The 57,671-nt window shown below is 44.0% G+C and carries 51 protein-coding genes, 1 pseudogene and 3 riboswitches (1 of these 55 running past the window's edge); of the genes and pseudogenes, 6 read left to right on the plus strand and 46 right to left on the minus strand.

What is annotated here, in order from left to right:
- Both BLW39_RS02085 and BLW39_RS02090 read right to left on the minus strand, forming a co-directional pair.
- Window positions 1-1,296 (minus strand): BspA family leucine-rich repeat surface protein (locus BLW39_RS02085; RefSeq protein WP_143404246.1); only part of this gene is annotated, 1,296 nt, incomplete at its 3' end.
- A gap of 322 nt (window positions 1,297-1,618) precedes the next feature.
- Window positions 1,619-2,464, minus strand: coding sequence for an alpha/beta hydrolase (locus tag BLW39_RS02090; RefSeq protein ID WP_242975629.1), 846 nt, complete (start codon window positions 2,462-2,464; stop codon window positions 1,619-1,621).
- A 248-nt stretch (window positions 2,465-2,712) separates the two neighbouring features.
- Here BLW39_RS02090 and BLW39_RS02095 point away from each other — a divergent pair, with 248 nt between their 5' ends.
- Complete coding sequence (locus tag BLW39_RS02095; protein ID WP_059376664.1) at window positions 2,713-4,398, plus strand: glycoside hydrolase family 13 protein; 1,686 nt, start codon at window positions 2,713-2,715, stop codon at window positions 4,396-4,398.
- A 58-nt stretch (window positions 4,399-4,456) separates the two neighbouring features.
- Here BLW39_RS02095 and BLW39_RS02100 read toward each other — a convergent pair whose 3' ends face one another.
- From BLW39_RS02100 to ulaG, 7 genes are all read right to left on the minus strand, one after another.
- Window positions 4,457-5,632, minus strand: a complete 1,176-nt coding sequence (locus BLW39_RS02100; RefSeq protein WP_059376667.1) for an iron-containing alcohol dehydrogenase — start codon at window positions 5,630-5,632, stop codon at window positions 4,457-4,459.
- 170 nt (window positions 5,633-5,802) lie between these two features.
- A complete protein-coding gene (locus tag BLW39_RS02105; RefSeq protein ID WP_059376672.1) occupies window positions 5,803-7,221 on the minus strand; it encodes a PTS transporter subunit IIC in 1,419 nt (472 codons plus the stop codon).
- A gap of 13 nt (window positions 7,222-7,234) precedes the next feature.
- Window positions 7,235-8,740, minus strand: coding sequence for an FGGY-family carbohydrate kinase (locus BLW39_RS02110; RefSeq protein ID WP_059376675.1), 1,506 nt, complete (start codon window positions 8,738-8,740; stop codon window positions 7,235-7,237).
- Window positions 8,741-8,754: 14 nt separating this feature from the next.
- Entirely contained in the window at window positions 8,755-9,453 is a 699-nt protein-coding gene (araD, locus tag BLW39_RS02115; protein ID WP_059376677.1) for an L-ribulose-5-phosphate 4-epimerase AraD, read from the minus strand.
- Between the two features lie 8 nt (window positions 9,454-9,461).
- Entirely contained in the window at window positions 9,462-10,343 is an 882-nt protein-coding gene (locus BLW39_RS02120; RefSeq protein ID WP_059376679.1) for an L-ribulose-5-phosphate 3-epimerase, read from the minus strand.
- Window positions 10,340-10,987: a 3-dehydro-L-gulonate-6-phosphate decarboxylase gene (locus BLW39_RS02125; protein WP_059376682.1), complete on the minus strand. Its 648-nt coding sequence runs from the start codon at window positions 10,985-10,987 to the stop codon at window positions 10,340-10,342. Before BLW39_RS02125 ends, BLW39_RS02120 begins: the two co-directional genes overlap by 4 nt.
- Before the next feature lie 11 nt (window positions 10,988-10,998).
- Window positions 10,999-12,072 (minus strand): L-ascorbate 6-phosphate lactonase, encoded by a 1,074-nt coding sequence (gene ulaG, locus BLW39_RS02130; protein WP_059376683.1) that lies wholly within the window; start codon window positions 12,070-12,072, stop codon window positions 10,999-11,001.
- Window positions 12,073-12,271: 199 nt separating this feature from the next.
- Here ulaG and BLW39_RS02135 point away from each other — a divergent pair, with 199 nt between their 5' ends.
- The gene (locus BLW39_RS02135; protein ID WP_059376684.1) at window positions 12,272-13,732 is read left to right on the plus strand and encodes a hypothetical protein; all 1,461 of its coding nucleotides are present in this window, start codon (window positions 12,272-12,274) and stop codon (window positions 13,730-13,732) included.
- A gap of 80 nt (window positions 13,733-13,812) precedes the next feature.
- Here BLW39_RS02135 and BLW39_RS02140 read toward each other — a convergent pair whose 3' ends face one another.
- From BLW39_RS02140 to BLW39_RS02160, 5 genes are all read right to left on the minus strand, one after another.
- Entirely contained in the window at window positions 13,813-14,205 is a 393-nt protein-coding gene (locus BLW39_RS02140; RefSeq protein ID WP_059376688.1) for a tautomerase family protein, read from the minus strand.
- Window positions 14,206-14,282: 77 nt separating this feature from the next.
- A complete protein-coding gene (gene thiM, locus BLW39_RS02145; RefSeq protein WP_059376694.1) occupies window positions 14,283-15,071 on the minus strand; it encodes a hydroxyethylthiazole kinase in 789 nt (262 codons plus the stop codon).
- On the minus strand, window positions 15,068-15,715 hold the full coding sequence (gene thiE / locus BLW39_RS02150; protein WP_059376702.1) for a thiamine phosphate synthase: 648 nt from the start codon (window positions 15,713-15,715) through the stop codon (window positions 15,068-15,070). Before thiE ends, thiM begins: the two co-directional genes overlap by 4 nt.
- The gene (gene thiD / locus BLW39_RS02155; protein ID WP_059376708.1) at window positions 15,712-16,533 is read right to left on the minus strand and encodes a bifunctional hydroxymethylpyrimidine kinase/phosphomethylpyrimidine kinase; all 822 of its coding nucleotides are present in this window, start codon (window positions 16,531-16,533) and stop codon (window positions 15,712-15,714) included. The genes thiE and thiD overlap by 4 nt, the downstream gene beginning before the upstream one ends.
- A complete protein-coding gene (locus tag BLW39_RS02160; protein ID WP_059376714.1) occupies window positions 16,526-17,182 on the minus strand; it encodes a TenA family protein in 657 nt (218 codons plus the stop codon). The genes thiD and BLW39_RS02160 overlap by 8 nt, the downstream gene beginning before the upstream one ends.
- A gap of 124 nt (window positions 17,183-17,306) precedes the next feature.
- A riboswitch (TPP riboswitch) is annotated at window positions 17,307-17,395 on the minus strand.
- Between the two features lie 137 nt (window positions 17,396-17,532).
- On the opposite strand from BLW39_RS02160, the gene BLW39_RS02165 reads away from it, so the two are divergent.
- The gene (locus tag BLW39_RS02165) at window positions 17,533-17,991 is read left to right on the plus strand and encodes a MarR family winged helix-turn-helix transcriptional regulator (RefSeq protein WP_059376718.1); all 459 of its coding nucleotides are present in this window, start codon (window positions 17,533-17,535) and stop codon (window positions 17,989-17,991) included.
- Between the two features lie 45 nt (window positions 17,992-18,036).
- Here the strand turns inward: BLW39_RS02165 and BLW39_RS02170 are convergent, their stop codons facing one another.
- From BLW39_RS02170 to BLW39_RS02190, 5 genes and pseudogenes are all read right to left on the minus strand, one after another.
- Complete coding sequence (locus tag BLW39_RS02170) at window positions 18,037-19,392, minus strand: MFS transporter (protein WP_059376721.1); 1,356 nt, start codon at window positions 19,390-19,392, stop codon at window positions 18,037-18,039.
- 348 nt (window positions 19,393-19,740) lie between these two features.
- Entirely contained in the window at window positions 19,741-21,267 is a 1,527-nt protein-coding gene (locus tag BLW39_RS02175; protein WP_059376725.1) for a PH domain-containing protein, read from the minus strand.
- Entirely contained in the window at window positions 21,257-21,727 is a 471-nt protein-coding gene (locus BLW39_RS02180; protein WP_059376735.1) for a PH domain-containing protein, read from the minus strand. The genes BLW39_RS02175 and BLW39_RS02180 overlap by 11 nt, the downstream gene beginning before the upstream one ends.
- Before the next feature lie 91 nt (window positions 21,728-21,818).
- Window positions 21,819-22,589, minus strand: coding sequence for a pyrroline-5-carboxylate reductase family protein (locus BLW39_RS02185; protein ID WP_059376743.1), 771 nt, complete (start codon window positions 22,587-22,589; stop codon window positions 21,819-21,821).
- A gap of 127 nt (window positions 22,590-22,716) precedes the next feature.
- Window positions 22,717-24,043 (minus strand): annotated as a pseudogene (locus BLW39_RS02190) (amino acid permease).
- Between the two features lie 110 nt (window positions 24,044-24,153).
- Between BLW39_RS02190 and BLW39_RS02195 the strand changes: the two are divergent.
- Window positions 24,154-25,026 carry a LysR family transcriptional regulator gene (locus BLW39_RS02195; protein ID WP_059376745.1) on the plus strand — a complete coding sequence of 291 codons (873 nt, stop codon included), beginning with the start codon at window positions 24,154-24,156 and terminating at the stop codon, window positions 25,024-25,026.
- A 42-nt stretch (window positions 25,027-25,068) separates the two neighbouring features.
- Here BLW39_RS02195 and BLW39_RS02200 read toward each other — a convergent pair whose 3' ends face one another.
- From BLW39_RS02200 to BLW39_RS02300, 21 genes are all read right to left on the minus strand, one after another.
- On the minus strand, window positions 25,069-25,737 hold the full coding sequence (locus tag BLW39_RS02200; RefSeq protein WP_242975630.1) for an energy-coupling factor transporter transmembrane component T family protein: 669 nt from the start codon (window positions 25,735-25,737) through the stop codon (window positions 25,069-25,071).
- Complete coding sequence (locus tag BLW39_RS02205; RefSeq protein ID WP_059376747.1) at window positions 25,734-27,134, minus strand: ATP-binding cassette domain-containing protein; 1,401 nt, start codon at window positions 27,132-27,134, stop codon at window positions 25,734-25,736. Before BLW39_RS02205 ends, BLW39_RS02200 begins: the two co-directional genes overlap by 4 nt.
- Before the next feature lie 11 nt (window positions 27,135-27,145).
- A complete protein-coding gene (locus BLW39_RS02210) occupies window positions 27,146-27,703 on the minus strand; it encodes an ECF transporter S component (RefSeq protein WP_409360002.1) in 558 nt (185 codons plus the stop codon).
- A gap of 88 nt (window positions 27,704-27,791) precedes the next feature.
- Window positions 27,792-27,881: riboswitch (TPP riboswitch) on the minus strand.
- 107 nt (window positions 27,882-27,988) lie between these two features.
- Window positions 27,989-29,329 carry an FAD-dependent oxidoreductase gene (locus tag BLW39_RS02215; protein WP_059376759.1) on the minus strand — a complete coding sequence of 447 codons (1,341 nt, stop codon included), beginning with the start codon at window positions 29,327-29,329 and terminating at the stop codon, window positions 27,989-27,991.
- Window positions 29,330-29,543: 214 nt separating this feature from the next.
- Window positions 29,544-29,834, minus strand: a complete 291-nt coding sequence (locus tag BLW39_RS02220; RefSeq protein ID WP_409360003.1) for an HU family DNA-binding protein — start codon at window positions 29,832-29,834, stop codon at window positions 29,544-29,546.
- A gap of 199 nt (window positions 29,835-30,033) precedes the next feature.
- Window positions 30,034-31,344 (minus strand): ribosome biogenesis GTPase Der, encoded by a 1,311-nt coding sequence (gene der / locus BLW39_RS02225; RefSeq protein ID WP_059376769.1) that lies wholly within the window; start codon window positions 31,342-31,344, stop codon window positions 30,034-30,036.
- Window positions 31,345-31,400: 56 nt separating this feature from the next.
- The gene (gene rpsA, locus BLW39_RS02230) at window positions 31,401-32,591 is read right to left on the minus strand and encodes a 30S ribosomal protein S1 (protein ID WP_059376774.1); all 1,191 of its coding nucleotides are present in this window, start codon (window positions 32,589-32,591) and stop codon (window positions 31,401-31,403) included.
- A gap of 196 nt (window positions 32,592-32,787) precedes the next feature.
- Window positions 32,788-33,465 (minus strand): (d)CMP kinase, encoded by a 678-nt coding sequence (gene cmk, locus BLW39_RS02235; protein WP_059376777.1) that lies wholly within the window; start codon window positions 33,463-33,465, stop codon window positions 32,788-32,790.
- A 21-nt stretch (window positions 33,466-33,486) separates the two neighbouring features.
- Window positions 33,487-33,993, minus strand: a complete 507-nt coding sequence (locus BLW39_RS02240) for a LysM peptidoglycan-binding domain-containing protein (protein WP_059376780.1) — start codon at window positions 33,991-33,993, stop codon at window positions 33,487-33,489.
- Window positions 33,994-34,067: 74 nt separating this feature from the next.
- Entirely contained in the window at window positions 34,068-34,649 is a 582-nt protein-coding gene (locus BLW39_RS02245) for an ECF transporter S component (RefSeq protein WP_059376783.1), read from the minus strand.
- A gap of 75 nt (window positions 34,650-34,724) precedes the next feature.
- Window positions 34,725-34,860, minus strand: a riboswitch (FMN riboswitch).
- A gap of 112 nt (window positions 34,861-34,972) precedes the next feature.
- Window positions 34,973-35,722 (minus strand): pseudouridine synthase, encoded by a 750-nt coding sequence (locus tag BLW39_RS02250; RefSeq protein WP_059376790.1) that lies wholly within the window; start codon window positions 35,720-35,722, stop codon window positions 34,973-34,975.
- Window positions 35,719-36,420 carry an SMC-Scp complex subunit ScpB gene (gene scpB / locus BLW39_RS02255; protein ID WP_082138816.1) on the minus strand — a complete coding sequence of 234 codons (702 nt, stop codon included), beginning with the start codon at window positions 36,418-36,420 and terminating at the stop codon, window positions 35,719-35,721. The genes BLW39_RS02250 and scpB overlap by 4 nt, the downstream gene beginning before the upstream one ends.
- Window positions 36,404-37,210, minus strand: a complete 807-nt coding sequence (locus BLW39_RS02260) for a segregation and condensation protein A (protein WP_322788001.1) — start codon at window positions 37,208-37,210, stop codon at window positions 36,404-36,406. Before BLW39_RS02260 ends, scpB begins: the two co-directional genes overlap by 17 nt.
- Window positions 37,146-37,523, minus strand: coding sequence for a hypothetical protein (locus BLW39_RS02265; protein WP_059376800.1), 378 nt, complete (start codon window positions 37,521-37,523; stop codon window positions 37,146-37,148). The genes BLW39_RS02260 and BLW39_RS02265 overlap by 65 nt, the downstream gene beginning before the upstream one ends.
- Before the next feature lie 20 nt (window positions 37,524-37,543).
- A complete protein-coding gene (xerD, locus tag BLW39_RS02270) occupies window positions 37,544-38,431 on the minus strand; it encodes a site-specific tyrosine recombinase XerD (protein WP_059376802.1) in 888 nt (295 codons plus the stop codon).
- 3 nt (window positions 38,432-38,434) lie between these two features.
- The gene (locus BLW39_RS02275) at window positions 38,435-39,319 is read right to left on the minus strand and encodes a CvfB family protein (protein ID WP_059376805.1); all 885 of its coding nucleotides are present in this window, start codon (window positions 39,317-39,319) and stop codon (window positions 38,435-38,437) included.
- Between the two features lie 85 nt (window positions 39,320-39,404).
- The gene (locus tag BLW39_RS02280) at window positions 39,405-39,851 is read right to left on the minus strand and encodes a GatB/YqeY domain-containing protein (RefSeq protein WP_059376807.1); all 447 of its coding nucleotides are present in this window, start codon (window positions 39,849-39,851) and stop codon (window positions 39,405-39,407) included.
- A gap of 95 nt (window positions 39,852-39,946) precedes the next feature.
- The gene (rpsU, locus tag BLW39_RS02285; protein ID WP_047974532.1) at window positions 39,947-40,135 is read right to left on the minus strand and encodes a 30S ribosomal protein S21; all 189 of its coding nucleotides are present in this window, start codon (window positions 40,133-40,135) and stop codon (window positions 39,947-39,949) included.
- 170 nt (window positions 40,136-40,305) lie between these two features.
- Entirely contained in the window at window positions 40,306-41,493 is a 1,188-nt protein-coding gene (locus tag BLW39_RS02290) for an MFS transporter (protein ID WP_059376810.1), read from the minus strand.
- Between the two features lie 66 nt (window positions 41,494-41,559).
- On the minus strand, window positions 41,560-42,216 hold the full coding sequence (locus BLW39_RS02295) for a DUF6198 family protein (RefSeq protein WP_059376813.1): 657 nt from the start codon (window positions 42,214-42,216) through the stop codon (window positions 41,560-41,562).
- Between the two features lie 63 nt (window positions 42,217-42,279).
- Entirely contained in the window at window positions 42,280-42,738 is a 459-nt protein-coding gene (locus tag BLW39_RS02300) for a MarR family winged helix-turn-helix transcriptional regulator (RefSeq protein WP_409360004.1), read from the minus strand.
- Window positions 42,739-42,762: 24 nt separating this feature from the next.
- Here BLW39_RS02300 and BLW39_RS02305 point away from each other — a divergent pair, with 24 nt between their 5' ends.
- Window positions 42,763-43,221, plus strand: a complete 459-nt coding sequence (locus BLW39_RS02305; RefSeq protein WP_059376818.1) for a GNAT family N-acetyltransferase — start codon at window positions 42,763-42,765, stop codon at window positions 43,219-43,221.
- 54 nt (window positions 43,222-43,275) lie between these two features.
- On the opposite strand, the gene BLW39_RS02310 is transcribed toward BLW39_RS02305, so the two are convergent.
- From BLW39_RS02310 to BLW39_RS02335, 6 genes are all read right to left on the minus strand, one after another.
- Entirely contained in the window at window positions 43,276-44,142 is an 867-nt protein-coding gene (locus BLW39_RS02310; protein ID WP_059376821.1) for a YitT family protein, read from the minus strand.
- Window positions 44,143-44,377: 235 nt separating this feature from the next.
- Window positions 44,378-46,168, minus strand: a complete 1,791-nt coding sequence (aspS, locus tag BLW39_RS02315; protein WP_059376831.1) for an aspartate--tRNA ligase — start codon at window positions 46,166-46,168, stop codon at window positions 44,378-44,380.
- The gene (gene hisS, locus BLW39_RS02320; protein ID WP_059376839.1) at window positions 46,168-47,475 is read right to left on the minus strand and encodes a histidine--tRNA ligase; all 1,308 of its coding nucleotides are present in this window, start codon (window positions 47,473-47,475) and stop codon (window positions 46,168-46,170) included. The genes aspS and hisS overlap by 1 nt, the downstream gene beginning before the upstream one ends.
- A gap of 346 nt (window positions 47,476-47,821) precedes the next feature.
- Window positions 47,822-50,593, minus strand: a complete 2,772-nt coding sequence (locus tag BLW39_RS02325; RefSeq protein ID WP_143404247.1) for a DUF1542 domain-containing protein — start codon at window positions 50,591-50,593, stop codon at window positions 47,822-47,824.
- Window positions 50,530-52,032 carry a hypothetical protein gene (locus BLW39_RS02330; RefSeq protein ID WP_114666316.1) on the minus strand — a complete coding sequence of 501 codons (1,503 nt, stop codon included), beginning with the start codon at window positions 52,030-52,032 and terminating at the stop codon, window positions 50,530-50,532. Before BLW39_RS02330 ends, BLW39_RS02325 begins: the two co-directional genes overlap by 64 nt.
- Window positions 52,020-57,263, minus strand: a complete 5,244-nt coding sequence (locus BLW39_RS02335; RefSeq protein ID WP_059376855.1) for a DUF1542 domain-containing protein — start codon at window positions 57,261-57,263, stop codon at window positions 52,020-52,022. Before BLW39_RS02335 ends, BLW39_RS02330 begins: the two co-directional genes overlap by 13 nt.
- 203 nt (window positions 57,264-57,466) lie before the next feature.
- Here BLW39_RS02335 and BLW39_RS02340 point away from each other — a divergent pair, with 203 nt between their 5' ends.
- Window positions 57,467-57,671, plus strand: partial view of an SLC13 family permease gene (locus tag BLW39_RS02340; protein WP_059376858.1) — the beginning only. It continues 905 nt past the right edge of the window; 205 of the gene's 1,110 nt are visible here — the first part of the coding sequence; it begins with the start codon at window positions 57,467-57,469; the stop codon falls past the right edge of the window.

Genomic DNA, 57,671 nt, shown 5'->3' on the forward strand with positions numbered 1-57,671 from the left:
TGATGCGTTTACACTAGCTGTTGCTTGAGACAATGCATCATCAACAGCTTTTTCTTGATTATTTTTATCACTGTCTGACAACGTATTGTCATTGATAATACTCTGTTTAATTTTTTGTGCTTCGGTTTTTAATGAAGAGGTTGCTGTAGCTTTAAATACAACAATATTCGAAAAAACATAAACTTCCTCACTGTTGAAACCGTCATCATACCTTTTTTGCAATGAGGTACCGGAAAAATATTGCCCCTTTGGATCAGCAATAGTTCCACCAATAGAAGTGTCAACGGCTTGCAAAACATACGGTCCCATATCATTAAAACTATTTGAAAAACGGTTAGCCCCAACATTAAGAATGAATGTATCACCATTTCCAATGTTAGTAAATAAACCATTAGTCGTTGCATTATCCAGATTCCAGGAATGAATATCTAAACTAGATAAATTATAAGTATTTAAAAAAAGTTCATTCGCATTGGTAACAGTAGACACATTCCAATTATTTAAACCATCAATTTGTTTTACTCCTGAGTTGGCAAAAAGATCGTTCATGACGTGCACAGATTGTATTTTCCAATTAGAAAGATCAATGTTAAGCAAATCAGCAGTACCATCAAACATATGATCCATCACTTGAACTTTAGAAACATCCCAATTTTGAATGCTGGTAAGCGTTCTCACATTTGTATGAGCAAAAGCTCCCCACATAGATGTCATATTGCTAGTATTCCATTTTGACAAATCAATATTTTGAATACCAGTTCCTTGAAAGAAACCGCCAATATCAACAATATTTGACATATCCCAATTTTCAACGCCGCTCAAATCTGTTAACTTCGAGTCACCTAAAAACATGGCCCACATAACCCGAGTATTTGAAATGTCAACTTGATTCAGTCCGCTAATACTAGTTAGGTTGTGCAAATTAGCCATTAAATTATTAGAATCATATGGAAATGATATCCCGTTAGAAAAAACAATTTTAGTAATACTATCTGAAGTAATACCAGACATCCTGTAAATTGGTTCACTTAATTGTCCCGCACCAAAAGTTAGCGTCCCAGTTTCAGAATCAAAACTCCAACTTGCTGTTCCATTAACTCCCGATTCTAAAGTCTGACCTAAAGAAGAATTATCAACTGATACACTTTGACCCGTGGCGGCATTTACATCTTGGCCCCCTTCAATAATCATACCCGAAATAAAACAAGTAGTTAAAGAGAACATTAACCACGTACTTCCAACTTTTCGTGTAAATTTGTTTTCTCTATCTCGCTGAAATAACACAACAGATTTCATACATTCCCCCCTAATGCGTATATTTCTATCATTTCATAAATATCACCAATAATTTTACAATATCAAATCAATTATGACAACGCTTGATTACAATAAGCGTCTTTCTAGCCAGCATTGATCTGTCTTTAAGCTAAATGGTTTTCATCTGAGTTAGTGCTCTTAAAATTTGAATTTCTTGTTCACCTTTATTGACTTGAATTCCCAATTCGGAATATTGACGATATCTCTAACAAGCGAAGCACCTTCCTTTCACTTTTGGAAAATGTATCAAAAAATGCGACCTGATTTTCACTGAAAATTTAGGTCAATGCGTTAGTTTATATCAACTTTGCAAGAACTGCACAATGTCCTGATCAACCGTCTTATTTTCATGCAGCTGCGAGTGCTGGCCACCCTTACCAGTAATCAACTTTTCCTGATACGTACTTGGTTGGCGAACAAAGTACTTCAAGGCCTTTGAAGAGTTATTATAAACGGTTGTGTCCGATTGCGAACCACCCGTTGAATTACCAAAGATGTTCAGTACCTTAGTGTTATGGGTCTGATAATAAGTCGTTAGTCCCTGTAAGCGGTTAAAGATTTCCATCTTTTGCGCCGGCTCACCTTGGGCATTAAGTGGTGAATTTGAGGCTGGATTGGCCAAAATCAAACCATTATAGGTACCCGCAATTGAAATTTGTCGGACTACCTTTGGCAAATTAGGATTTTTATCGGCTTCTTTCATCAAGTAGTAAGACACGGCCATATTGCCCATTGAGTGGCCAATTAAATTAACCGAGCGAATGCCCTGCTGGTCAAGTTTAGTCATGATTGTCGCCACCCAGCCGGCTGTTTGGTCGAAGTCTTGGTTGCGGTTATTATTAAACTGAACCAAAATGATTGGATTTTTATCGCCAGGCGCAATCGTTTTATCCATCGTAACACTACCATCCTTAGCCACTGTCACATTAATTCGACGGTTTGAATAGCCGTGTTCAACCAAATACTGTGCCATTGATTTTTCAGCATTGCGGCTCGATCCATAGCCGTGCATAAAGACGGTTGCCTCTTCAGGCCTTTGCCCCTCCTGCTTTGATAGTGTTGGTGCCATCTTTGCGCCAACATAGTAAAAGGCAGCACCGATTGCAATCAACGCGATTAAAGTAACCAAGAACCATTTTCTTTTCACTGACTTTGCCCCTTTCAAGACAACTTTGTAATATTTATCTCTGATTATAACGCTCTGTGACCATAAAGTTAACCAAGTAGCCTCCTACAAATGAGGACCAATACGACAGCGTTACTTTGCAGCTGCTAAAATAAAAAACAATCCTCATTTTAAATTGCTCAGTCCCTTTACCCATTCCAATCTTTTCTTTATAATGGCGGGTAAGTAAAATTTTTTTTGGTTGAAGACATGTAACTGGAGGTTTTTTCATGACAACTACGGACATCAAATGGTGGCAAAAAGCAGTTGTTTACCAAGTCTATCCAAGGTCTTTCCAGGATAGCAACGGCGACGGAATTGGTGATTTAAAAGGAATTGAAAATCGCCTGGACTATATTCAGGAACTGGGTGCCGATGTAATTTGGCTGAACCCCATTTATCAATCGCCCGACAAAGATAACGGTTATGATATTTCAGATTATGATGCTATTAATCCCGACTTTGGAACAATGGCCGATTTTGATTCCCTTTTGGCTGCTGCCCATGCTCGCGGCATCAAAATTGTGATGGACCTTGTGGTCAATCACTCATCTGACCAACACCAATGGTTTATTGAAAGCCGATCAGGCAAGGATAATCCTAAGCGCGACTTTTACATTTGGCGCGACCCCATTGATGGACACGAACCCAACAACTGGTCTTCGTTCTTTTCTGGTTCAGCATGGAAGTATGACGAAGCAAGCGGTCAGTACTACCTGCACCTTTTCGTCGATGGTCAACCCGACCTCAATTGGGAAAACGAAGAATTACGTGAACAAGTTTACCAAATGATGAACCGCTGGGTCGACAAAGGTATCGATGGTTTCCGAATGGATGTCATCTCAATGATTTCAAAGCCCGACGGGCTGCCAGATGCTCCTTTGCCCGAAGGAAACACCTATGCCATCCCGGTTTCTTTGACCGCTAACGGCCCTCGTGTTCATGATTATTTGAAAGAAATGCGTCAAAAAGTCTTGGATAACGGCGACTTAATGACGGTTGGTGAGACATCAGGTGTTGATATCGAAAACGCTCGAAAATATGCCGGTGTTGATGGTAGCGAATTAAACATGGTCTTTCAGTTTGAGCACATGGGCTTGGATGACAATGATAATCCTGCCCTTGGAAAGTGGAATAACCAACCCGTATCACTGCTAAAGCTCAAGGAAAATTTGAGCAAGTGGCAAACCGAACTCGAGGGTAATAGTTGGAACTCACTATACTGGGACAACCACGACCAACCACGTATCGTGAGTCGCTTTGGTAATGACTCATCTGAATACCGAGTTGTTTCAGCGAAAATGTTGGCAACCCTCCTGCACTTTATGCAGGGAACGCCTTACATTTACCAGGGAGAAGAATTGGGGATGACCAATGCTTATAACCTTGGTTGGGATGACTTTGATGACGTTGAAATCATCAACGGCCGGGATTTTGTTGTGAACCGTGAAAAGCTAGCAGATGATGCAACCATGCTTGACTATGTTCACTACAAGGGACGCGATAACGCCCGGACTCCAATGCACTGGACGGCTGGACCAAATGCTGGTTTTACCACCGGACAACCATGGCTAAAGCTCAATGATAACTTCCCTGAAATCAACGTGGAAGAATCACTAGCAGATCCAAATTCCGTCTTTCATCACTATCAGAAACTTATTCGCTTCCGTCATGAAATGCCAATCATCACAACGGGTCATTATGAATTGTTGGACCCAAATGATGACCAGGTTTATGCCTATAAGCGAATCGGTGACGAAGAAGAGCTATTAATCATTAATAACTTCACTGCCGAACCAGTTCAACGTAACTATGATTTCCCGGCTAATGCTGATTTATTGATTAGTAACTATCATGACGATCAAGGAACCAAGCTTCGCCCTTACGAATCTAAGGTCTATCACTATCATCCATAATTAATCATAAAAAAGGCTGAACACCCTACTGGTGTTCAGCCCTTTTATTTTGAATTTTTTATTTCATTGATGCTTCTAATAAGGAAACTACATCCTTTTCCGTCATCGTCACAAAGGCTTTTTGATCAAGCTTGTTAACTTTGACTGCGCTGGCAGCCATTGCGGCAAAGTTTTCGTCCGTTTCGATGTCAACACCAGGTAAGGTCGTAGGAACTTCTAAACTGGCTAACCATTCACGTGTCTTGGCGATGGCTTCTTTAGCAATCAAGTCGTCATCGTCACCAGTTATATTCCAGACATTTCGACCAAATGATACAAACCATGGACGAGTTGCTTCTGAATAGACAAAGTCCATCCAATGTGGCGTCAAAATTCCCAAGCCAACACCATGGGTAATATCATAATAAGCAGACAATTCGTGCTCGATTGGATGAACCGTCCATGAATTGACATTACCCGTTCGTGGCAAGCCATTCAAAGCCATCGTTGAAGCCCACATTAAGTTAGCCCGAGCATCGTAATTTTCAGGGTCCTTTAATGCGACTGGCGCCCACTTAATCACTGCCCGCATAATTCCTTCAATCAAACCATTACGAACATCATTTTCGTAACCTTTTTGGTCAAAATATTGTTCCGTCAAATGGCTAAAGATATCAATTGATCCTGCGGCGGTTTGCCACTTTGAAACCGTATAGGTCAAGCTTGGATCTAGGAAAGATACAGCCGGTGTATTTGGTCCACCAGTACCTAATTTTTGGGTCGTTTCTGGGTTAGAAATAACAGAACCAGTGTTCATTTCGGTTCCAGTCGCTGACAAAGTCAAAATATCCACAATTGGTAATTGATCAATAGCAAAGCGCTTTTTTGAATCCAGCACCAAGTCCCAAGGGTCTCCCTCATAGAATTTAGCAGATGCAATCACCTTTGACGCATCAATCACTGAGCCACCACCAACAGCTAAGATAACGTCAATATCGTTTTCTTTAACTAGTTTTTGTCCTTCACGGACCGAAGCAATTTTTGGATTAGGTTCAATGCCGGCGAGTTCCGTCACCTGCAAACCGGGTAATGCTTTCATCACACGGTCATACAATCCTGATTTCTTAATGGATCCACCACCATACGTCAACAACACCCTATTACCAAATTGAGAAACCGCATCCTTCAATTCTTGATCGAATCGGTCTTTTCCAAAACGAATATCCGTTGTGTTGTGAAAAGTAAAGTTTTCCATGTTTGCATATGCTCCTTTTTAAATAGACAAGCAGACCGTTTACTAATTAATCGATCTTTTTCTTCATTGTGAAGAGCCTTCAACGTTTTGGCGTCTATTATAGGAGAACCTCATCTCTCTGTCAATCACTAATAGACCATTTGAATTGCTTTTGTAAAGATAGATAGCCTTTATCTTTCAATCATTAGATTTTTGTCAGACATTTTCTTTAAATAAGCCCATATTTGGTCACGGTATAACCGTAAAAATACCCAGGCAAACAGGTAAATTGCTACAATCGACGCTAACACAAAATAATTACCTGAAATCCAGCCCGCAAAAATCAAAGCAGTTAATGGCCGAGCCATGACATTATATGAAACAACCAATGTTAAACTTCCCGCTGCTACAATGCCATAGTGACTTAATGCTAGTGTGTACATCGGTGCCATATACGATCCAGCATACAAACCAGCGCTAAACCAGACAAAACCAGTAGCAATCACCTTCGTCATATTCCCGTTATGAATCGCCACAATCGATTCCAGCATAAACGGCAAGGCAATTAAATCGACAATTGGTAACATCTTATTACCAGGTAAAACCATTGCGACCACCAACATAATTGGCATCAGTATCATCCCAGAAATTAATGTCGCACTTTCTCCATACCCAAGGCCATCATCAACGGCAATAAACCAAGTTTTAACTGAATTACTGTGACCTTTTTCAGCTAATTTTGCTTGATATCGTTCAGCAATTTCCGTCGTTAATGGCCGAAAGGCTTGGCCAAAGAGCTTCGCAATCATTGGGAAGATGGTCATCACTGTCCCTAACTGAACCGCAAAAGATAGCATTTTACCCCAGCCACTTAGCTGGTTTAAATGTGAAAAGTTCGCTAGAAAACCTAAAATCAATCCGAGTAGAACACCGATAATCGTTGACTCCCCTAAGAGTCCCAAGCGTTCCTTTAATTGCTTTGGTGTTAGCGCCACTCGGTTGAGTTTTAATCGATTCCACAGCGGATCAAGCAATAGAGCCGGCACGACGTTTTCAATATTATGCATGGAAGCAGTGGTCCCATTTGGCACCCGGTAGTAGCTTGCATAGCGGTCAGCATGGATTTCTGCCAATAACAAGGCCACCATCATCAAAAATAGCGACAAAGAAAACGACAAGTAGAAATTATTAGTCACAATATATGCTACCGAGCCCCACACCATAAAGCCCCAATTTTGCCAAAGATTCGTCGCGAAAAAGACCTTGGTATAGCCGATAAAGAAAAGAATCACTTCGACAATCAAGCCAATCAGGAAAAAGCTAATGCCAACAGGCGATTTAAAGGCTATTAATGGCGCTGTTTGCCAACCAGTATCCGCCACCGGTAAGTTTAGACCGGTACTGGCAATTAATTGGTGAATAACTTGAGTCACTTCCGGAGTAAAAGCTGAGATCAACCAACCAAAACCAGTCAAAGCCACACCCGCTAGCAATCCTGACATAACGGCCGTCTTTAACCTCACTCTGAGTGCCAGTGCTACCATAAAAATAACGATTGGAATGATCACACTATGACCCAAAACGGTCACAACATCCATAAACACTTTCATGTTTTCCTCCTAACTAGGCCAATTCACAAGCATCTTTGTAATAGCCTGCGGCCGTCCCCTTTAACGTTTCATATAGGGTCTGGTTACGACGATCAAAATCTAAAAATCGATCAACATTCTCTGGATTAGGTTGATAAATTTTTTCTTCAGATTGCGATAAAGCCTGAACCGCCGCCTCAAAGCTTGGATAAATTTGTTGCTGAACTAAAACTGATATTAAGGCACCAAAACCAGTCGATTCAACGGAGTTAGTCTTATTAACTGTTAAATTATAAGCGTCTGCTTGCATTTGATTCATTACCGTTGAATTCGTTAAACCACCCGAAATGGTCACCATTCCGATTGGCCCCAAGCTTTTAAAAATCCCAAGACCTTTATTGATTTCGACAAATAAACTAGCCATTAAGGCATACAGCATATCTTTACGCTGTGTTGATAAGCCTATATTTGAAAAGGCAGATCGGATATTGGTGTCATACTGCCCAATTGAACGTCCCTTGTGAAAAGGTAAAACTGAGAGATTAATTACCTGACCGTAGCAGGTTCTTAAATCATCATCCAGTTCTTGATATTGATTGTTAGACCCACTATAAAAATTATCCAAAAACCAATTTAAAATAGCAGAACAAGCCAACAAATCAATTTCTAAAATATACTTGTCGGGATGTGCTGACTTATTATAGATAATTCGTTCATCCAATTGCTTTGGTAAGGCATCGCTATTTTTAATTAAGTACCCACCTGTTCCGGTATTAATTGAAATTTCATCGTTTTTGACAATCCCCGCTCCCAGGGCTGCGCACTGCTGGTCGCCCCCTGCTGAAATCACCGGAATGCCCGCCGGCAAGCCCGTCAATTCACTATACTCGGTGGTAATGACACCACAAACCGACCCCGGTTGAATTAACTCAGGCATTTTTTCGACGTCTAAGCCCAAAATTTGAAACAAATCTTTATCCCAAGTCAGTTCATGAATATTCATCAGATTCGTCCGCGAACCATAAGTCGTATCCGTTACATAGCGCCCCGTCATCTGATAAGACAAATAGGATGGGATGTTTAAAAAGTAATCTGTCGCCACATACTTTTCTGGTTGATGATGCTTCAGCCAAGCCATCTTTGCGCCCAAATAAACTGCATTCAACTTTGATCCTGAATGTTGTAAGAAGACCTGATCATAATCACGGTACCGATCTAAAATTCGATTCACTCGCGTATCTTGCCACATAATCGCATCAGTAATTGCCTGTCCGTTCTTTGTTGGAATCAAAGACGACCGTTGCGAAGTCATCGAAACTGCAATAATCTCACTTCCAGTTTGTTGAGCAAAATCAACCGCCTGTCGAATTACCTGTTGGCACAGATTCGTAAAAGTTGCCGGGCTTTGAGTAACCGAACCGTCTTGCGCATAATCAGGCCGGTACGCTTCACTAAATTTAGCCAAGAGTTCTCCATTTTGGGTGTATGACAAAGACCGAATGCTTGAGGTACCAATATCAATGATTAAATATATTTTCATCGCTATACTCCCGTTTAAGCTTGCCCATAATATGCAGTTTTTCCGTGTTTTCGCTGATAATGTTTATCTAACAAATGTTGCGGTAAATGAATATCAGCATGGGTTAATTGCATTGCACGATGAGTAATTTCGGCTGTTACTTCTAATACTTTAGCGTGGTAAACGGATTCACCAGCATCCTTACCCCAGGTAAAAGGACCATGTTGTGCCATCAGTGCAGCAGAAGTCGTCAAATGATTGATTCCACGTTCGGCAAAGGTGCGCACAATCGCCTTTCCCGTATTCTGCTCATAATTTTCAGTCAGTTCTTTTGCCGTTAATGTTGGTACGCAAGGAACATCCCCAAAAAATGTATCTGCATGAGTTGTCGACACAACTGGCACATCTAAGCCAGCCGCTGCATATGCCACTGCCCAGGATGAGTGGGTGTGAGTAATGCCCCCAATTCCCGAAAAATGCTGATAGAGGTAGGCATGGGTTGGAGCATCCGTCGATGGTTTTAATTCCCCCTCAACAACATTGCCAGATAAATCAAGTACAACCAAGTTTGCTGGCGTTAACTGCTCATAAGATAGACCAGATGGTTTAATCACAAATAATTGGGATTGTGCATCATAGCCGGAAACATTACCCCAGGTGAACGAAACTAGTCCTAACTCTGGCAAAGCCATATTGGCCTGATAGACTTCTAATCTTAATTTTTCTAATAACATAATTCTTCTCAACTTACTGTGATTTCATAACCAGCTGCTTCTAGCTTCTCCGTGACAAAATCTTTGGCTAACTGTAATTTTTTTAGGCAATCAACGGCCCTTTCTGTCCAAAGCTCAATCGTAAACGTTCCCTGATAACCAGACCGATACAAAACATTGAACAAATAATCAAAGTTCACAGTTCCTTCACCAAGGCTGACATCCTTAAAGACCCCTGGAAAATCGTTTGTGACAGGCTTCGTATCTTTTACATGGATTGCTGCGATAATCTCTTGATTAGCCTTTAAATCAACCGCAACCAGCTTAGGATTGTTCCCCTGCCATGCCGTTAAGTTACCCAGGTCTGCATAAGCTGCCAACCATGGTGATTTGATTACCATTTTCAGTTCGGCAACCTTTTGAACCGTGTTAATGAACTTATCGTCCATCGTTTCAACAGTTACCATGACTTGTTCGCGCGCTGCAAATTGAGTAATCCGTTCGAGATTTTGATAAAAACGATTTGGTCCACCTGAAGATTTAGGTAAGTAATATTCATCATAACCCGCTAGTTGGACAGTCCCGCAACCCAGATTTTTAGCTAAAATAATAGCCTGTCGCGCCATGCCATAAGCTAATCGATAGATGCCTGGGTCTGCTGATCCCAGTGGGTACTTTCTTAATGCCGAAAGCATAATTGTTTTAATTTGAATATCAAACCGTTGACTAATTTCTCGTAATTGTTGGCTCTCTTCTTTTGTCCACTCTAACCGCTGAATTCGTTCATCACTTTCATCAATGGATAATTCAATAAATGAAAAGCCCAACGACTTAACCAATTGGAACTTTTCTTCCCAAGAAAATTCAGCTGGTAAGGCTTTTTCATTAATTCCTAAACGAACCTTTTTCAAACATTTGTCCCCCAGTGCTCAATAATTTTATCTTGAAAAGCTTGGGCTGCCGCTCTCACATCAGAATTCCCCGTAATTGCCCGTCCAGCAATAAATGTTTCGACGGCTAAACCGGCAAATAGTGGTATCGTCTTTAAAGTCAGTCCACCGGTTACTGAAACCTTAAAGCCCATTTCAATCAATTGCCGAACGGTGGTTAGGTCTTGTTCGCCCCAACTCTTACCCGCTAATAAAGCATCGCGACTTTGGTGATAGATAACCTGATCAATGCCTAATTCAAGCCATTTAGCCGCTCGTTTAAAATCCCAAGCTGAATAAAGTTCCACTTGAATGCCAAGCATCACCTTTTTGGCGGCTTGCATCGTGGCTTGAGTAGCTGAATCAATGACCGTCATCAGATCAGCACCAGCTTTACTAGAATTTTCAGCCACCGTTGTACCGGCATCGGCACATTTCGTATCCGAGACAATCATTTTATCTGGTAGCATTTTCCGCATCGTTTGTATGGCTAATTGACCTGCTTGTAATTCAAGAATGGTACCGACCTCGACAATATCAACGATGGGGCCAGCTAGATGGGCAACAGCAACTGCTTCTGGCAGGCTATTTTGATCTAATGCCAGCTGTAATTTTGGTTTTTTCATGACTGGACTCCTTACAAAAATGATGGGAATGGTAGATCATTATTATTCAAAAAAGCATCGTCAAAGCCACGATCATGGTGATAACGGAACTTATGACTATCTTGTGGGTAAGTATATTCATCACCAACCCGCCAAATAAAAGGATGAAAACTGTACTGTAAAATTTCTTGTTTCATCCGCCACAACGTCATAATTTCCTGTGGATCAGCAGCAAAATTAGTCCAAATATCATAATGAACAGGAATTACTACCTTCGCCTTCAAATCTTCAGCCGACCGTAAGACGTCAATTGAAGTCATTTTATCCGTCAGTCCACGAGGATTTTCGCCATAATTAATGACTTCGACATCGATTTGATTTTCATTACCGTGCTTCGTAAACAAATTAGACATGTGAGAGTCCGCACCGTGATAAAGGTTGCCGCCAGAAGTTTGAACCAAAAAATTCACCGCTAAATCATTCATATCTGGTGGCATTTTCCCCTTTAGCTGAACGTCTTCAGCAACCGTTAAAAGGGCCGTGCGATCAAAAGCCTCCAAGGCCTTAATTTTGACAGACTTAACAACCACCTCATCACCTGGCTGAACAACAATGGTCCGTTTTTTCGGTACGCCCCATTTAATCCACGTCTTCACGACGTCCTTTGGACCAATGAACTTGGTATCCGGACCGGAATTTTCCATCACTGCCGCGGCTGTATGAATATCCAGGTGGTCTGAGTGAATGTGCGAAACCAGTAAGGCATCCACGTCTTTCATTTGATACGGGTCAATCACAAAGGGTTGTTGACGAAGATTGGGTTGCAGTGCCTTTACGCCAGACATTCGCATCATCTGGTGCCCTTTCTTCATCAAACCATCCCCATGGCTTTGCTTTCCCGTACCATTCCACAAATCAATTAGAATATTGGTCCCTTCATGTGTCTTTAGCCAAATTCCTGTGTTACCAAGCCACCACATTTTAAAATTCTTGGCCGGTACCTGGGCGGCTGCGATTGCTTCATTGAGCCACGTTCCCCACTCGGGAAAAGTGCTTTCAATCCAATTTTCTCGAGTTGCTTCTTTAATTGTCTTTGCTTTTGCCATTATCTTTCCTTTCTAATCAGGGTTGCTAACTCATCCACCAACCTTCTTTACCCGTATTATTTGAGAAAAGTCAGACAGAAAAAAGCCCCACTTTGAAAATCAAAAATTTCAAAGTGAGGCCTGTTATTTATGCCAAAACCCTAGTCAAAGGAAAAAACATTCAGTATGATAAGCGAAAATTACCAAAGGACAAAGGCTAATGGCAATCATTTCTGATAAGGACTTCATTCGTTACCTAAGCCAGCAACGAAAGCTTAGCAAAATCAACGACCTAGCCCAGCAATTTCTCCTTCATCCAATCCATATTTATCGACTTCTTCAGATGGTCAACCAAGATCTGAAACGAGCCGGGTTACCACCCTTGTTGGTTCAACGAAGCATTTCCAGCAATCAGGCTCATTTTTTAGCAGTTGCCAGTCAAAACTGGTCACTTGGCTTCTCCTGGTCAGCCCAAGAACGACGGCAAATGCTTGATTTATTAATGACCCTCCCCCTTCAGCGTTGGACTAGTCAATTACTACAAGAATTTTTCACCGTTTCTAAGAATACGATTACCCGGGACTTAGCCGAACTAAAAAAGCAAAACCACTTTCCCTTGCGGTTCTCACAGCAATGGGGCTACTTCTTTGCGGCGAGTCATTATCACCAATTGATTCATGGTTTTAACTTGATCTACCGGTTACAAGAACAACAACTAGCAATTTTATTAGAACTAACTGGATACTCCTTGCGAAGACTTCACCATGACCAAAATCACCTAACAAACCTTTATCAAGAGCAACTTGGTAAAAACATCTGTTTCCAGCATAGCCAGGCGCTACTGCTCTTTACCTCACTGATGACTAAAAGCCAAGAATGGCTGCAAAAAAATCCAACTTACAAAACTAGCCCCTTCTTTTCAACAACAGACCAGCAATTGCTTCGTGACCGGCGTGAATATCATATTTTAGCCTCGTTTCTACAAAATAAGTTTCCAAAACTAACTGGGCAGCAAAAAGAGAATATTCACCTGATTTTAACCCTACAGTTACTCAGCTTTGCCAAAGAGCTCGACCAAAAAGCAAGAGCGGCCACCTTCAAAGACCTCCTCCAAATTAGTCAGTCCATCAGCACCGGCATCATCCCCAAAATTGGCCTCAGCAAAATGGAGCAAAATCGAGTCAATACTAACAAGCTCGTTCAAGCAATACAAACACAGCTAAAACCGTTCTGGTTCGTGAACCACTTTGCTGCTGACAACCATTATTTATACTTACTGCCCCAGCCTAAAATTGAAAATATTCTTCAACAATTATTGCAACAAGAACCACTAAAAACAAAAGTTGATCAACACTTTCCCTTAGGGCTTACTAATGATCAAGTTCGTATTTTGGCCATAATTATCAGCCACCACCAAAACATGGCAAAAATTAAACCAACCCTCAAAATTCTCTTTGAAACGAACTTACCGATTTACAGTCGGCAATTAATCATTGATTTTATCAATGGCTTACCGATTACCTGTCAAATTACCGTTCGTGTTATCAGCCCCCAAAATCAGCTTACCGATATTACCGAAGGTTTTGACCTCTTAATTACCGAAAAGACCAAATCGACTGCAGCCATCCCCCCTCTATCACCTACCAGAACAACTATCAAAACAAAATTTAATCGCCCTTAAGAACATCCTCATCCCACCTGATTAAGTAAAAATGCATAAAAAAAGACCCGCACAAATTGATTGTGCGAGTACTTTTAATTTTACAAATCACCATTCAAGAAATGGTTCTTACCTTCACCAAATGACCAGTCTTCCGCATGATTTTCCATAAAGGAAATAATCACGTCTTCTTGACGGACGCCATCTTTGTCAGCCAAAGTTTCAACCAAAAGCTTGGTAAAAGCCTTCTTGTTCTTGACTGAACGTGGCGTTGACAAGATGGTAAAGAACAAAACTTTTTCTGAGCGTTCATAACCGAGGCCAACATCTTGGAAGTTAATTTCATAATCTTCGTGTTGGGTCACGATTTGGTAGCGATCACGGTCTGGTAAGAGCAAAGTTTCCTTCGCAACATCAAAACTGTGTTGCATGATGTCTTTAATCGCTGCTGGTTCGTATTGTCCCTTAATCAAATCAATTTTCATCAATGGCATTGTCATTCTCCTGTTAGTGCGGTTTATAAGGATAATCCTAGCACAAAATCTGACTGGCGACAATCACGCAAACGGCTTTAAAGCTGGTTAAACTTAATTTGTCCCTGTAGTTCTTCATCTGTTAAATTAGCCAAATGATCCAGCATTTTATTCAAGAAGTCGGCTGGTCCAGCGACACCGTCTGCTAAGGCTAATTCACCGGCAACTGGCAAGGCAGCAGTTGCATAGGCTAAGTCTGCTAAGTCCATACTTTGACTAGCGAAAGCCCCAAGCAAACCATCCAAGGCATCCCCCATACCAACGTTGGTTGCCAACATCTTCGCTGAATTTTCAACGCGATAAACGGCAGTACCATCCGAAATCAAATCCGCAACTCCGGTCGCAACGACAACGGCATTCAACCGTTGCGCTGCTTCCTGAACAATCGCTACCGGGTCAGAACTTCCTGAACCAGCGTCAATTCCATGACCATTCCAATCAAAGCCAGCTAGTGTAGCTACTTCGCCCAGGTTACCACGGACAATCGCGACATCCACTTTTTCCAGTAATTCTTGGGCTCGTTGGTGGCGGAGTGGTGTCGCACCAACTGCCACGGGATCAAAGACAACCGGAATTCCCAACTGGTTAGCAGTTTTGCCGGCATTAATCATCACTTGCTGTACGTTTTCTGATGTCGACCCCAAGTTCAAAGTCACCACGTTGGCGATTTGAGTCAAATCAGCCGCATCCAAGGGATCTTCTAACATAATTGGTGAAGCCCCAATATAGGCGATAGCGTTGGCCACTAACTGTGGGGTCACGCTGTTGGCCACGTTCAAAACAATCGGTTGATTGTCTCGCACTTGTTGAATCATTGAAAAAGTCATTTTTCTTCTCCCATTAAAATTTGAACACTTTGTGCAATATCAGCGCTGGCAGTAATGGCGGAAATCACCGCTACACCAGCAATTGGCGAACCAGCAAGAGTGACAACGTTGCCTGTTTGAATGCCACCAATCGCCACAATCGGCAAGTCTGTTTTAGCCGCTACTGAGGCAACACCAGCTGGTAAAATCGCCGCCTTCGCTTTTTCTTTCGTTGTTGTTGTATAAACTGGCCCAACGCCTAAATAATCAACAACTGCCAAATCTGCTTTGCTATTGGCTAATTCGTCCAAATCATGAACAGACAAACCAATCAGCAAATTTGGTGCAACCGCATGAATTTCTGTGACTGGCGTATCGCCTTGGCCAACATGAATACCATCAGCACCAATTGCTAAGGCTAGAGGCAAATCATCATCAACGTACAGCGGGACGCCGGCCGCTTCAGTAATTGACCGAATTTGCTGACCCAAAGCCACCGTTTGTGCCTGGTTCAACTTTGAGTGATCCTTTTCGCGATATTGGACCGCCGTCACACCAGCCGCACATGCTTCTTGAACAATCCGCACAACTTCGGCTGGATTATCGTCAACATTTTGACTACCAATAACCAAGTAAACCCGTAATGATTCTGGCTGAAATTTCATTCTTCAGCCCCCTGTCCAGCCCAACGGCCGTGATTCAATGGGCCATGGCCGTGTCCCAATGGTAAGGGAATGCCAATGATAGTATTCATATAGCGATGGCCTTTGATGATAGCTGTCTTCAGATCGTCTCCCTGTGCCAAAAAAGAAGTAATGGCGGCTGACAAAGTATCTCCCGTACCATGTTTGCTACTGGTTTCAACCTTGGGTCCTTCCAACCAAAAACCTTCCTGGTCGGCCAACAGCACATAATCATAAATCACTGGACCGTCACCGTGTCCGCCCTTTACAATGACATTTGCGACACCAAGTTCCCGAATTTTCTTAGCAGCTTGAACCATTTCGTCACGGCTCGTAATGGTCATATCAGCCAGTAACTCGGCTTCAGGTAGGTTGGGAGTGACCAACGTTGCTAGTGGTAATAGTGATTGCTTGAGCGCTTCAATTCCGGCTGGATCCAAAAGCGTGGCCCCACCCTTGGCAACCATCACGGGATCCACTACCAAATTGGCCTGATTGTAATCACGAAGATTTTTCGCAACCTGCAAAACATGATCACGGTCAAAGAGTGCACCCGTCTTAGCAGCGCGTACATCAAAGTCTGCCATTACTGAGGCAAACTGTTCATCAATAACGGACAATTCAGTCGGATATGCCCCCTGAACGCCCAGCGTATTTTGAGCAGTCAGTCCAACGACTACAACCGTTGAAAAAGTTTCACAGGCTTGCATCGTTTTAATATCGGCTTGCATTCCTGCACCACCACCTGAATCAGAGCCAGCAATTGTTAAAGCGGTTGGATATTGGTGTGGATCAATCATGAACAACCTCCATTGCTTGTGCAAAGAATGCATTTTCAAACTTGGTCGACTTCAGAAAGGCTTGAAGGGCAGCCTCTTGAATGGCGGGACTAACCTTTTGTGCTTCTTGATCAAGAATGTCTAACGTCACTTTCGTCAAACCCCAATCAACACCACGGTAATAATCAACCCAGCCAACAAATGGATTATTTGCTGTCACCAAATTCTCTTGAATCATTAATTCGGCTAAATAGCCGTAATCAAAAGGACAAGCCGCTAAGGAAGCAAGTCCGACAAAAGGATTGGCATCAATGGCAGCTTCCATGTGCTGCAAATAAGCTTCCGTCACTGGCAAATTGGAATAGTCGCCTTCTTGAATGCTCTGGTCGTCGGTTTGAGCCAAGTCCAATAGCACATTGTGTGCCTCATATTCTTCAGGATCTTCACCAAACAAATCACCAATCGGCTGCTTCGTTAATGCTGTGTAGGCCCGTTCATATAAAGGCAAATAGCGGTCCAAATACCGGTGGTCTTGCTGAACATACGTCAACAATGCGTCTGGATACACTTCACCAGCCTCCATCGCCCGAATAAATGGGTTGGCAAAAAATGAATCCTTTTCTGTCTCCATCACTTCCACAAAATAGGCAGAAAATGGTTCTGTCGTCATAGTTGATTCCCCTCTACAATGGCAGCGATTTTGGGGCCGTTAACCGTGCAAATTTTTCAGCAAAATAAAAAGTCCTCAGACTGAGCTGAGGACTTTTGAACCATTGTAAAAGGCTTGCAAAATAAAATCCAGTTTAGAAGTTTCCTGCGACCGTATTAACGGCATCAGGTTCAATGGGTATAATCTCAGCTCAGGGCACCCCAACTTTATATTACAGAAATTATAGCATGAAAAGCGGCAAACGTGTCAGGATATTTTTCTTTTCCTAACTATTGTATTTGAAATTTAAATCAGTTATATTATAAGCATACTTATAAAACATTCCCCAATTAAATAATAGGAGTTGACCTATGAGCCCAGTAAAAAAATCATCTCTTGCCACCTACTTACAATCAACAAACCAAAATTTTTTCACCATTTATACGGACTGGTTCCGCCAAATGAAGTACCGTCTTCGCAGCCTCAATTTAACTCACCCACAGTTTCAAATTTTAGCGACTGTTTATGGTCTTAGCTTGAGCGAACCGGAAGTCACACAAATCATGGTTGCTAAAGCAGCCGATGTGGATGCGATGACAGCTTCATCAATTATCACGAAGCTCAGTCGTGATGATCTGTTAGACCGTTTCCCAGGGAAAAAGAGTCCGCGCTCAAAGGCACTGTCCCTTACGGAGGCTGGTGAACGTAAATTACAAGAGGCGCTCGATACAGTCAACACCTTTAATCAAGACTACTGGTCACAATTTGATCCAACACTTGTGGACCAAATGGCTGCTGTAATGCCAATTGTGAAAAGCCATCATTTTTAAACGCAGCTAAAAACCGCCCATAACAAGTTGGGCGGTTTTTATTTTTCACGCTTTACCTTGATTCGCCGCCATCTCAAGGCGTCGAATCTGCTGTTCTTTAAATACTAAGAAAACCAACAAGGTAATAGCAACTAAGGCTGCCAAGTAAATAATATAAGAACCAGCATTCCAGCCATAGAGCTGGACTAAATAACCAATCAAGGCTGTTGCGATTGTTTCACCAAAAATGTACTGAAAAAAGCCCATAAATCCTGTTGAAAGGCCAAGTGCATAATTTGGAACCGCTTCGTTCACCATTAGTCCAACCAAAGATAATGGTGTGTAAATCAAAGTTCCTAACAAAAAAAGCGCTAACATCAGCAACATTTGGTTGGTAGAGGTAAAGTAAACCGCCAAGCAAGCCAACATTCCCAGTGCCGATGCCAAGCAAATCAATGCTCGTCGACCATTTAAAAAGTCAGATAAAGCCCCCATTGCAATCACACCAGGAACAGCTGATAGCTCAAAAATACCAACAAACCACTTTGCCCAAGTAATACTAAAACCCTTCGTTGGTAAGTAAGAAGGAATCCAAGACAAAATGCCATAACGAACGATATAAATCGACATCGAAGTTAAGGTGACCATCCAAACAACTTTATTCAACAAGATACTTTGCACAAAAATTTCAGCAAAGCGAGCATCCGTAGTCGTTTGATTGGTTGTATGACCGCGATGATCAACTTCCACATAGCCTGAGTGAGAGGCAATATCAGGTAGTCCAACGCTTTCCGGCTTATCCGTATTAATCAAAAGCATTAGAGTGACAATCAGAGAAGAAATCACAGAAGAGACGACAAACACAGCCGTTAAGGAACCAGCATAGATAAAGGTTGCCAGCTGCACCGATGCTACACAAAGAAAGGCACCGGCATTATGAGCGGAAGCCCAAATTGAAAAAATTGACCCTCGATACCTTTTAGAAAACCAAATTGAGATCTGCCGCTGGCAGGCTGGTGCGCCCATCGCCTGTGTCATTGCAATGAGCAACATCAATACCAGAATTAAGGCAAAGTTTTGTGTAAAGCCAATTAATAAATTAAAAAAGGCAGATAGGTAAAGGCCAATCGCTAAAAAGAGTCGCGCGTTCATTCGGTCAACTAACGCCCCCATGAAAATTTTGGCAATACCATAACCAATTCCAAAAGTTGATAGAATCAGGCCAATTTGGCCGATACTAAAACCGTAGGCATTCATAATCGGCACCTGCTCCGTTGTAAAAACCAGCCGAATAATGTAATAGGCAATGTAGGTAAAACTAGTAGCTGCCAAGACACCGGCTTGGCGACGACGATAAGTGCTGTGTACTTTTTCAGTGCTTCGAACCTCTGGCCGAATGCCCTGTTTCATAAATCCAAACATAGCATTTCCTTTCAAATCAACAAGCAAAAAATTAGTTTTAGTTGCTTGAATTAACTGCATCACCTACGACTTTAGGGCAAGCAATGCATGACAATGTTTTACAATTAGTCGGGAACCTGGCCAGTTCTTCCCGTCTAATTTGATTTTATCTGGTTACCCCATTTATTGTCAAGAAAAATAATTATAAAAAACGCCTTTATATAGGTGTTGTAAACCCTTACATTTTATATTTTATTAACTTATTTTTCTATTAATTTTTGAAGGAATATTTCAACTAAGGCAACCCGCTGCATTACAAAATAAAAAAGACCAACAATAACAATGTTGATCTTCTGCAAAAAAAATTAATTATTGTTGCTTTAGGCGAAACTGCTTATGACTCATTTGCTGGTACCAGTCAAAAATTTCATCGGCCTGTTGTCGCTGTATGTAACGACACTCGATTTTCGTAGTTGAGTCATCGGAACGAACCTCGGCTCGTAAATGAACGCGTTGGTTTCGTTGAGCCAACCACCAGCTTTGCCGTAATTGCAAGGATTGAATCTTATCCCACTCGGCAAAGGTCGTTACTTTTTCATACATCGAACCGTATTGGAGAACCAAACCGCCGTGCCCAAGCAAAGCGACACCAGTATTATGCCCCTTATGCCAACCGGCACCGGCTACCAATAACGATAGCAAAACAGCGACAGTAATCGCCCATCCCGTGTGCACAAAGTATAAAATCCAACCGAGGTAGAGCCACAACAAGACGAGACCGTTGCGGGCCATCGTCAAACTTTGGTAAAGGCTACCGGCAGTCAGCGGTTGCCGATCATCCTTTGGTACAACGGGCAACCAATTCGAAACTAATTCATAGGCCTGTTTCGTTTGAACCAGTGGAATGAGTGTTGGCATCATCCTTGAGGCCTGGTCATCCCCGTTGGCATCCGTGATAATTCGTACCTTCACGGAAACATAGCCCAATAATTGCCGGAAAATATTTTGCCGAAATTGAACTGCCTGAACACGTTTGATGGCGAGATGTAACGTTTTCTTTTGAAACAAACCGCGCTGTATCGTCAAATGCTCGGCATTTTGATTGACCGAAAAGCCAAAGTACAGAACAATAATTCGAATAACGTTGAACACTAGTAAGATGACAACAAACAATAGCACTGCCAATAACAGCAAGAAGAAGCCGATACTAACCGCTTGTGCCGAAAAGCGTTTGGTCAACGCCTTCACCCAATGGCTATCCATATCAACATGGCTAAAAAAGGCGCCAAAGAAAATCAAAAATTGAACGAAAACATCAAAACTGGTCAGCGCGTAGGCAACTAAGGAAGCAACAGAAGCCCGATAGTCATCACGGTGATTGCTAGTAACCGCCGCCGTAGCCGCAGCACTTGCCTCCTCTGACTCAGGCGCTTTCTCACCAGTCTGAGCAGCAGTTAGTAAGTCTTGCAAATTTTGACTGTTATCTTGACGCTTGGCCTCCAGGACCTCTGCCAGCCAACTGGGAACGACCGATAAGGTAATCTGATTATCCTTATCGTTGTGACCACCCGAATCAACCGCAATCGATTCAAGGTGAAATGGTGCCAAAAAGAACCATTGGTTGCGCTGAATATTTTGAATTTTATGGTATGGCAAATGGCGAACACGACGCTCAAGAATCCCCGACCGAAAAATTAACTCATCGTCCGTCAATTCATAGGTTTTGCGCCAAAAAGACAGTAGGACAAAGTCTAAACCGGCCAGTAAAATTGCCAGCCAGGCCCAGAGACTGAACCTCAAAAAAACCGCCGACGAGGCAATCACCCAAAAAAAGGAGCGAATATCATTAAATAGTTCCCCCACTAAGGCAAAGGGGTGCAAATGTCTAGGCGTCATGACGGGCCTCCTTTGCCAATGTCATGACTTGGTCCTTGAAGCTTTCAGCTTCAGCCTCCGTCAAAGCATCAATGCTGTAATCGGATCCACCAGTGACAATGGTGACTTCCTGCAACTTAAAAGCAAGTAGTAATGGCCCCTGATTTAAATTCACATTTTGAATGCGGTCAATTGGAATGGCAATCCACTTACGAAAGAAAAAGCCCTTTTGAATTTCGACATCCATCTCATTGACTGAATAATGGTAAAAGGCATAGCGATAATGAACTAAGCCAAGACCACCAAGTGACAATAAGATAATGGCAGCAAGGATCAACCAAAAAAGACTGGTTGGTATCGTGACCTTGGTAAACTGATTAACCGCCCAGATACCAACAAAGTAAAGTCCCAAGACAATAACAATTGTCATCGCTTCACTCCAGTACCAGACTGATTTCACTTGCTTTGGTAATGCTTTCATTGTGATTCTCCCTCTCTCAATAAAAAACAGGACCCTGGGGTCAATTGGCTCCAAAGTCCTAATCTGACTTCGCTATTATATTTTTTCTGGCTTATTCATCACCAGCTGCTGCCAAAATCGCGGCGTGAACAGCGGCACGGAAACCATGTTGGTCAAGTGCTAAGACACCCTTAATCGTTGTGCCACCTGGTGAGGTAATTTGTCCCTTCAAATCACCAAATGACTTGTCTGATGTCTGTGCCAATTTGGCCGTACCACTAACAACTGAAGCAACTACTGCGGCGGCCGTTTGACGGTCCATTCCTCGCGAAACAGCGGCATCTTCCATGGCATCCATCAAAACATCAATAAAGGCTGGTGAACAACCACCAACTGTTCCAGCAATTGCTAGCTGATCTTCTTTGACGACAACCACATCCCCTAATGTATCCAAGACGGTGCGAATCACCCGCTGGTCTGCTTCCTGAATCGAATCATTATATGACAAAGCCGTTGTCCCAGCATTAATGGCTACCGGAATGTTTGGAATAAAGGTCGTGACCGGGTTCTTAGGAGCTGCCCTGCGCAAATCAGCATTCGTCACACTCGCTGCTGCTGACAAAACAACCACTTTGCTATCCAATCCTGCCTGCACTAAGTCAGCCAAAACCGCGACCACGTACTTTGCTGGTACCGTTAAAATCACCACATCCGGACCTTGCGCCAGCAAATCCTCGTAACGACTGTAGATTGGCACTTGCAACTCGTCGGCCTTTGCCGCATTTGATGAGTAACCCAATACTTCGACGGCTTGTTCTGATCGCGTCAACCCTTGAACAATGGCAGTGCCCATGTGTCCGAGGCCAAATACACCAATTTTCATCCCAAACTCCTTTAAAAATTTATTTCTTCTATTCTAACATAATTCTAACATATTTCAGCAGTCTAACTGATGAACTGACAAAGAAAAAGCACCGCCAAAATAGCGATGCTTTTCTCAAAATCTTAGCTTATTTTTTAATACGGAAAAAGGCAATAATCGTTAACAATACCATCCAAATTAATGATAACAACGTTGTAATTGTTGTTTCATGATTCAACAAAAGAATAATGAAAATCAATGCCAAAAAAGCAATGGTCAAATAATTTGAAAATGGGGCTAACGGTAATTTGAAGCCATGACTCTTTGTGCCATGCGTTTGCTTCTTAAAGCGCAAATGTGTCCACATCAATGCCATATAAATCAGCAAGAAGGCCGCTGAAGCGGTTGATGAAATCAGGGTAAAGGCATCCGTTAGGAACAAGTAGTTCACCACCACGGCCAAGCCAACAATCAAGGTCGAGAGGTTAATCGCTGACTTAGGAATCGCATTTTTGTTCAAACGCTTAAAACGAGACTTTTCGCCGACCAAAGAATACAGCATCCGGCCTGTGGTAAAGAAGGCCGAATTAATTGAAGAAGCAGCCGCTGTCAAAACAACGAAGTTAATCACCGCTGCTGCCGAGCTCACGCCAATCCCGGAAAAGACCTGGACAAAGGGTGAAACACCAGCTTGGTAGTTTGTCCATGGCTGAATAATCATAATCGCTGACAAGGCACCGATATAAAAAATCAAAATCCGGATGACAATTGAATTCACTGCTCGAGGAATCGTTTCCAATGGATCCTTTGTTTCTGCGGCTGTAATCCCGACAAACTCAACCCCTAAAAAGGCGAAGAAGGCCATTTGGAAGGTCGACAACAAGTCCTTACCATGGTTAGCCACCAAGCCGTGTGACCACAACGTTGAAAATTCAGTCACGCCCATTGAAGTCTTGACATGGCCGAAAGCCAAAATCAAACCTGTGACAATCATGGCGACAACTTTAATCATGACAAACCAGAATTCGGCTTCGCCAAAAATTTTCACTGCAATCGTGTTCGTGAAGTACAAAGCCACTAAAAAGGCCAACTCCCAAGGCCAAACTGGCCAAGATGGGAACCAAAACTGCATATAAGTCCCAATCGCCGTTAGCTCCGTCATCGCGATGACAACCCAGCCAATCCAGTAAGTCCAACCCAGCACAAAGCCGGCCCGCTCCCCCAGATACTGGGTCATAAAGTCGATAAAGACAGGCTTGGTATCATCTGAGACCAACAGTTCCCCCGAGGGCGCGCATCATCGCAAAGACAAAGAGCCCAGTAATAATATAAACCAGCAAAATAGCCGGTCCAGCTTTATGAATGGAAGAACCAGCTCCCAAAAAAAGCCCAGTTCCAATCGTCCCACCCAGGGCAATCATTGCCACATGTCGGTGCGACAGTGTTCGAGCAAAGCCCGATTGTTCAGTATTCATTAACAATTTCTCCTTTAAAATCCTACCCTAATAGTCTATACTTAGTCCTAAAGTAAGTAAAACTAAAGTTATTCAATTTAACATAAAAAAAATTCATCAAAGGATCTTTCATGAAAACTTTCACCTATGAAATTTTTACGACCGTGGCCGAACTAAAGTCCTTTCGTAAAGCGGCTGACGCCTTAAACATCACGCCTTCCGCTGTCTCCCACTCCATTTCTCATTTGGAAAATCAATTGGGAATTCCCCTACTCTTGCGCAACCGCTCCGAAATGGTGGTCACGAAAAACGGGGAAATTCTCTTACCAATGATTGAACGCATTTTAAACCAAGAGCGCCAGCTCCTAGTCACCGCCGCCAAAATCCAAGGCTTACAGGGCGGGCAAATTCGGATTGGCGCCATTTCCTCGGTTTGTATCGCTTGGCTGCCAACCATCATCCGCCGCTTTGCCAAAACCTATCCCGACGTTGAAATCACCCTGATTCAGGGATCCTTTGCAGAAATCGAACAGGCCCTATCACTGGGTAAAATCGACCTTGGCTTCTCAGCCCTACCGGCTGAGGACCGACTGGATTCCTTTGACCTGATTGACGATGAAATCAAATGCATTACCGATGCCGACTTTGTTCCCAAAAATGGGCATTCCATCAGCCAGGCAGACTTGACCGACCAGCACTTTATTTTGCAACGGTCGGACTATGATTCCGATACCAAGGCCGCCCTGGACGAATTGCAGGTTAAACCGCAGGCCATTAACTATTCAATCGATGACCAATCAATCTTAGCGATGGTGGAGGCAGGCTTGGGCTGGGGAATCTTGCCGGACTTGGCCTTAACCAAGTTAGCTGGAGATGTCAAAGCTTATCCCTTTGAAAAGCACTACTACCGTCACCTCGGGCTCGTAATCAACCCCTCATCAGCCAAAGACCCCTTTGTAAAGGCGATGAAGCAAGAAATTTTTAATTACCTTGAAATCAACTAAAAAAGCTCCGACAGAAATCTGTCGAAGCTTTTTTCTATACAATTAATAAGTAGATAGCCGTAAAATCACTTGAATCAACAAGACAATTACTGCCATTGTGACCCAACCAGATTTCGACCATGGATATTGCTGGTAGGCCGACCGGTTGGCTCCCTCTTGGAAGCCGTGAGAAGTCATCGCCATCGCTAGGTTTTTCGACCACTTAATCGCATGCACCAGGGCCTTAAAGTACAACGTTGGCTGCCACCAGCGCAATACTTCCCCACGCATCATTCCTGCCGCCTGAATCGAGGCAAAGGCTTGCTTAAAACGTGGCATAAAGTTCAAGGCACCTAAAATTCCATACGTGAAGGTCGCTGACATTTTCAAATTTTGCCGTAATGAAGCCAGCAAAACATAAGGCGTCATACCAATCGTTAACCAGGCCCCCATAAAGATGAAGGCCAGCACACGAGAACCCATTACAAAACCGAAATGAAGGTTTTCAGCCCGACTTCCCTGGCCATAAAGGTAAAAGGACCAAAAGGTTCCCAGCACCGGAATCACAGCTACTAAAAAGTAAAAGCCAATCTTTTTCCAGGACTGCCGCTTCACCAACAAAATAATCAGTGATGTCACCATTAAAATGATGTTTAAGGTGACCGACTTTGTCAAAGAAATTTCCAGGGAAATTAAGAGGGCTAGTAACAACCGTTGTGTCGCATTCATCATACTAGCACCTCCTGCTGGTAGGCCAGCGCCGTTCCTTGGTAGGCAATGTGCTGATCAACGATTTTAACCAAATCCCTGGTTTGATGGGAAACCACCATCACCGTTAGTCCCAAAGTCACTTGCGTTTCCTTAATCAAGCGCAAGACAACCGCGACGGAGGCTTCATCGAGGCCAGCCAGTGGTTCATCTAAGAACAGCACTTTTGGCGCAATGATCAACATTAAGAGCAGCTGTAGCTTCTTTTGTTGGCCACCAGAAAGTGTGTAAACCGAACGGTCGGATAAACCAGTCAGATTCAAGTCAGTCAACCAAGCACTTACCCGGTCTTCAGTCCAATAATCCTGTTGCCGGCTGTTTTTGCGAACTTGGTTTAGCTCTTCTTCAACCGTGATATTAATGAATTGTTCAGACGCTGATTGGAATAACAAGCCAACTTCTTGATAGTAGCGGCGTTTCTTCCAGTTTGACACCTCTTTGTCCTGGTAGACCAAAGACCCTTGGTAGTCATGCAAATGTGCCATGGTTTTAAACAGGGACGACTTTCCGACCCCATTCGGGCCGGTAATCAAGGTTAACTGTCCCTCATAGAGTGACAAAACATCTTGATTTAAAACTAACCGTTCCCCATTTTGTATCCGTAAGTTGTCCATCCGATACAAAGGCATGGAGTCTTGCTGGCTGGCCGTGACAATCACCGTTTGCTTTTGATAATCATACTGAGACCAGTCTGCTTTTGCTACCAGCGCAAGCGCCCCATCGACAACCTGATAAAAGGCCGTAATCTTATCAAAGTAGCCCGCTGGGTCGTGGTCAGCTACCACAATCCCATAGCCTTCCTGGCTTAACTGCTTTAATAAGACCTGCAAATCAACTCGCGATTGTTGGTCAATCGCCGCAAAGGGCTCATCCAACAACAAGAAGTCCGCGCCTAAAGCCAAAATTTCGGCTAAAGCCACCTTTTGCAACTCGCCCCCCGACAAGGTCACAAACGCCCGATCAATAAAATCAGTCAGGCCAACCTTGGCCAAGGACCAAGCAATTTTATCATCAATCTCGCTTGGACTTAATTCCAAGTTTTCCAAGGCAAAGATAAATTCCTCACGGACGGTTGGCATGGCAAATTGGTCGTCCGGATTTTGAAAGAGCAACGCCACTTTCTTAGCCCGGTCATGCGCCGGCATGGCTAAGACATCCGCTTCGTCAATGGTCACTTCACCACTGACTTGGCCACCGTATTGCGGAAACAGGCCAGCCAAGGTTTTTAGCAAAGTTGATTTACCAGAACCAGAAGGTCCCATCAAGAGCGTTAGTTGGCCAGCTACCAGGTCAAAGTTTAGCTGATCAATAATGGCGTGGTCATGGTAGGCTACCGTTAAATTCTTGGCAGTCAATGCCATTGGCTGCCTCCTTAGTCGTTTGACAAGAGCTTTGACCGGTCAAGCAACTTGGTGATCAAGTAAACCAAGACACCGGCAAAGAAGAAAATTGATAGGTAACGAACGATGAACAAGGCAATCAACATGCCAAAGTGGTAATGAGCATAACCAGACTTAATCAAGTCCCAACCGAAAGTCACAACTGTTCCAGTCAAAGTTGATAGCCACAAACCGGCTGACCAGTTCTTATAACCAACCAAGGCAAAACCAAGTTCTGAACCAATTCCTTGGATAAAGCCAGAAAGCAACGTCCCAACTCCGTAAGAACCACCCAAGAACATTTCACCAGCAGCCCCAAGCATTTCACCAATGAAGCCGGCACCAATCTTCTTCAACAAATATGAGGCCAATGGTCCAGCCATCATCCAAACACCCAAAGTAATTTCGTTAGCAAAGTTTTGCAAACCAAAGGCTGCTAAACCTGCTGAGACCAAGTTATAAACTGGATCCATGATCCAGTACACGACTGAAAAAATAATTCCAATCAAGGCCAGTAAAATTACGTTTTGCAATGTCCACTTCTGTTTCATCATTCTCTCCTTTGTCTGGTCTGTATCACTTTGGCCATAAAAAAAGCCATTCGCCAGGAGAGAGTCCAACACGAATGGTCATGCAAAAAAAAAATTGTGTGGATCTTCCTTCGTCGGTCTTAGCCTAACAGGTTCAATGGGTTTAATCTCAACCAAAATGGTACCCCAGATCGCTATATTCAATTTAGTACTCTATTAGCTTACACTGCCATTACAATTTAAGCAAGGATTTTTTAAATAAAAAAACAGATCGAGCAATCTCGACCTGTTAATTTGAACAATTAGTTACTTGTTTGCCTTGGCAACGGCAGCCATTGCAACTGATGAAACGTAGTTGATTGGTTGACCGAAGTTTGGCTGGAAGAAGAAGTCAGTCATTGACAATTGGTCAATGGTCATCTTGTTTTCAATGGCCAATGAAACCACGTTAGCGGCCTGTGAAATGTCATGCTTTGACAAGAAGGCGCCACCAACAATGCGACGAGTTCCCTTTTCCCATGTCAATGAAGCTTGAACAGGTGTCGTTGTCAACATAAAGTCAGGACGGTAATCCTCTGAGATGGTTACTGATTCAGCTTCAACACCCTTACGAGCAGCTGATTGTTCTGTCAAACCAGTTGCGGCATAAGCCAATTCATACAATTCAACAGCTGAGGTAGCCTGTGTTCCTTGATAAGCAACCGTTGGCTTGGCAATGTTCTTACCAACCAAAATTCCTTGACGAACGGCATTGGTTGCCAATGGAATATAGTCCATCTTTTGCGTTGGATTGTAGAAGACTGTGGCTGAATCACCAGCAGCATAAACATCCTTCACTGATGTTTCCATGTATTCGTTAACCTTGATGGCCCCATTTGGCAACATGTCCACTTGGTCCTTAAACAAGGCAGTGTTAGGCAAGAAACCAATTCCCAAGATGGCAATATCAGCTTCGTATTCACCCTTATCAGTTGTGACCTTGATACCGTCAGCAGTATCTTCAAAGCCAGAAACCATCTGACCCAAAGCCAACTTGACACCGTGGTCTTCATAAGCCTTTTGGAAGACTGATGAGAATTCAAAAGCAGTGTTGTTAGCCAAGACACGGTCCAATCCATCAATCAAAGTAACTTCCTTGTCGTTGACTGACAATTGTTCTGCCAATTCGGCTCCAATATAACCGGCACCGATTACGATAATGCGCTTAACTTTTTCAGTAATACCCTTCAAAGCATTGGCGTTGTCCCAAGTCTTTGAATCGTAAACCTTGTCTGAATCAATTCCAGGAATCCGTGGCTTGATGGCCCGTGATCCGGTCGTAATTACGACCTTGTCAAATGTTTCTTCGGATTCAGCCCCTGATTCCAAGTCCTTGATTTTCAAAGTTTTGCCAGCCAAATCAGCGTCTTCTACCAAAGTTGACATGTGCATAGTGATGCCCTGCTTAGCCATTGACTCTGGTGATTCATAAAACATCTTATCTGTTGATGAAACGTTGTCACCAATCCAAAGTGCAATTCCACAAGACAAGAAAGAAACCGTCTTGTTCTTCTCGTATACGTGAACCTCAGCGTCTGGATTGTCCGCCTTAATCTGCTTAGCGGCGAATACACCGGCGTGTGTTGACCCGATAACTGCAACTTTCATTCTGTTGCCTCCTAAATCTAGCTATGTGAAATTTGTAATTTAATCTTAACAAACAAGTTGTAATTTGTCAAATAAAACGCAACATTGGCTGACAAATTTACAAAAAATACAAGAATCCGGCCTGATTATACGAAAAACAAAAAGACAATTTCAAACAAGACTTTTAAGTAACAAAAAAACACACTCTGTCGAGTGTGTTTTTTATAAGGTCTGCTTACTTAACAGCATCCTTCAATGCCTTACCAGGCTTGAATGCAGGAACCTTTGATGCAGGAATTTGGATTTCTTCCTTAGTTTGTGGGTTGCGTCCCTTACGAGCTGCACGTTGGCGAACTTCGAAGTTACCAAAGCCAATCAATTGAACCTTTTCACCCTTCTTCAAGGCGTCTTCAATTGATGACAAAACTGCAGCAACAGCCTTATCAGCATCCTTCTTAGTTAAACCAGTCTTCATTGCAACTGAATCGATCAATTCTTGCTTATTTGCCATTCCTTTTCTCCTCACAAAAAAATAATTTAGAATACTAACAACGTGACAATCGTTGATAGCCTGGGAACGCTACCGAAGCAACTTCCATAAGGATAGAATAGCACAAGTGCCTACAAATGTGTAGTAAAATCCAGGAATAATTGCGATAAATGCCTGTTTCCGGACGTTTCTGGGCTATTTTGCCAAGATTATCCCCACTTTTGCTCTAAAAAGATTACTTTCGTTGCCGAATAATCAACTTGATTGGCGTCCCAGAAAAATCAAAGGCTGAGCGAATTTGGTTTTCTAAGAAACGTTGATACGAGAAATGCATTAATTCAACATCGTTCACAAAGACAACGATGGTTGGTGGTTCAATGGCCACTTGGGTCGCATAATAAACCCGTAAACGGCGCCCATTATCAGATGGTGCTGGATTGGTAGCCAAGGCATCCATCAAAACATCGTTCAACGTTGACGATGAGACCCGCTTTTTGTGATTATCGTTAACCGCCAAAATTAAATCAGGCAAACGGTCTAAGCGCTGTCCAGTCTTAGCTGAAACAAAGACAATTGGTGCATAGTCCAAGAACTTGAATTCATCACGAATCAGGTTCTCAAAGTCCGTCATGGTATGCGTATCCTTTTCAATCGCATCCCACTTATTGACCACAATTACCAGGGCCTTACCAGCCTCATGCGCATAACCGGCCACATGCTTGTCTTGTTCGCGAATTCCGGTTTCTGCGTCCAAAACCATTAAAACAACTTCTGATTCGTCTATGGCCTTCATAGCCCGCATCACGGAATATTTCTCAGTATTCTCATAGACCTTACCACGCTTACGGATTCCGGCCGTATCGACCATCACGAATTCATCACCTTCAGCAGTAATAAAGCGGGTATCGATGGCATCACGCGTTGTTCCCTCGATGTTAGAGACAATCATCCGGTCTTCGCCCAAGATGGCGTTCACGATTGACGACTTTCCAACATTTGGTCGGCCAATAATTGAGAAACGAACCGCATCATCTTCCTGTTCGGCGGCTTCATCTGGGAAGTTCTTGACGATTTCGTCTAAGACATCACCCAAACCAATTCCGTGTGAACCAGAAACTGGGTAAGGATCGCCCATTCCAAGGGCGTAGAAGTCATAGATATCTGCCCGCATTTCTGGGTTATCGACCTTGTTAACGGCCAAAACCACTGGCTTATCAGAGCCATACAAGAGGTTAGCAACCGCTTGGTCATCGGCTGTTAAGCCTTCCCGACCAGAAACAACCATCAAAATAACATCGGCTTCATCAATGGCTAATTCAACTTGCGCACGGATTTCGGTCAAAAATGGGGCATTCCCCATTTCCAATCCACCAGTATCAATAACCCGGAAATCATAATTGAGCCAATCAGCTCGTGCATACAAGCGGTCACGGGTAACCCCTGGCATATCCTCAACAATGGCGATACGATCGCCTACAATGCGGTTAAATAAAGTTGACTTTCCAACATTTGGTCGGCCAACAACGGCTACAATCGGTGCTGCCATCATCCCGCTCCTTTCCAATAAAAAAAGACTGGAAAACCAGCCTTCTTAATTCAATCTTACAACTTGTCGCCGAAGATGTCGCCCAAAGTAGCGGCACCTTCATCGTCTTGTTGGAAGGCTGCCATGTCAGCACGTGAAGCACCACGGTTATCTTCGTGATCTTCATGATGGTTGGCTGGCTTTTCTTCCAAAGCCTTCATTGACAATGAGATACGTTCTTCTGCTGGCTTAACATCCAACACTTGAACCTTCACCTTGTCACCAGACTTCAAAACGTCGGCTGGGTTTTCAACACGCTTGTGTGAAATTTGTGAAACGTGAACCAATCCTTCGATACCAGGGAAGATTTCAACGAATGCTCCAAAGTCCTTGACGCGCTTAACAGTTCCTTCAAGAACTGTACCAGCTGGGGCCTTTTCTGCAACTTCATCCCAAGGACCTGGCTGGGTAGCCTTGATTGAAAGTGAGATACGTCCACGATCAGTATCCAAAGCCAAAATCTTAACGTTAACCTTGTCACCCTTTGACAAAACGTCTGATGGGTTCTTAACACGGTCATGTGAGATTTCAGAAACGTGAACCAATCCGTCCACGCCGCCCAAGTCAACGAAAGCACCGAAGTCAGTCAAACGAGCAACAGTTCCTTCAACAACTTCGCCAACTGCCAAACGGCTGAAGGCTTCTGCCAACTTTTCTGCACGTTCTTGTGCAGCAACGGCCTTACGTGACAAAATCAAACGAGCCTTGGCTGGATCGATTTCAATCACTTCTGCCTTAATGTCTTGACCCTTGAATTGGTTCAAGTCTGAAACGAAGCGTTCTGCAACCATTGATGCAGGTACAAAACCACGGATGCCGGCAACATCAACAATCAAACCACCACGAACGGCGTTGATAACCTTAGCGTCAACAACATCACCTTCGTTAAATGACAATGATTCCCATGCCTTTCGGGCTTCCAAGCGCTTCTTTGACAACAAGTAAGCTACGCCTTCCTTGTCGCTTGTAACGTTTGAAACTACAACAGTTTCAATAGTGTCGCCGACTTTCAAGTCGTCTGCCAAGTTAACGCTACGATCGTCAGAGTACTCACGTGCTGGCACAACTCCTTCTTCACCGGTATGAAGACCGATAACTGCTTGGTTATCGTTGTCGATTGCTAGAACTTCTCCAGTTACGACATCCCCTACCTTAATTTGGTCAGCACTTTCCAGAGCTGCTAATAATTCGCTGTTAGTATCACTCATGACGTCAAACGTCCTCCTACAATTTACACTTATAAGGGTATTTTATCAGAGAAACTAGGATTTTCCTAGCCCCTAAGTTAAAAAACTGAACAAAGTACTGAATAATTTTAATCTAAGCCGAAAAAAACTGTACAAAATCGGTCTACCCTATAAATTCTATTTTAACAGATTTTAATTAAAAAAGAAAAAGACCACCTTACTGGTGATCTTCAATAATTGTTTTAATTGTTGCCACAACCTGATCAATATTTTGACCAGTCGTATCCACAGTGATGGCATCATCCGCCTTGGTCAAGGGTGAAATTTCGCGGTGTGAATCTTTATAATCACGGGCTTCAATTTCTTCCTTCAACGTTTCCAGGTCAACCTTCATGCCCTTTTGTACGTTTTCCTTGTAACGGCGCTCTGCCCGTTCTTCAACCGAAGCAATCAAAAAGATTTTAACTTGGGCGTCAGGCAAAACCGTTGTTCCAATATCACGACCATCCATAATCACTGGCTGCTCAGCAGTCAAGGCCCGCTGACGGTTAACTAAGTCACTCCGCACTGCCGCATAGGATGAGACCAAAGAAACATTATTGGTGATTTCAGTCGAACGGATATCCTCCGTGACCTCTACACCATTTAACAAAACGTGTTGGACAGGTTCGCCCGGCAAGAACTGAATCTTAATTTCAGGTAATAAGGCTGTGATTCCTGCTTCGTCCTCATAAGCTAAACCAGCATTTTTGGCCGCTAAAGTGATAGCACGGTACATCGCACCAGTGTCCACGTAGACATACTTTAAATCTGTTGCCAAAATTTTAGCAATCGTGGACTTTCCTGCCGAGGCAGGGCCATCAATTGCGACTTGAAAATGTGCGGGTTTTACCATGAGGATGAAACTTCCTATTCCTTATTTAATCTTCAACGACTGTCCGGCATACTGTGTATAGTTTTGTGCCGTAACACCCGGATTTAAGTTATAAATCTGGTCGGCAGTAGTGCCATGTGTCACCGCAAAGTTATACAAAGTTTGGCCGGTAGCCAAGACAGCCGTGTTGGCTGATGCAGCTTGTGATGCCGCTTGGTCGTCACTGCTTTGTTGTGCCTGTGACGTTGCTGATTGGCTTTGTGAGCTAGCAGCTGACTGGCTTTGACTCGTTGCCGTTGCCGATGAGCTACTTGATGCTGCTGATGAGGATGATGACGTTGCGCTAGTTGTTGTCTTAGTCATCTTTGGTGCATTTTTCATCAGTCCATATACTGGTGCTGACGCTAACAAGAAAAGCGAAAGTAAGACCAAAATAACCACTAAACCACCGTGATTCTTGGCATTGGTGTTTTTCTTTGGATGTCCCTGCTGTGCCTCTTCAACATGACGTTGACGACGCGACATTGTCGGTACTGCTTGATCATTCATTTTCAAGACCTCCCATTTATTCCTTCATAAATCCAGTCTAACACGGAAGTTCATTTGAAAATGATAACCTTTTCTTAAGAGCGAAAGCTTTTCTTAAAAGGTTTCAAGACAGCAACGACAATTGCCGAGACAACAAACCAAATTACACCTTCAAGCAAGTTGAATGGAACAACCATCCCCCACAAGTATACCTTAATGCCAATGAACTTCGCGATATCAAAGTTAGCAAAGCGGGCATACAGCGGAATTGCCCAAACAATGTTCACTAGGTAGGCCATAATGGTCATTGCAACTGAAGCGACAGCCACCGACACCGTTTGCCACAGCCACTTTGGCCATTTGATTTCAACTTTTTGCATTCCTGCAATGAAAAAGATGAAAGTCAAGCCAATGAGCAAGTTGACTGGCAAACCAATGTAAGTGTTCACTCCTTCGTTAAAGAGCAACAGCTTCAAGACCGTCCGAATCAGCAAGACATAAGTCGCTGAAGACAGGCCCAGCCACTCCAAAGCTAGAAAAGCCGGAACGATTGAAAAATCAATTTTCAAAAACGAGGCGCTTGGGATAATTACTACCTGTGGAAAGATGGTTAAAGCAAATGAAATTGCGCTTAACACAGCAACTAGGGTGAGTTTTTTAGTAGTGTTTCGTGTCATTTTCCACTCCTTTGGCCTAAAAAAAGGCCCTACTTCACCCGGGGTAAAATAAAGGCCAGCTCAAAAAGGACTGTCTTTAAACTTCTTTATACCCGACTTTACGGTCGGCTTTGGATTTTAACCAAATCAACTGCTTGCGCAGGTCGCGGGCTCGTTAGCATCGTGCTACTTCACCGCCGGTTGGGACTTTCACCCGACCCCGAAGTTATTATTTTATTTTGAAACAAGAATTAGTATAGCATAGGTCAAAAAGCTTGCCAATAAAAAAACAAGTAATTGCTTACTTGTTCATTAAAAATTCTTTATTTGAACCGACAAATTGATTACTTGCGGCGCAAGAAGCGGTAGTCGCCGGCCTTCAAGCGCTTGACTTCATCATGCTTTAAATCACGGTACTCACCTGGCTGTAAGCCGAGCAAATCCAAGAAAGCGTAACGATCACGGCGTAACTTTTCAACTGGCAAGCCCACCTTGGCCAACATATCCTTAACCTGGTGGTTGCGGCCTTCATGAATCGTGACTGTGACAAAGGAAACCTTCTTATCCCGGTCAACCTTTTCAATGGCCACCTTAGCCGGTGCAGTTTTCTTACCCTTGATGACCACCCCACGCTTTAAGGGAGCTAGCTGTTCCAAGGTAGCTAAACCCTTCACCTTAGCGGTATAAACCTTATCAACTCGACCTTTGGGATGCATCAATTGGTTCGCTAAGTCCCCGTCATTGGTCAACAGTAAGGCTCCGGTTGTATCGTAATCCAACCGACCAACGGGGTAAACTCGGGCATCAACATCCTCAAGAATATCAACCACCGTCTTGCGATCCTTGTCGTCATGACTAGTTGTCACAACACCCCGTGGCTTATTCAGCAAATAATAGACATGCTTTTCTTGCCCGTCCAGTGGCACGCCATCAACCTTCACTTCGTCTTGCGCGGTCACCTTGGTTCCAAGCTGACTGACCACTTGGCCGTTGACTTCAACACGGCCCTCCAAGATGATGGTTTCAGCCGCACGGCGGGAGGCAATCCCGGCCTGGGCAATCACCTTTTGTAGTCGTTGACTTTCTTCCGTCATTGGTTGGACTCCTTTTGTTCTTCACTGTCCACTGTTGTCGCAGCCGCCTGATCTGCACCTTCAGCTTCGCTATCCGGCTGATTCTCTGGCACAGCGGCACTATCTGCTACCGCAATTGTATCACCCTGGTCATCAATTTGATCAAACAAAGCCACCTCGGCTTGTCCGGTTTCATCAAGGGTCAAGTCATTAATATCAGGCAATTCAGGCAATTCTTCCAAGGACTTCAACCCAAAGTAGTCCAAAAAATCAGCGGTTGTCCCATACAAAATTGGACGCCCGATTTCTTCCTTACGGCCAACAGCCTCAATCAACTGGTGCAGCAGCAATTTTTGAATGGTTCCGGCCGACCGAACACCACGAATTTGATCAATTTCAACTCGGGTAATTGGCTGTTGATAAGCAATAATCACCAAAGTTTCCAACTGTGGCTGGGTCAACTTCGTATTGACTGGGAGGTCAAAGTAGGCCGAGACCAACTTACCAAATTCCGGCTTCGTCACAATCACATAACGGTCATCAGAAGACCGCAGCGTCAATGGCGAATCAACCTCAATCAAATGGGTCGCCAACTTATCAATTAAACCTGGGATGGCTCCCTTATCAAAGCCGGTAATCTTAGCTAATTCCGCGGCAGTCAGGCCATCCTCACCCGCGACAAAGAGCAATGCTTCAATTTGACTAATCTTCTGATCCATTTTTCACCGTTTTAATTAAAATTTCTTCTGATAAATCTGCCTGCCAGAGGGTAATTTCCCCTGCTTTGGTAATTTCAAGCAAGCCCAAAAAGGTCATCACCAGGCGGTCAGCCTGAAAGACATCATCGAACAGAGACGTAAAGGGCAGCGATTGGCCAGCGGGCAACCGTTGCAATTTATGCCGAATGGTCTTAATTCCATCACCAATCGTATAAGAGTCCGACTCCACTTGCCTAGTCTTTGGTGCTAAGTCGCGTTTACGAGCTAAAACACTATCAAAGGCCAACTGGAGATCAATCAAAGTTAACCCTGGGGCCAAGGCCAGCGCCTGGTCAGCTTCCGGCTTTTCTTCTTCAATCGCTGGTCGGGCATAGGATTGCAAGCCGGATTCTTGCCGTTCGTCAAAGAAGCCGGTGGCCTGCTGAAAGCGTTGATAGACCAACAAACGAGCAATCAATTCCTCTTTGGGGTCTAACTCTTCAAAGTTATCATCCTCATCATCGGTTACCGGTGGCTTTGGCAGCAAGTCCGTTGACTTAATGTGAATCAATTTGGCCGCCATCACTAAGTACTCGGCCGCCACATCCAACTGCATGGCCTGCTGGTCATGGATAAAGCCCAAGTATTGCTTCGTGACTTCTGCAATTGGCAACTCGAAAATATCCATTTCATGCTTTTTGATCAAATGCAAAAGCAGGTCCAAGGGCCCTTCGAAATCAGTAATCTTAATTGTAAGACTTTGGTTTGGTATAATGCTTTCTCCATTTATCAATGTATGTTTGGGTCTCAAGTGTCCCCATAATCGTCATATTTGGATAAAACTCTTGCAAATCCGTCAACATTTGCGCATGGGTTGCCTTTTTTGGGGCCCCAGGTGTCAAAATTAAATGACGGACAATCAAAACTTTATCACGGTAGCGTTCAAAGCCAAGAAGGCCATTAATCGAATCCAACTGGTCTGGCTGCCAGAAAAACAGCTGAAAGTTGGGTTGCTCGTACAGGTCAAGCACCTGCTTGAGATGGCTTAAGTCCTTTAATTCCGGTACAAGGGAAAACAATCCCATGACGATTTTTTCATCATCTGGTCTGGTGGGAATTAACATGCTAACTCCTTTTCTACTGGCTAAGCGCGGGGATGGTACTGGTCATAGACCTGACTCAGGCGCTTTTTTGAAATATGAGTATAAATCTGTGTGGTAGAGATGTCGGCATGGCCAAGCAGCTCCTGGACAATCCGCAAGTCTGCCCCATTTTCTAGGATATGGGTTGCAAATGAGTGCCGCAAAGTATGCGGCGAAACGTCCTTTTGAATATCCGCTTGCTGAACTAACTTTTTGATCAACTGCCAGACTCCTTGCCGTGACAGTGAGCGGCCATGGTCGTTAACAAACAGGGTTGCCGTCCGCTGGTCTTTAACCAAAGCCGGCCGGGCTTTGGCTAAGTAACGGTCAACCCAGTCAACTGCTAGCTCGCCAATTGGAATAATCCGTTCCTTGTCACCCTTTCCCAGGGTTTGAATCAGACCCAAGTCTAGGTGAAGGTCTTCCATCTTTAAGTGGACTAACTCCGAAACCCGTAAACCGGTGGCATACATGACTTCCAGCATTGCCCGGGTCCGTAAGCCTAAGGGAGTCGAAACATCCGGTGTCTCCAAGAGGCGGTCGACTTCTGCGACTGACAAAACGGCTGGCAAATGTTCGGCCTTCTTTGGCGGCTTAATGTTTAACATTGGGTCGTGGTCAACCTGGCCTTCACGCTTCAGGTAAGCAAAGCACTTACGCAGCGAAGTCACCATTCGCGCCACCGATGTGTTGGCCCGCTGTTCTTGCCGCATTTGATTTAAAAAGGACAAAATTAACAGGTGGTCCACATCATGCCAGGTCTTTTGTTGCTGGTTTAAAAAGCGAACAAAGGCCGTCAAATCCTGTCGGTAGGCCGTCAGCGTATTTTTTGACAAGCCTCGCTCGACCTGTACGTAATTTAAATAATCTTCCATCACGTCAGGCAACATAGGCTAGTCCTTCATTCCAGCCTCAGTCAGCTGGATGCCATCATCGACTTGGATGATTAAGCGTTCCTTATAAAGCCGGCCCAAAGCGCGCTTAAATTGCGACTTTGAAAAGCCAAACTGCTTTTTAATCGCCTCGGGATCCGACTTGTCATTAAATGGCAAGAAATGATCAGCCTTGCGTTGCAATTGAATCAGCAAGAATTGCGCATCTTCATCCATTAACTTATAGGCTAATGGCTTCAAAGATAGGTTCACAATGCCACGGTCGTTGACGCCCAATACCCGGGCCGTCACTACTTCACCCAAACGTGGTTCCGCTTCCCGTTGGGATGGATGGATAAAGCCTAGGTAGTAGTCCTCGGTCAACACCAACGTTCCAACCAACTTGTTGCGGTAGACGGTGGCCTTGATCTTTTCACCCTTCTTAACCCCGGCATTAAGTCGCGCCTGACGAGAAACAGCTTGAATCACGTCTTGTTGAGCAAGCTTACCCCAGAGACGGTCCTTGTTGTCTTCCTTGATTGACAACAACAAGCGGTCCCCGGCCTTTGGCCAAAGTTCTTTCATCGTTGGCAAATCATCCAAAGAAACCACCAAGTCCTTATTGGCTAAGCCAATATTAACAAAGACACCAAGGTCACTACGTGAGTTGACCACGGTTCCCCAGGCGTACTGGTCTTTTTGCACAGCCGGGATGGTTTTGGTGATTTGAAGGCGGTGTTGCTCATTTTGATAAGCAAAACCAGTCACCATTCCACCAACCTTTAATGGCTTTTCCAATTCTTGCTTGTCGATTTCGTATGTCACGCCATCAACTTGTGCGTAAAAATACTGGTCGTTTTCATCAGTGACATCAGCTCGAATCACTTGTCCCAGACTTGTATCCATTGCGCCCATCCTTTTCTTCTAACTACTCTATGGGGCACGATTACCCCAACATCCTATGTATAAGCGGTTAGACCGCTTTTGATGCTTACTTGGCCAAAGCAGCCTTCACTTGATCAGCTACGACCTTACCATCGGCACGGCCCTTTGTTTGACCAGAAACAATGCCCATGACCTTCCCCATGTCAGCTGGGCTATTAGCCCCGGTCTTTTCGATGGCAGCAGCCACAATGTCCTTGATTTCGTCTTCAGACAATTGGGCTGGCAAGTACTTTGCCAAAACATCCAATTCAGCTTGCGTTGCTTCCGCTAAATCATCACGGTTACCCGCCTTAAATTCAGCAATTGAATCACGGCGTTGCTTGACTTCACGTGACAAAACGGCCAACTCCTCTTCTTCAGTCAAATCATGACCCAAGTTGATTTGTTCGTTCATCACCGCTGACTTGATTTGACGAACAACCGCTAAAGTTTGCTTGTCCTTAGCCTTCATGGCTTCCTTCATATCAGCCTGTACTTGTTCTAATAAGCTCATCGATTTTCTCCTTCAAATGTGGAACTATACTTATATATTAGTCTACCACGGCGGCAAATAAAAAACGCCACCAAAAGTGACGTTTTTTGGCCGAATTAACGGTTCTTCTTCTTCTTGTTGCGCTTACGTGCAGCTTCAGACTTCAACTTACGTTCAACTGAAGGCTTCACATAGAATTCACGCTTGCGGTATTCTTGGAGAGTACCGTCCTTTGAAACACCACGCTTGAAACGGCGCAATGCATCATCCAAAGATTCATTCTTACGTACAATAACCTTTGCCATGTCGATCCCCCTCCTTCCTCGCATTTTATTTCGTATGTTGTAACGATATGCATTAAAGACTTATATATTATCTCAATTCTAAAAAAGAATGTCAATCTTTTTTGCTAATTTTTTTGCTGGCAAACACGGATTATCATGCCTTTTGTAGTAAATTTGTCCAGTAACTACGATTAATTCCTTTTCCGCAGCACAATTGGCAGCGAGACCACAGTTAGCCCCAACATCAAGAGACCATAGAGGCCAATTCCGCCGTCCGTTGCAGGACCGGGTGTTAGCGTATTGAAAAGTGAAATCAATGCTGGTGCTAAGGCCGTCCCAGCGTTACAACCAACCAACAAAATCGAATTAGCAATCCCCGCCGAGCGCTTGGGCACGCGGTTAGCAATGGTATTAAACAGGTAAGTCCCAGCCAATGGGTATGAAAAGCCAATTAAAATCACGGCAATCACCAATAAATATAGTTGACTGGCACTATTCATGAGTAACGCACCTAAAGCCATCATAAACAAACCCAAGATAAAAACATAGCGGTGTATGTACTTAAAGATTACCCCAAACAAAAAGCCCATCAACATCGAAAAAATTGTATACGCCGTAATCACTACCGAAGCAACCATCGCCGAGCCCATCCGATGACTCAATACCAAATAAGGCGTGTAAACGTTCACCACCGACATTCCGACAGTTAAAATGCCACAATAAAGGGCAAACTCGATAATCGGCCAGGATAAGCGGTGCCACTGGCGGGGATGCTGAATTTGGTGTGGGGTCGGTTGATTGCGATGTGGATATTCCGGCACCACCTGCCAAAATCCCCACAAAATTAGGAACATTAGGCCATATGCCAAAAAGGAATAATGCCAAGAAAAGGTTAGTAACCAGCCCACCGTCAAATTGACGATACAAAGGCCGATTGGCTCAAAGGCAGTTCGATTACCGAGCATCTGCGCCTGATCATTTCCTTCATAAAAGAAGTCAATTAAGGTAATGGCCAGTGAATTAGTCAAACCGATGCCCACGCCAAATAATAACCGACTAGCAAAAATTAACCAAAAATCATTGATCACAGCAGGTAAGATACCAGCAACTCCCATGATTGCAAGCCCAGTCCCAATCACCTTTTTAATGCCAAACCGGTTGGCCAAACGACTAGAAAACAATAAAACAATCAGAGCAGGAATCTGCTGCACGGTAGCCACCATATTAATTAAAGTCACTGGATAATGTCCAAATGTTTTTTGCAAGGACGGTAAAATCGGCGCAATCCCCTTCCCCGTCGCAATGCTTAACGAAACGGCTAGAATCCAAAAACGATGCCAAGTTGTCTTTGAGTCCCATGCCTCTGCATACTTTGCCATGGAACACCCCCTTTAAAATGGTTCGATCAATTCCATTGTAACGCTTTTTCTTCAGTCGGTATTTTATTAGAAAGACAACGCCTGATTGCTAGTCAGCGATGGGCAAATGTGCCGGTTAAAAAAAGCAATTAGCAGGCCGTTACACAACAGTGAAAAGACAGTTCCGACCTGAACACCAATCACCTGCTGCGTTGACAGACCAACGACGGCAATGATCAAAACTGGCATTAAAAAGGCCACTAATTGGGCCCGGGCCACATTTCTTGGGAAAAACCGTAGGGTTAGGAGCACCGTCAAAGAATCGGTCGGATACATCCAGAGGTTGGCGCGTTGGTAAAAAGAGGTGCCCAAGCAAACAATGGTAATGCCGCCAATTGCTAGCAAAACCCGCAGCCAATAATTCACCGCCGCAATGTTCAATGGCAGCAAGAAATTAACGAAAAGATGAATCAGTTGACTAAAGAAGAGGACAAACAAGAACTCACCGATGACAGTCAACCACGACCAATGTTTTGCTAAGAAAACATTCACCGCTAGAATCATGATTCCAATAAGAAATAAGACGACTGCCAGTGGAATTTTTGTCACTAGCGCCAACCCAAGGGCCGCTGCCGTCCAGAGCCCGTTCCCTGCGCCCGAAACGATGGATAGTGCGTTACCAACCGCGACCAGCAGTAAACCCAAGAAAAAGAACAATAACCGCGTGAGAAATTTATTTTGCATCAGAACTCCTTTTTAAATTAAACAGTTGCATTTGCAACTCAACCTGTTAAAATAAAGCACAGCTTATGTGTGCAAAATTTTTGCTAATAATTGTTTTAATTGTTTTAGCTCGCTTGCCGATAACGCAGACAGTCGATCCTTGATGTACTTCTGTTCCAAGGCCGCTAACACCTGATAATTATCACGCGCTTTCTGTGTTGGATAAAGTTGCTTGTAATTTTTATTTTTAGCATCCGCCACTTTATCAATATAACCGCGGCGGTCCAACTTTGTTAAGGCCCGACTCAAAGTGGTCTTATCGACTTGAATCAAATCAGCTAAATCAGACTGCGTTAGCCCCTCGTGTTCAACGATGCGGATCAGATACAAGAACAAGTTATTTTCAAGCTGATACTGACTGGCTGCTTGGTTCATCTCTTTGGTTGCCCGCCTCGAAATGGAGCCCATTTGCCGGAAGATTTCTAAGTCAATCATGTAAGCCTCCCTCATCACCCAACAGTTGCATATGCAACCATTATACAGGAACAACGAAAGAAGGACAGACCAATGTGGCAAATAAAAAAAATGACCGAATTGACTGCTAACGAATTTTATCAATCCTTAAAACTGCGCATCGATACCTTTGTGGTCGAACAAAACCGAATCTACCACGAATTAGATGACAAGGACCCACAGGCCATTCATGTTTTCTTTCAAGACAATCAGACGGCCCCTGTCCTAGCCTACGCCCGCGTTTTTTGGAATAACGATCACGTTACTTTTGGCCGAGTTGTCACCAGCCCAAATGCGCGCGGCACCGGCCTCGGCCATGACTTAATGGTCCAAATTTTAGCAGTTTGCCAAGCTAATTGGCCGAATGAACCAATCGAAATCGAGTCGCAGGAACAGGTTGTCGGCTTCTATGAAAAGTTTGGTTTTCAAGCACTAGCCGAACCATTTATTTTTGAAGGGACACCACATGTAACGATGCGGCGGACCAGTTCACAATCAACACCAAACAACTAAATCGTCAGTAAAAAACCCTTAGCAATGAATGCTAAGGGCTTTTTTTATTGCTTATTAAGGTTCTGGTTCGTAGAAACGACCACCGGTGTGTTCCACCTTTGACTCCGAGTAAAAGGCATGGGGATCAACTTCCTTAATGGCATGGCGCAATTCAGGTAATTCATGTTGCGTCACAACCGTCAAGAGAATTGACCGGTCACGGCCGGTATAACCACCGTGAGCTGAATCAATAATCGTAACACCACGACGCATTTTGTTTTGAATCGTGTCCGTCATTTCTTCCGGCTTATTCGTGACAATCATTTCTTGAATTTGTTGCTGGTGGGTATAGAAAACATCAATGAAGTGGGCGGAAACGACCACCCCGATAATAGAATAAAGAGCATACTGCCAACCATAGGTCAGCCCCGCTCCAATCATAATCAAGGCGTTAAAGGCTAGGTTGACGGAGCCAACCTTCATTCGGAATTGATGTTTCAACTCCATCCCGATAATGTCTAATCCACCGGTTCCAACACCGCAGCGCAACGCCGTTCCAACGGCCATCCCGTTAATTCCGCCACCAAAGATGGCGTTAATTAAGGGGTCTGGCGTCAAAACCGTCTTGGTTGCAAAAAGTGGCACGAATGCCGCTGATAGCAAGACTGCCATCGCGGTAAAAATCGCAAAGCGCTTTGACAGTGTCAACCAAGCCAACACTAACAGCGGCATATTGACGATGGCAATCGCCCAGGCAACGTTGACCTTACCACCGGTTAAGGTGTCAATCAACTGCGCTAAACCAGTGAAACCGGAAGAATAAACGTGGCCTGGTAACCAGAAGTAGTTCAAGGCTAGTGACAACATGATGGCATAAAAGAATGCCCCACCAACCTGGTGCAAATAATAGTGATCAAGATCTCTTTTTATTTTTCGTAACATTTTGTTTTGCTAGGTCAACTAAGAATGTTTCACCAACATCCTTAATCCCTAGCCCTTTTGACCAAAGCTAAGCCTGGCCCTTGGCTTAGCGACACAAATCTGCCGCTCGATACATATATTTTAACAAGATTAGAAAATATGTGAAGAGTAATTTTGTAAAAAACAGCAATAAATTCGTTCTGATTCTAGCAAAAAAGGGCAGTAGCTCTTCGCTACCGCCCTTTTCGTTCAGTTTTTACTCTTTTTCAGCTTTTTCCTGTTCAGGAACTTCCAAGCCCAATTCATCCAATTGCGTTGCAGCAACTGGTGTAGGTGCTTCGGTCATTGGTTCAGTCGCCTTTGAGTTCTTTGGAAAGGCAATTACCTCACGGATGTTGTCTTGACCCGCCAAAAGCATCGCCAAGCGATCCAAACCAAGGGCGATTCCACCCATTGGTGGGAAGCCATATTCCATTCCCTCAAGCAGGAAGCCAAAGGCTTCTTCAGCAGATTCCTTGGTAAAGCCAAGCGCCTTCAACATTTTTTCTTGAATGTCAGTGCGGTGGATACGGATTGATCCTGAGCCCAATTCATAACCATTCAAAACCAAGTCATATGACTGGGCGTGGGCCTTGTGTGGGTCTTCCCCTTCATTCAAGTAGTGCAAGTCTTCTTCATTTGGCATCGTGAATGGGTGGTGGGCCGCAATCCAACGATCAAAGTCTTCTGAGTATTCAAACAGTGGCCAATCAACAATCCAGGCAAAACGCCATGGATTTTCTTGGTCAATCAAGTCCAAATCAGCGGCAGTTTGTCGGCGCAAATAGTCCAATGAAGCTGCCACAACGTCGGCACGGCCAGCACCGAAGAGCAACAAATCACCAGCCTTGGCACCACTAACAGCCAAGACGGCTTCAGCAGCGTCATCGGCGAAGAACTTAGCGATTGGTCCGTTCAAGCCTTCGTCAGTCACCTTCATCCAGGCCAAGCCCTTAGCACCAAAGCGTTCGATGTACTGTCCTAATTTGTCGATATCCTTACGTGAATAGTGGTCGGCCCCACCTGGCACGGCGATGGCCTTGACTACGCCACCATCCTTAACAGCATTCGCAAAGACACCAAAATCGGAATCCTTGACCGTTTCAGACAAGTCCTTAATTTCGTAAGCAATCCGCAAATCCGGCTTATCTGTACCAAAGCGGTCCATTGATTCTTGCCACGTCAAATGCGTGATGTGGTCAGTATCCAAATCATAATCAACGACGTCCTTCATGATCTGCTTGACCCAGTTATTCACCAATTCCTGGATTTCCGCTGCAGACATGAAAGAGGTTTCCAAGTCGAGCTGTGTAAATTCAGGTTGGCGGTCGCCACGCAAGTCTTCATCACGGAAGCAGCGTGCGATTTGGAAGTAGCGGTCAAAGCCAGCGCCCATCAACAATTGCTTAAAGAGCTGTGGTGATTGAGGCAAAGCATAAAAAGAACCAGGATAAACGCGTGATGGTACCAAATAATCACGGGCTCCTTCAGGCGTTGATTTTGCCAAATAAGGCGTTTCAATGTTGATAAAGTCATTGTTGTCCATAAAGTTTGTGGCAGAAGCCATAATCTTTGAACGAACGCGCAAGTTCTTTTGCATTTCTGGACGGCGCAGGTCCAAATAACGGTACTGTAGCTTTAATTCTTCACCAGCGTTGACACCGTCTTCAATATCAAAGACTGGCGTCTTCGCTTCGGCCAAAACTTCAGCCTTCGTTACTTTAACTTCGATACCACCCGACTTAATCTTCTTGTTTTCTTGACCTTCAGCTCGGGCAACGACTTCCCCTTCGATGGCGACAACGTATTCATTACGAACAGTCTGAGCCACATCAAGGGCAGCCTGGTTAGCAGCGGAAAATGTCAATTGAACGATACCTTCGCGGTCACGAAGGTCAATGAAAACTAAATCACCAAAGTTACGACGCTTTTGCACCCAACCAGCCAAAGTAACTGTCTGGCCAATGTACTGTTCATCAACTAAACCTGCATAAGTTGTTCGTTTCATTACTTTTCCTCCTCTGCTACCAAAGTGGCCACAACATCAGCCACATCAGTGGCGACCTGTGCCAAATCCAAATCAGCTTGATGACCGGTTTGCATGTCCTTAACTTGGACCTTGTTGGTCTGAACTTCTTCATCACCCAACGTAATGACAAAGCGTGCGTCACGACGGTTGGCTGTCTTAAACTGTGACTTAACAGAACGACCGGTGAAGTCCAAATCAGCCGAATAGCCCAAATCACGCAAAGCGGTAGCTAATTCTAAGGTCTTTGCCTGGGTTTCGTCACCAATGTGAACCAGGTAAAAGTCCAGACCAGCCGGCTTCATTTCAGCTTGTCCCTGTGCTTGTAGCAGTGAAATCAGTCGTTCCACACCCAAGCCAAAACCAATACCAGGTGTTTCGGGTCCGCCAAATTCTTCGACCAAGCCAGAATAACGACCACCACCAGCAATTGTAGCAGCACCCTTCAAGTTTGGATCAGTCGTCATCACTTCAAAAATTGTATCGTTATAATAATCCAAACCACGAACCATGGTTTGATCAATTTCGTAATCAATCCCAAGGTCATCTAAGAAGGTTTTGACCGCTTCAAAGTGAGCCTTTGATTCATCTGACAGGTAATCAAAAATCGTTGGCGCATCGGCCACAATCTTTTGATCATTTTCATCCTTTGAATCTAAGATTCGCAAAGGATTCTTTTCCAAACGAGTTTGTGAATCCTTCGATAATTCAGCAGCGTGTGGCTGCAAATAGGCTACCAAGGCGTCCCGGTAGGCCTGACGTGACCCTTGATCACCCAAAGTGTTCAAGGCGACCTTCAAATCCTTCAAACCTAATGCTGCCAAGAATTTGACTACCATCGTAATCACTTCAGCATCAAGGCTTGGTTCCGTTGAGCCAAAGGCTTCAACACCAATTTGGTGGAATTGACGGAAACGACCTGCTTGTGGCCGTTCGTAACGGAACATTGGGCCCATGTAAAATGTCTTATAAGGGCTTTCATGTTCTGGGCCAAAGAGCTTATTTTCAACATAGGCCCGGACCACGCCGGCTGTCCCTTCAGGACGCAAAGCCATGTGGCGGTCACCCTTATCATTGAAATCATACATTTCCTTGGTTACGACGTCAGAAGTGTCCCCCGCTGAACGGGCGTAAACATCAAAGGCTTCAAACATTGGTGTCCGAATTTCACCATAACCATAGCGTGAAAAGATTTCGCGTGCCTGTTGTTCAATTCGTTGCCATTCGCGAACATTTTCTTCAAATAAATCGGCAGTTCCCTTTGGTCGTTGAAAATTTGCTTTTCCCATATTTTTACCCGACGCTGCTGCGTCGCCTCCATTATCAAAGTCGTCAATGATTAGTAATAAAAAACGCCCCTAACAGCCTTGCCATATCGGCAAAGTTGTTAAGGGCGCTTTCGAGCACGGTACCACCTTAGTTTCGTGTTGCAACAACACGCTTTTATCCATAACGCGGATAAACGGCTGGGTTAACAGCAACCTTCCAGGTGTCTTCTGGTAAAACTCTTGTCTGACTTGCACCAACCGTCAGATCGCTAACTGTCCAAGTTTTACCTTCTCCTGCTCATCGGCTAATCTATCCTTTAGTTTAGCAGGTTTTAACTGCCTGTCAAGGATAGACAGCCCGATTATTTTACTTATCATTTCGGCGAGCACGCCGATCGGCAAATAATCCAAGCAAGCCAACCGTTAGGAAGGCCACAAGTGCTGGATTATATTGGTGACGATCAACACGACTAGTCGTTGGCAAGATTGCCTTTTGACCAACAGTTGCAGCTGGAGTTGATGAAGCTGCAGTAGTTGGCAATTCAGGAAGAACCTGATTCGTAGCAGTTTGCAAAACTTGATCAATCTTTGCCTTATTAGCAGCCAAGGTCTGAGCAGCTTCTTGTGCAGCTTGTGCCGCAGCAATGGCCCGCTGACCTTGAGCAACAATGGCATCGATTTCTTGTTCGGCTTGGGCTGCTTGTTCAGGAGTAAGGTTGGTCAAATGAGCAATCTTATCCTTAGCAGCCTGTGCATAGCCATTCAACTGATTTTCAGCATCTGCCTTGGTGTTATTCAAAATATCGTTGACAACATCCTTTTGAATGGCGGCCATGCCATCATTCAAAGCTTGCTTAATTGCAGCGGCAGTGGTTGCCTGATTAATTTGATTCTTCGCATTAGCGGCATCCTGATCAATCTGAGCCTTAGCGGCAGCCTTGTGGCCGTCATTCAAAGCTGGCAAACCATCAATCGTTGACTTAGCTGCATTACCAGCACCATCAATCGTTGACTGAGCATCACTCTTCGACTTAGCAATAAACTGGTCACTTTGCTGTTGTGCGCTGGCCTTAACGGCATCGACAGCAGCTTCACCATTTTGCAAAGCCGTTGCGACACCATTTTGACTAGTAGCTGCATCAATTTGACCTTGACCGGCTGTGACAGCTGCATCAATTGCTTGGTCAGCCTGACGAACTTGGTCAGGTGTCAAATCTGCTATCTTAGCGATGGCAGCCTTAACGGTTTGACCGTAACTGACAAGCTGTGCATCCGCTGCTTCTTGAGCAGACTTCAACTGAGCAGCGGCCGTATCATTAATCATCGTTTGCAAAGCCTTATCACGATCATTGTTGATATCATTGGCGTTCGTGTCAGCTGCGATCTTTTGACAAGCAGCCTGAGCCGCTGCATCAATGGCAGCTTCACGGGCAGCCTTATCACTTAATGGATTCAGACCGTCAATAGCAGCCTTCGCCTGCTGAACCTGTGTATCGATTGCAGTATTAGCAGCCGCCCGTTCACGAGCAACCGTATTACTACTATCGGTAGTAGAAGCAGCTTGCACAGCATCCACGGCAGCTTTACCATTTTGCAAAGCCGTTGCGACACCGTTTTGATCAGTAGCTGTATCGATACTGTTTTGACCAGCTGCAACAGCTGCATCAATTGCTTTATTAGCTTGGTCAATTTGATCTGGTGTCAAATCTGGCAACTTAGCAATCGCGTCCTTAGCAGTCTGTCCATGACTCAACAAACTAGCATCGGCAGCTTCCTTTGCTGACTTCAACTGAGCGTTCGTCACATCAGTGGCAATCGTTGCTTGACCATCGGTTTGCGCCTTAGTAATCGCTGTCTTATTTGTTGCGTTCATAATCGCCGTTTTAGCGGCGGCTGCATCATCATCAATCTGTTGCTCACGAGCAGCACGGTCACTCAATGGTGACAAACTATCAAGATTTGCCTTTGCCTGCTGAGCAGCAGTATCAATGACGGCATCTGCAGCTGTTTTTTCATCCAAAACCGTTTGCTGGCTCTGGCCTTGCGCAGTTGTACTTGTATCATTGATTGCCTTTTCAGCAGCGGCCAACGTGCTTTGCACATCAGCCAAGCTTTGAGTTTGATTAATCTTAGCCGTCCAAGTCTTAACAGCGTCATCAATCGTTGCATTTGCTTGATTAATTTGATCTGGGCTCAAATCAGGCAAGCCAGCAATTGTTTGTTCGACTTGTTGAGCATAAGCCGCAAGTCGTGCAACGGCATCCTTTTGCGCATCGGCAAGCTGTGAATTCAAAACATCCTGATTGATATTATTGATTCCAGCCTGCTTTGCCTGCGTAATCTGATCCGTATCCGTCGAACTGCTGATATTCGTCTGAGTAGCTTGTGAATCTTGATCAACTAAGGCTTCCTTAGCCCGCTTCTCATCATCTGACAAAGTAGGCAAATTACTAATAGCTGTCTTAGCCTTTTCTGCTGCGGCAATAATGGCGTTCTCGGCATCTTGCTTAGCGTCAGCAACCACTTGGTTACTCTGACTCTGGGCTGTGGCCGAAATACCATCAATGACCTTTTCCTCATTGGTCAAGGCAGCCTTCACATCAGCAACATTGTTAGCAGCTGAGATGGCTTGATTACCAGCCTGAACAGCGGCTTCGATATTAGTCTTCGCCGTCTTTCCGTCATCTGCTGGCAAATCCGGCAAGTTCGTAATAGCGGTTTCTGCATTATCAGCATAGGCCCGCAAACGAGCCGTAGCATCGTCTTGCGCACTCTTAACCTGAGCAGCTGCAATCTCACCATTAATCATATTAAGGGCATCCGTCTGTTCTTGAGTGACCGCAGCCGGAGCAGTTTCCTGATTAATCTTTTGCTTGGCACTAGCAACATCCTGTGTCAACTTAGCTTCACGCGCTGCCTTATCTGACAATGGTGTCAAACCATCAATGGTTGCTTGAGCCTTTTGAGCTGCAGCATCGATGGCAGAGTTAGCGGCATCCTTGGCCGTTTGAATAGCAGTATCACTACTATTTTGGTAACGGACTTGCACAGCATCAACCGCTGCCTTACCAGCAGTCAAGGCGTTATCCGCATCGGTGATGCTCGTTGTTGCATCGATGTTGTTCTTACCTGTTGACACAGCCGTGTCAATATCGCTTTGCGCTTGCTTAATTGCGCTTGGCTCAAACCGGGCATCGCTGCGATGGCATCCTTGGCATTCTGACCATAAGCCGTTAAGGCGTTATCATCTTTTTCTTGCTCGGACTTCAACTGAGCAGCGGCGGTGTCATTCGTAATCGCCGTCGTTCCTGCAGTCTGGGCGGCCGTGAAACCAGTTTGATTGGTTGCACTATCCAAAGCATTATAGGCATTTTGAACATCCGTATTGATTTGATTTAGACGATCAGCCTTATCACTCAATGGATTCAGACTCGTAATCGTCGTTCGAGCTGTAGTTGCAGCAGCATCAATGGCAGCTTGTGCCGTTGATCGTTCTTGGTCCACAATCGTTTGGCTATTGGCCTGAGCAGAAAGGCTCACTAAGTTAATGGCTGATCCACCACTGTAAAGTGCTTTCTGCATATCAGCCAAGTTCCTTGTATTGGAAATATTTCCTGACCAAATCGAAACTAAATTATCGATACCGCTATAGGCATTCGTATAGCTAGTGCCTGGCAAATCGGGCAATTGGCTAATCGTTTGCTTTGCTTGATTTGCATAAGCCTGCAAGCGCTTCTTGGCTTCAGTCTGCAAACTGTCAATTTCAGCCAAAAGAATATCCTGGTTAATTGCCTGCGTACCAGCTTGCTGTGCTTGAGTAACACCAGCCAAACTCGTAGCCGCAGCAATACTTACCTTAGCATTTCCGGCATCAGCTTCCAACTGCTTTTGTTGAGCAGCTTGGTCAGTCGTTGAAAGTGATAAATTATTCAACTTTTGTTCAGCAGCAGCTAAGGCAGCATCGATGGCTGCTGCTGCATTTGACTGAGCTTGTGCCAATGTTTGCTGGCTTTGATTTTGAGCGGTCGTCATCGCTGTATCAATGACCTGCTCGGCAGCAGTCAAAGCATTCGCCATGTCTGCATGTTCTGTAGCGCCCTGAATATTGGTATCACCATTGGTGATGGCACTTTCAATAGCAGTCTTAGCGGTTGTCAAATTATCAGCTGACAAACCTGGCAATGCAGCAATTGCATTTTCAGCATTTGTTGCATAATTTTGCAACCGGCTGATTGCATCTTCTTGACTACTCTTTTGCTGAGCGTTAGCCGCATCAGCGTTCAACGCCGAAATTGCGCTTCCCTGTGCTGCAGTCACATCAGCTGTTGAACTCGTGCCTGCCAAAGCAGTTTGTGCATTAGCAATATTAGTATCAACTTGATTTAATCGTGTCTGACGGTCACTCAATGGACTCAAATTATTAATAGTTGTCTTAACGGCTGTCGCAACCGCATTAATTGCTGCTTGAGCAGCTGTTCGAGCCGAAATCAAAGCGGCATTACTCTGGTTAATGGCAATAACACCCGCACGGTTAACCGCGAACTCGGCCACAACCAAAGCACGGGTTACCCCTGCCAAATCCGTGGCAGCATTAATGTTGGTCGTTCCATTTGTGACAGCAGTGTAATCGAGTTTGTTGCTTGATTTGACTGAGTATTCGTCAAATTTGGTAACTTCTTCAAGGAAGCTCGACCACCTTGGGCATAGGCTTGCAATTGGTTAACGCTGTCTTCCTTGGCATTTTGCAAGGTAGCAGCAGCCTGTTGGTTACTAATGGCCGTCAAACCGTTCGTTTGATCAGTCGTGATTGCTGTCAGCGTCTTGTCAGCTTGAATATTATTCTTAGCTACAGTTGCAGCTGCATCAACCTGTCCTTTAAAGGTTGCTTTTTCAGTAGCTAATAATGGCTGCATATTGTCAATAGCTGTCTTAGCTGCGGTTGCAGCCTTATCAATGGCGTTGGCAGCATTCGTCTGAGCGGTCGACACCGCACTATTACTTTGACTTTGTGCATTTGCTGTCACGGCATCGACATTGTCTTCAGCAGTTGAAAGAGCACTATTAACATCAGTGGCACTTTGACTACCATTAATTGCCGTTTGACCATTGTTAACAGCGTTGGCAATTGCTGTATTTGCCTGGTCAATTTGATCCTTTGTCAAACCTGGCATTGCTGCAATTTGATTTTTAGCAGTTTGGCCATGGCTAAGCAATTTAGCATCTGCATCTTCACGACCATTTTGCAAAGTTGCATTGGCTTGAATCGTATTAATATTTCCGTTTGTAGCGTCTCGATCACTAGTAACAGCATCTACTGTTGTTTCACTATTGATTTTATCGGTTGCGGCTTTAACAGCATCAGTAATCTGCTGTTGATAAGCAGCAATCTCTGTTGACTTTAATGGTTGCAACTGTCCAATGGTAGTATTAACAGTTTGTTCAGTCTTCGTAATTGAAGCAATCGCACCTTCTTTTGCGCTCTCGAGAGTAGCGGCATTTTGCGTAGCTGTAATTGCTTGCAAACCAGCATTCTGATCAGTTGCAATATCAGCCGTGTTCTTATCAGCATTAATTTTAGCAATTGCTGCATCCCCATCGCTCTTGATTTGAGCAAGACGGGTTGCCTGGTCACTCAATGGACTCAAGCCCTGTACAGCAGTTTGTGCAGCAGTTACAGACTGGTTAATTGCAGTTAAAGCCTTTTGTCTAGCAGTATTGACCGTATAATCACTGTTTCCTTGAGCAGTTTTCGTCACACTATCAATCGCTGCTTTGGCATTTGCTAATGCTGTTGCCGCATCAGCAACCTGCTGAGCAGCAGTGATATTACTTTGTCCTTGCTTCAAAGCAGTACTAATACCAGTATTGGCTTGGCTAGTTTGGTCAGGCGTCAAATCTGGTAAAGAAGCAATTTTATTCGTAGCACCTTGGGCATAGTCCGTCAAAACCGTACCATCACCATCACGGGCAATGACTAATTCACCGTTTTGCTCTTCTGATTGAGCCATGCTTGGTGTGGTTGTTGCATCAACTTTTGCCTTCGAACTATCACGGTCACTATTAACCTTATCGATAGCTGCTTGTTGTCCATTGCCTAAATTATTTAGGCCGGCAATAATATTTGTCTGTTGCAAAGCTGCATCATCCAACGCCGCATCACTGGCCAACTGTGCTTCACGAGTTTGACCCGCAACTTGGGCACTCGTAATATTGTTTGTATTTGTAGCCGCATTAATAGCACTTTTAGCGGCAGACTGTGCGTTTTGCACATTTGTCACAGCAGTTTTCTTGGCGGCACTATCCAATGTATTGAGTGCATTAATTTTGTTAATAGCAGCCAACGCATCGTTGTCGATTGTTGAATCCGCAACCGTTTGGCTAATTGCGATTTGACCGTTAATTTGTTCAGTAGCAACTTGAGCCGTATTTTGGGCCGCATCAATCTTGCTGTCAGCTGCTTGAACCTGTTGGTCAATCACACCTTCAGCAGCGCTCTTGTCCGCTGCTAGTAATGTGGAAAGGGCTTCAATCTTAGCCTTAGCATCGGATGCAAATTGAGCCAAAGCATTCTTCGCATTTGTCCGAGTCTGCACCAGGCTTTGGTTTTGATAACCATTTTTAACGTTGTTAACGTCACCCTCACTTGACTTAAGAGCTGCAATCACATCATCAATTAAGCTTTTAGTACTAATGTTATTTTGCCCATTAGAAACGACCGTATTAATATCGGTTGCCGCTTGAGCGAGTTCATCCTTTGATAAGCCGGGCATCTGGTTAATCTGCTGTAAAGCAGCCTGACCATAGTCTTCCAACTCGGCCTTTGACCCATCTTGGGTCAATGTCAGGTTGGCTGCATTAACCTTAGTCTGCAAGTCAGCAGCCGTAGCAGCATTTGCCAAATCCGCCTTCGCATTTGCCTGATCAGTTGCAATCTTCTGCAGTGCAGTTTTCTGATCAGCAGGAGACATATTGCTCATCCCCTGAACTTGAGTCGTTTGAGCATTGGCATCATTATCAATTGTTGAGCTAGCAGCATCACGTTGAATGGCCAACACACCAGTACTTTGTGCATTAGTAATGGCATCCTTTGATGTCGCCTGCTGAATTTGTGTTAAAGCAGCCTGTTGGTCTTTCTGAACATTAGCGATAGCAGTACCCTGATCAGCTGTTGACAGATTTGACAATGTCTTAATCTGGGCAATCGCAGCATTCGCAGCATTGTTAATGGCCGTATTTGCTGCATCACGTTCACCGTCCAGTGACTTATAAACATAAACCACTTGGTCTGTACCATTAGCCAATGTAAAGCTGGCACCGGCAGCCATTTGCTGACCGTTAACCAATACATAGTCTAATTCGTAATTATCAACAGATGGTGCCATTGGAATCGTAACCGTCTGGCCAGTAACACCGTTGATTGTTGTTGGTGAACTTGGCGTTAATGTTTGGCCACCATCAGTTTGATAAGTTGGTGTTACTTGCTGGCTATTTCCTTCAATGTACAACTGGACAATTGGATTGTTGGTACCAACTGTTGTTGTCGTTGGCTGCGTTGCAGTCGTTGAGAAATGGTAACCTGCGGGAACACCATTTTGTGTATAGTAACTGTTTGTCCAGTCAATTACATTGCCGTAATTAGCTGTCACTGGTGCTGTTGTACCAGCATTAGCGGCAGCAAAGGTCTTACCAGTATTCTTATCAACATACTGATAAGTAACACTTTCAGGCCGACCATAAACATAGACAGTGTAAGTATTGCTTTGACCATTAATTGGAACAACGGCAAGGTTTGCTTGTCCATTACTTGCACCAGCAGGAAGCTGATTACCCAATGCCCAGATATAGTTTGAGGGCATATTCTTGTTAATAATGTCGTCACTGGTTAACGCAATATATTCACCAATGTAGGCATCTGAAGGCAAGGTAACCAAGACCGGACTACCGACATTGTTACCGTACTGGTCCTTGTACTGGACGTAAACCTGACCAACACCAATTGACTGTGTTTGCATTTCACGAATGTAACCATTTGATAAGTCAGATGGGTTCGTAACGGTCGTGCCATCGGCTCGTGTCAGTGTAGTGGTTCCATTCGACCCCATACCATATGAGCCAGTTATAGTGTACTTGGCGAAGGATTCTTGACCATTACCGTTAGGATTATTGGTAGAGTTATCCGTTCCGGTCCAAACTTTCATCGTCCCATTCGTGATTGTAATTGGGCCAACGCCATACAAGAAGTTCGTTGTTGGGTTACCCGGTGTTCCATCAGGATTCAAACGAGCAAAGTGAATCGATTTTGGCGAAATAATGTTAACGGTTGACGAACCTTCAAGCCAAAAAATCGCATCTGATGCATGGTTCGTTTGAATATTAATTTGAGCCCCAGCGTTGAAAACCATTGACTGGCTTCCATTCATGCGAATCAACGTGATTGATGCCGTCGCATCAGTTGAGGCAATATTTAAATTAAAGTTTTGACCAAAAACAAATTGACCAGTAGAGGAACCATAGATACTCCAAAAGAAGCCACGGAAACCTTTTTGCGTCCAGGAAACATTGTCACCGGCCGTAATGCTACTCAAATAACTACCTTCATAAATTAAGCAAACGTTATTCCCGCTACCACTATAGTTGCTATAGTGTTCCATATCCAAAGTAGCACCATCACCAATTGTGATGGAATTGCCATAACCTGTGTTACCAGCACTCGAACTGAACATCCAAAAAGCAGCGTTTCCAAAGTCATTCTTGGTCCGTTGTAACGTAAAATTCGAGTTGTTCGCAAATTGAATATTTGAGGCACCACGAGCAATTTCATTCGTGTTGTTAATGACATTGGTACCAGAAAAAACAATCGCTGAATTAACGCCAGTATAAATAAACTTAGCGGGATCATAGCCTGTTTTCTGGCTAGCACTAAGGGTTACATTATTAACATTAATCGTCAAATGTGACCCATCATCTGTATACAAAAACGCCTCGGCGATACTATTATTCGTATTACTATCGCTATAACCATTTTCTAGGTGAATATTAGTCAACGTCAAGGTAGCATTTTGACTGCTATTACCCAGCGTTCCCATTTTAAGTTGGTCACCAGCCAAATCCAATGTATAACCGTTACCATTGATAATCACGCTACCGGTTGAACTAGGACGATTTAATAGACCACTACTGTTAGGATTCGTAGTGTCGTTCGTGATGTTTTGTGTCAAGTTAATGTAATCAACCGTTGGATCGTTCCAAGCCTGCACAAACTGCGAATAGGTTGATACATCAACAGGATGTGTCTTATACTTGTCTGGGTTTTGGACTTGGTCCGGTACATTAACCGTCACTGATGTCTTCGAATTACTACTTGGTACGTTTGTATTCACAACACCTGAACGGTCTGTATCAGAATTAGCGGGTACCGTTGTTGATGAAGACGTACTTGTTGCAGTTGATGTACTATTTGTCGTGCTAGTTGAGTTAGAATTACTCGTTGACTGACTATCATTTTGGGCAGCACCAGCCCCTAGGCCAGCAGCATTCACTGAACCTGAGTTAGCAGTTGATAGGCTGGATTGCGTTGATGCGCTTGATTGGCTATCCGTATTTGATTGACTTTGACTGTTAGATGCTGCTTGACTTTGTGTAGTTGATTCAACAACAGCTTGATTTAAAGCAGCATGAGCCACGTTTTGAGTCGTTGCGGCAAAAGCGCCGATACTAAAAACAGCCAATGACGCAAAGATCCACTGCTTTCCAGACTTATACATCTTGTAGTGTTCTTTATAATTTGTCATAATTTGCTTAGTACGCATAGTTAGTTTGCCTATTTCTTTTATATTAAACCTCATTTGTTTCTTACAGAGAAACGTTCTTGTAATACCTTTGACTTAATTCTAACACTTTATAAACAACTTTTAAATACTAGAATAGAAAAAATCGGAATAATTCTAAAAGAAGCATTTCAAATTGATACGAATGTTTCTAATATATATAATATCACAAAGATTGCATATTGATGAACTTTATTAAAACAATTCTAAATAAATTGCTTCACGACGCCCTCTGGTTAAGTACAACCGGCCTCGCCATAATTGCCCTAATTTTTAGCCAGATTGCTTTCAGTCAAATTAGTTGGTCAACAATTTTGTCGCTGATGACACTACTCCTACTCGTTACTCTCTGGCAGCAAAGCCAGCTGATTGACTATCTGGCGGAAGTTA

The organism is Fructobacillus pseudoficulneus, from assembly GCF_900108455.1.
GTDB lineage: Bacteria > Bacillota > Bacilli > Lactobacillales > Lactobacillaceae > Fructobacillus > Fructobacillus pseudoficulneus.

Coding starts and splice junctions, on each gene's coding strand:
- BLW39_RS02095 (WP_059376664.1), top strand. CDS start 2,713: ATGACAACTACGGACATCAAATGGTGGCAAAAAGCAGTTGTTTACCAA.
- BLW39_RS02100 (WP_059376667.1), bottom strand. CDS start 5,632: ATGGAAAACTTTACTTTTCACAACACAACGGATATTCGTTTTGGAAAA.
- BLW39_RS02105 (WP_059376672.1), bottom strand. CDS start 7,221: ATGAAAGTGTTTATGGATGTTGTGACCGTTTTGGGTCATAGTGTGATC.
- BLW39_RS02110 (WP_059376675.1), bottom strand. CDS start 8,740: ATGAAAATATATTTAATCATTGATATTGGTACCTCAAGCATTCGGTCT.
- araD (WP_059376677.1), bottom strand. CDS start 9,453: ATGTTATTAGAAAAATTAAGATTAGAAGTCTATCAGGCCAATATGGCT.
- BLW39_RS02125 (WP_059376682.1), bottom strand. CDS start 10,987: ATGAAAAAACCAAAATTACAGCTGGCATTAGATCAAAATAGCCTGCCA.
- ulaG (WP_059376683.1), bottom strand. CDS start 12,072: ATGGCAAAAGCAAAGACAATTAAAGAAGCAACTCGAGAAAATTGGATT.
- BLW39_RS02135 (WP_059376684.1), top strand. CDS start 12,272: ATGGCAATCATTTCTGATAAGGACTTCATTCGTTACCTAAGCCAGCAA.
- BLW39_RS02140 (WP_059376688.1), bottom strand. CDS start 14,205: ATGCCATTGATGAAAATTGATTTGATTAAGGGACAATACGAACCAGCA.
- thiM (WP_059376694.1), bottom strand. CDS start 15,071: ATGACTTTTTCAATGATTCAACAAGTGCGAGACAATCAACCGATTGTT.
- thiE (WP_059376702.1), bottom strand. CDS start 15,715: ATGAAATTTCAGCCAGAATCATTACGGGTTTACTTGGTTATTGGTAGT.
- thiD (WP_059376708.1), bottom strand. CDS start 16,533: ATGATTGATCCACACCAATATCCAACCGCTTTAACAATTGCTGGCTCT.
- BLW39_RS02160 (WP_059376714.1), bottom strand. CDS start 17,182: ATGACGACAGAACCATTTTCTGCCTATTTTGTGGAAGTGATGGAGACA.
- BLW39_RS02165 (WP_059376718.1), top strand. CDS start 17,533: ATGAGCCCAGTAAAAAAATCATCTCTTGCCACCTACTTACAATCAACA.
- BLW39_RS02170 (WP_059376721.1), bottom strand. CDS start 19,392: ATGTTTGGATTTATGAAACAGGGCATTCGGCCAGAGGTTCGAAGCACT.
- BLW39_RS02175 (WP_059376725.1), bottom strand. CDS start 21,267: ATGACGCCTAGACATTTGCACCCCTTTGCCTTAGTGGGGGAACTATTT.
- BLW39_RS02180 (WP_059376735.1), bottom strand. CDS start 21,727: ATGAAAGCATTACCAAAGCAAGTGAAATCAGTCTGGTACTGGAGTGAA.
- BLW39_RS02185 (WP_059376743.1), bottom strand. CDS start 22,589: ATGAAAATTGGTGTATTTGGCCTCGGACACATGGGCACTGCCATTGTT.
- BLW39_RS02195 (WP_059376745.1), top strand. CDS start 24,154: ATGAAAACTTTCACCTATGAAATTTTTACGACCGTGGCCGAACTAAAG.
- BLW39_RS02200 (WP_242975630.1), bottom strand. CDS start 25,737: ATGATGAATGCGACACAACGGTTGTTACTAGCCCTCTTAATTTCCCTG.
- BLW39_RS02205 (WP_059376747.1), bottom strand. CDS start 27,134: ATGGCATTGACTGCCAAGAATTTAACGGTAGCCTACCATGACCACGCC.
- BLW39_RS02210 (WP_409360002.1), bottom strand. CDS start 27,703: ATGAAACAGAAGTGGACATTGCAAAACGTAATTTTACTGGCCTTGATT.
- BLW39_RS02215 (WP_059376759.1), bottom strand. CDS start 29,329: ATGAAAGTTGCAGTTATCGGGTCAACACACGCCGGTGTATTCGCCGCT.
- der (WP_059376769.1), bottom strand. CDS start 31,344: ATGGCAGCACCGATTGTAGCCGTTGTTGGCCGACCAAATGTTGGAAAG.
- rpsA (WP_059376774.1), bottom strand. CDS start 32,591: ATGAGTGATACTAACAGCGAATTATTAGCAGCTCTGGAAAGTGCTGAC.
- cmk (WP_059376777.1), bottom strand. CDS start 33,465: ATGGTAAAACCCGCACATTTTCAAGTCGCAATTGATGGCCCTGCCTCG.
- BLW39_RS02240 (WP_059376780.1), bottom strand. CDS start 33,993: ATGAATGATCAAGCAGTACCGACAATGTCGCGTCGTCAACGTCATGTT.
- BLW39_RS02245 (WP_059376783.1), bottom strand. CDS start 34,649: ATGACACGAAACACTACTAAAAAACTCACCCTAGTTGCTGTGTTAAGC.
- BLW39_RS02250 (WP_059376790.1), bottom strand. CDS start 35,722: ATGACGGAAGAAAGTCAACGACTACAAAAGGTGATTGCCCAGGCCGGG.
- scpB (WP_082138816.1), bottom strand. CDS start 36,420: ATGGATCAGAAGATTAGTCAAATTGAAGCATTGCTCTTTGTCGCGGGT.
- BLW39_RS02265 (WP_059376800.1), bottom strand. CDS start 37,523: ATGTTAATTCCCACCAGACCAGATGATGAAAAAATCGTCATGGGATTG.
- xerD (WP_059376802.1), bottom strand. CDS start 38,431: ATGTTGCCTGACGTGATGGAAGATTATTTAAATTACGTACAGGTCGAG.
- BLW39_RS02275 (WP_059376805.1), bottom strand. CDS start 39,319: ATGGATACAAGTCTGGGACAAGTGATTCGAGCTGATGTCACTGATGAA.
- BLW39_RS02280 (WP_059376807.1), bottom strand. CDS start 39,851: ATGAGCTTATTAGAACAAGTACAGGCTGATATGAAGGAAGCCATGAAG.
- rpsU (WP_047974532.1), bottom strand. CDS start 40,135: ATGGCAAAGGTTATTGTACGTAAGAATGAATCTTTGGATGATGCATTG.
- BLW39_RS02290 (WP_059376810.1), bottom strand. CDS start 41,493: ATGGCAAAGTATGCAGAGGCATGGGACTCAAAGACAACTTGGCATCGT.
- BLW39_RS02295 (WP_059376813.1), bottom strand. CDS start 42,216: ATGCAAAATAAATTTCTCACGCGGTTATTGTTCTTTTTCTTGGGTTTA.
- BLW39_RS02305 (WP_059376818.1), top strand. CDS start 42,763: ATGTGGCAAATAAAAAAAATGACCGAATTGACTGCTAACGAATTTTAT.
- BLW39_RS02310 (WP_059376821.1), bottom strand. CDS start 44,142: ATGTTACGAAAAATAAAAAGAGATCTTGATCACTATTATTTGCACCAG.
- aspS (WP_059376831.1), bottom strand. CDS start 46,168: ATGAAACGAACAACTTATGCAGGTTTAGTTGATGAACAGTACATTGGC.
- hisS (WP_059376839.1), bottom strand. CDS start 47,475: ATGGGAAAAGCAAATTTTCAACGACCAAAGGGAACTGCCGATTTATTT.
- BLW39_RS02335 (WP_059376855.1), bottom strand. CDS start 57,263: ATGCGTACTAAGCAAATTATGACAAATTATAAAGAACACTACAAGATG.